This is a genomic window from Actinomadura miaoliensis, from assembly GCF_039536785.1.
In the GTDB taxonomy this organism is placed as follows: domain Bacteria; phylum Actinomycetota; class Actinomycetes; order Streptosporangiales; family Streptosporangiaceae; genus Spirillospora; species Spirillospora miaoliensis.
Genome location: NZ_BAAAZG010000039.1, coordinates 87,229 through 144,899, shown reverse-complemented (window position 1 = coordinate 144,899; position 57,671 = coordinate 87,229). Strand labels below are relative to the sequence as shown.

The following is a 57,671-nucleotide window of genomic DNA, read 5'->3' as shown; positions in this document are numbered from 1 at the left end:
ATCGATGATCATCCGGAATCCGGTCCGGACCATCTCCTGGTCGTCGGCGATCAGTACACGGATGGTCACGCGCTCGATTCTCGCAGCACCCGGGCGTCCGGAAGGACCGCCACCAGTTCCCAGCCGCCCTCCGGGCGGCGTCCGGCGCGCATCCGGCCGCCCAGCGTCTCGACGCGTTCGGACAGGCCGACCAGCCCGAACCCGCTGGACGGCAGGCGCCGTCCGCGCCCCTGACCGTTGTCGCGCACGCTGACCTCGATGCCGTCCGGCACCCGGACGACCCCGACGCTGACCTCCGTCGCGTCCGCCGCGTGCTTGCGGGTGTTGGTCAGCGCCTCCTGGACGATGCGGTGCACCGACGTGGCGATCTCGGGCGGCAGGTCGCCCAGCCCGGGGTCGACGCTGAGCGCGGCGGGCAGGTCGGTGAACCCCGCGACCAGCTCCTCCACCTGGGTCAGGTCGGCGATGGGGCGGGTGGCCGAGCCGCCGCGGCCCGGCCGTCCGGCGGCTGGGTGGTCGCGGGTGAACGAGTCGCCCGCGCCCGCCGCCGCCGACGCGCCGTCCGCGTCCGGCGCCGCGGGGCCGGTGTGCTGGGCGTCCCGCAGCAGGCCCACCATGCGGCGCATCGACGTCAGCGCCTCGGTCCCGGCCTTCTCGATCCCGGCGAAGGTGGCGTCGAGCTGCCCGGGGGTCTGCGCCGCCCCCGACTGCGCCGCGAACCGGGCGGCCTGCGCCTGCACGACGATCCCGGTGATGTGATGGGCGACGAAGTCGTGCAGGTCGCGGGCGAGTTCGAGGCGTTCGTCACGGCGCGCGTCCAGTACCGCCCGGGCCCGCCGGGCGTCCAGCGCCCGCAGGTACAGCCCGGCGCCGATGGCGACGGACACCAGCACGGCCATCGGCGCGGTCGACACCAGCAGGGCGATCGGCGTGGGCAGCGACGCCAGCTTCAGCACCGACACCCGGGCGATGACCGTCGCGGCCATCAGCGCGGTCGCCAGGACGAGCCGGTCGCGCCGGGTGCGCCACACCACCCGGACCGTGAGCACCAGCAGCGCGAAGGCCTCCACGAGCAGGCTCGGCTGGTGGACGCCATCGGGATGGGTGGCCAGCAGCGCGGTGGTCGCCGCCGACAGGCTCACCGCGATCACCGTCCAGCCGACGGTGAACCGGGTGGGCAGCGTCGCGAACATGACGACGGCGGCGACGGCGATCGTCCACAGGTCCAGCAGGGGATAGGACGGGTGGGTGGAGAACAGGCAGAGCAGCAGGAAGAACCCGGCCATGCTCCCTGCCATGACGCGGGCCAGGCAGCCGCCGACCCAGTGCACGCGCTCCAGCACCGACCTTTCCCTCATGGGCACGCAGGTTACGACCTCGGTGGTACGGACGGATCGACCATTCGGCCGATGCCGCCCCGTACAGGACCGAACCGGCGTCCGATGTGACGAACGGCTCCCTTCTCGCACGCTGGAGGCATGAACGCGATGACCTTCATCTACCTGCCGGTGGCGGCGTCGTTCGGGGCCTTCGTCGTCTACGGCGGCATCGTCATGCCCGCCCGCGAGATCGCCGACTCGGTCCGCCACCGCCGCCGCCAGACCCGGCCGCAGGACGCCGGCGTCGTCCGGGACGGCAGGGCCGTGGCGTGAACGAACCGGTCCTCGTCGGGGACGGCCTGGTCAAACGCTTCGGCCCCACGGTCGCGCTGGACGGCGTCGGCCTGGCGGTCGGCCGGGCCGAGACGGTGGCGATCATGGGGCCGAGCGGCTCGGGCAAGTCCACCCTTCTGCACTGCCTCGCCGGGATCATGAAGCCGGACGCGGGGCAGGTGCGGCTGCTCGGGCAGCGCGTCGACACGCTCGGGGAGCGGCGCCGCAGCGAGCTGCGCCGCACCCGGTTCGGGTTCGTGTTCCAGTTCGGGCAGCTGCTGCCGGAGCTGCCCGCCGTGGAGAACGTGGCGCTGCCGCTCATGCTCGGCGGCACGCCCCGGCGGGAGGCGGTGACCGCGTCCCGCGCCTGGTTCGGCCCGCTCGGCCTGGCCGGGATGGAGGGCCGCCGCCCGGGTGAGCTGTCCGGCGGGCAGGCGCAGCGGGTGGCGATCGCCCGCGCCCTGGTGACGCGCCCCGCCGTCGTGTTCGCCGACGAGCCGACGGGGGCGCTCGACCAGCGCACCGGGTACGAGACGATGCGGCTGCTGGTGGAGGCCACCCGGCAGAACGACGCCTCGCTCGTCCTGGTCACCCACGACCCGAACGTGGCGCGCTGGTGCGACCGCACCGTGGAGGTCCGCGACGGCCGCCTGCTGACCGCCGGAGCGGTGTGATGCCGGCGACTTTGGGACTCGCCTGGCGGCTGCTGCGCGGCGGCGGCCGCCGGGGCATGCTCGGCGCCCTGCTCACCCTCGCCGCCGTGGCCGTGTCGACCGGGCTGCTGCTGTTCGCCGTCGGCGCCAACCACGCCTTCGCGCAACGCGCCGACGCCGACGCCTGGCGGCACCCCGCCGAGACGTCCGCGCAGAAGGCGACGGCCGTGCAGGCGCTGTCCACCGACTATGTCCGCGACCGGCCCGTCACCATCGTCGACCTGGCCGCGCTGAACGACCGCGCGCCCGTGCCGCCCGGCATGCGGCGCTTCCCGCGTCCCGGCGAGGTGTGGGCGTCCCCGGCGCTGGCCGACCTGATGAGACGGATGCCGCCCGACCAGCTCGCCGCCCGGTTCCCGGGACGGACGCCGTCCGGCGTCCTCGGCCGGGACGCGCTCGTCCACCCGGACGAACTGGTCGCCGTGGTCGGACGCGCCCCCGGCGACCCCGCGATGACCGCCGACCGCGGCGACCGGTTCGGCAGGGAGACCGTCGCGTCGCCGAAGCGCGTCGACCGTTACGCCTCCGGGGCGGTGTCGACGGTGCCGCAGGTGTACCAGGTGCTCGTCGCCATCGCGTCGGTGCTGATGGTCGTGCCGCTGCTGGTGTTCGGCGGCGCCGCCGCCCGCCTCACCGTCGCGCGCCGCGACCAGCGGCTGGCCGCGCTGCGCCTGGTCGGCGCCACCCCCGGGCAGGTCGTCGCCGTCACCGTCGCCGAGGCGGTGCTGACGGCGCTGGCCGGGGCCGTCGCCGGGACCCTGCTGTACGCCGCGTCCGTCCCCGCGCTGACCCGGCTCACGATCGGCGGCGGAGACTGGTTCGCCGGTGACCTGTGGCCGGACGCGGCGTGGCTGGGCGCGGTGCTGGCGGCGGTGCCCGTGCTCGTCGGGATCAGCGCCGTCGTGGGACTGCGCCGCGTGGTGGTCAGCCCGCTCGGCGTCGCCCGGCGCGAGACCCCGCCGGCGCTGCGGGCGGTGCGCGGCCTGCTGCTCGTCGTGGTGCTCGTCGGGTTCGGCGCGGTGAGCGGCAGCCTCACCGGCATGGGCCGCGTCGGGCTGGTCGTGCTGCTGGTGTTCGTGACGCTGGCCTTCCTCGCGATCAACCTGGTGGGGCCGTGGGTGGTGGCGCTGATCGGCCGCCTCACCGTCGCGACCGCCCGCCGCCCCGCCCGGCTGCTGGCGGGACGGCGCCTGGTCGACGATCCCCGCGCCACCTGGCGCACCGTCGCCGGGGTCGCGCTGACCGGCTTCATCGCGGGCTTCCTGTGCCTGCTCAACCCGTCGCAGGCCGACCTGGCCGAAGGACCGCCGAACCGGCTGGAACTGGTCGTCCCGCAGGCACGGTCGGCGGCCGTGGCCGCGCAGGTGCGCGACCGGCTCGCCGGGACGTCCGCGCAGGTCACCATGCGGAGCGCCGAGCTGCCCGGGAACGACGGGCCGTCCGGGAACGACGGGCCGGCGGGGAGCGCCGCGCCGTCCCGCATCGACGTCGTGGCCGCCACGGTGCCCGGCGGCGCGGCCGCCGTCGACCGCGCCCGCACCGCGCTGACCGGCGTGGTGCCCGGAAGGCCCGCCACCACTCCGGCCGACGACGCGCCCGCCCGCCACCTGCTGGCCGACCTGCGCACCGGAGCGCTGGTCGTGCTGACGGTGTCGTTCCTCATCGCGATGACCAGCGCCGGGATCACCGGGGCGTCCGCCGTGCTGGACCGCCGCCAGACCTACGCCATGCTGCGCCTGGCGGGCACGCCCCTGCCGGTGCTGGACCGGGCGCGCCGCCAGGAGACGCTCATCCCGCTCGTCGTCATGGGCGGCGGCTCCCTGCTGACCGGCATGTTCTTCGCGCTGCCGTTCGCGGCGGGCGTCGGGACCGCCGGTGCGCTGACGCTGCTGGCGTTCGTGGCGCTCGGCTTCGCCGGGATCTTCGGCGCGAGCGCGCTGAGCCGTCCCCTGCTGCGCTCGGTCACCACCGACCCGGCACCTCGCCCCGACTGACACGGCCGGAAATGCGCGTGCGTCGCCGGTGCCGCACCCGAAAGACTCGGACGCGTGACCGACTTCTCCTGGCTGGGACGGCCCATCGACGCACGGCACCTGTTCGCGCCCGAACGGCGTGCCCTCCTGACCCTGCTGCGGGATCTGGACCCGGCCGGCTGGGCACGCGAGGCCGTGCCCGGCTGGACGGTCAAGGACGTCGCCGCGCACCTGCTCGGCGACGACTACGGCCGCCTGGCGCACGACCGCGACGGCCACGCGGATCCCGGCACCGCGCCGCAGCCCGGCGAGCGGTTCGAGGCGTTCATCCACCGGATCAACCAGCAGTGGGTGGACGCCGCCGGCCGGCTCAGCACCCGCTCCCTCGTCGAGACGCTGGAGATGACCGGACGGCAGATCGCCGACCTGTGGCAGCGGTCTGACCCCCACGGATCGAGCCGGGCGGTGAGCTGGGCCGGAGCCGACCCGGCCCCGCTGTGGCTGGACTGCGCCCGCGACTACACCGAGTACTGGACGCACCGGCAGCAGATCCGGCTGGCGGTGGGCCTGGAGGACGAGCGTCCGCCCGAGCCGCTGCTCGACACCTTCATGCGGGCGCTGCCGCACACGCTGCGGGACGTCGCGGCGGACGAGGGCACGCAGGTCCAGGTGCGCGTCGACGGCCTGGGCGCGTGGACGGCGACCGCCACCGCCGGGGGCTGGTCGCTGGCCCCGCCGCCGTCGGCCGCGCCCGCCGCCGTCGTCCATCTGGACCCGGTCACCGCGTGGCGGCTGTGCGTGCGGATGGTCCAGCCCGACGTGGCCGTGGCGCGTGCCCGGATGGAGGGCGACACGCGGCTCGGCGCCGCCGCCTGCCGCATCCTGTCCATCATCCGCTGACGGGGCGTCCACGGCTCGAACGTGCGTTCGGGAAATGTCGGCGGCGGTCGGTAGGTTCAGGTGTGTCAGCCGGGTGAGCAGGGAATACACGTCGAACCTCTGGGCTTGCGACGTACGTATGCACCTGTGACGCCCATTGGCGCGTGGCTTGCTCGACCCTCCGGGCAGCAGGAAGGGGAAGTGGCAGTGAGCGAACCGGCCCGCACGTTCCATCTCACCCACCCGTGGCTGTACGGCCCCGCCGAACGAACCCTGATCGAGCCCTGGCTGACCTCGCTGTCCGGCCTGGTGCTCAACGCCTACGACGAGGTGGAGGAGCCCGTCGTCGTCCCGGTGCCGAGCGAGCCCGAGACCGTGCGGGTGCTCGTCCCGACGCGCCTGCTCCGTCCCGAGGAGTACGCACTGGTGGAGCCCGTGGCCGCCTGACGACATCTCAAATACCAAGACACATTTCTCATAATGTGAGCAAGCGGTCTAGGGTGGGGCCTCCGACGACGCAGGAGGCTCCATGTCCGCACGAGGCACCTACACGCATGGACACCACCAGACCGTGCTGAGCTCCCACCGGTGGCGCACGGTCGAGAACTCGGCCGCCTACCTGGTGGAGCACCTTCGTCCCGGATCCCGCGTGCTGGACGTGGGCTGCGGCCCCGGCACCATCACCGTCGGCATGGCCGAGCTGGTGGCGCCCGGCCACGTCACCGGGCTGGACGCCGCCGAGCAGGTACTGCGGGACGCCGCCCGGTTCGCCGAGGAACGCCGGGCCGGCAACGTGACCTTCGTGACCGGCGACGTCTACGCGCTCGACTTCCCCGACGACACGTTCGACGTCGTCCACGCCCACCAGGTGCTGCAGCACCTCGACGACCCGGTGCGCGCGCTGCGCGAGATGCGGCGGGTGTGCCGGCCCGGCGGCGTCGTGGCCGCCCGCGACGCCGACTTCGGCACCATGGCCTGGTACCCCGAGCCGCCCGGCATGGACGCCTGGCTGCCCGTCTACTACAGGGTGGCGCGCGGCAACGGCGGCGAGCCGGACGCCGGGCGGCGCCTGGTGACCTGGGCCCGGCAGGCGGGCCTCACCGACATCACCGCCACCGCGTCCAGCTGGTGCTTCGCGACCCCCGAGGAACGCCGGTGGTGGAGCGAGTCGTGGGGCGGGCGCATGGTCCGCTCGTCGGTCGCCGACACCGCCGTCTCACACGGCCACGCCACCCGCGACGACCTGCGACGCGTCCACGAGGGCTGGCAGGAGTGGGCCGCCGCCGAGGACGGCTGGTTCGCCGTCACCCACGGCGAGATCGTCTGCCGCGCCGGCTGACCGGGTCATGCCGGGCGGCGGCGCGGCGTCATGACCCGCCCGATCGCCTTGCGGGCCACGGCGAACGCCGCCGACACCGCCGGATCGGGATGGTTCCTGCCCTTGCGCCAGTACCGCTGGGCGAGCCTGCGGTTGCCGGTCGAGGCGTAGACGCGGCCGAGATGCGCGTACGCGGACCCGACCATCTCGGGTGACGCGGCGTCGGAGGCGATGACCCGGTGCAGGGCGTCCTCGGCGTCCTCCGGCGGCTGGACCAGGCACCCGAGATGGAACGCCGCCTCCACCGCCACCGCCGGATCGTCCGACCCGAGCGCCACCTCGTAGGCGTCGACGGCGGCGCGCATGTCGAGGAACCGCCCGGCCAGCCCGCCGAGCACCAGCGCCGCGCGCGGCGCGTGCTCGGGATGGCCGATATCGATGACGCGCTGGAAGGCCCGCGCCGCCGACACCGCCGAGAACCGTTGCGAATGGACGACGCCGACCTCGTACCAGGCCCGCGACGCCACGTCCGCGTCACCGAGCTCGGCCGCCAGCTCCCACAGCGCCAGGGCCGACAGCCCGTCGCCGCAGATCTCGCTGTCGAGCACGCCGAGGTTGAAGGCGATCCGCGCCGCCTCGGCGCCGCCGCGCTGGACGTGGCCGAGGCACGCGTCGCGGACCCGCTCGACGAGATCGTCCCGTCCGGCCCGGCACAGGAACCGGGCCGCGGGGACGACGGCCTCGGCCACCCCTTCCTCGGTGACCTCGGCGGCGGACTCGGCCTCGAAGACCCCGACGCAGGAGTCCACGAACCGGTGCCGTTCGGCGGCGTCCTCGGCGAGCGCCGCCAGCTTGGTCGCCGCCAGCACGGCGTAGCGGGGCGCGCGCCCGGCGAGCGCGGCCAGGTAGGCCGGCACCGCCGCCTCCGGCTCGCCGGCGTGCTCGGCGATCAGCCCGGCGCAGTAGGCCGCCCACTCGCGCGTCGGGCTGGCGGCCTCGGCCATCAGATGCCGCATCAGCGGCTCGACGCCCGGTATCGCCCACGGCCCGCCCGGCCGCATCCCGTCCCCGATCGCCACGGCGATCAGGTGGGCGGCCTGGCGGGTCACCGGGTCGGCGCTGTTCAGCACCTCAGCGAACAGGCGGGCGGCATGGTCGTCGTCCCGGCGGGCGATCGCGAACTGCGCCTCCAGGACGTGCGCCTGCGCCACGTCCTGGGGCTGCAGCCCGACCGGATGCCGCCTGGCCTCGGCCAGCAGCGCGACGGCCGTCTCCTCGTCGCCCCGCGCCAGCCGCACCCGGGCCAGCTGCAGCTTCAGCCGGGGCGCGAACAGGTACTCGCGCTCGATCGCCTCGGTCAGCAGCCGCTCGGACTCGTCCAGCTCGCCCTTCATCACGAGCAGCACCGACAGCTCCACCACGGCGTCCGCCGTGTGGAACGGGGAGTCCCAGGCGATGATCCGTCTGAGCACGCGTTCCGCCTCGCCGGTCTCACCGGCGCGCCTGAGCAGCGCGACCAGCGCCAGCCCGTCGTAGGGCGCGCTCAGCGCGTCCCCCCACTCGAAGGCGATCCGCATGGCCTCGATGACGCCGGGCTCGTCGCCGAGACGTTCACGCAGCCCCGCCAGCTTGTGCGCGGCCCGCGCCGTCACCTCGCGGTGACCCGCGGCGACCGCCTTCTCCAGCAGGGCGCGGGCCTGGTCGGGGGCGTTGTCGCGGCACAGGTCGGCCAGCGCCAGCATCGCGCGCGGCGCGGTCGCGAAGTGGTCCTCGCGCAGGATCCGCTCCAGCGCGGCGCGCCCCGCCGGCACGTCGCCGTCCTCCAGGATCGCCTCGGCCAGGTACCAGCGGGCCACGGCCGCCGCGTCGGCGTCGTCGCCGCGGGCGGCCTGCCGCCAGGCCCGCCGCGCCAGCTCCGGGTCGCCGTGCCGGGCGAACCACGCCGCCTTGCCGATCGCCACCGCCTCCAGCGGCGTCACCTGCGCCAGCCGCTCGGCGCCCTCGTCCACCGTCGGCAGCGCGGGCAGCAGCACCCGGCCGACCTGGTCGGCGAGCGCGTACCGGCCCGGGCCGTCGGGGAGCAGCAACGCCGGTTCGGCGCACGCCTCGTCCAGCGCCTCGGCGAACTCCTCGCGCGTCAGCGCCGGATGCGGCCGCAGCGCGGACATGCGGCGCGCGGCCTGCGGATAGAGCCGGTCGGCCGGAACCGACGTGCCCGCCGCCTGCCACCAGTCGAACATCGCCATCACCGTGGCGTAGCAGGCGGGGCACTCGGTGAGGGCCGCGTCGAGCCGCCGCCTGAGCCTGCCCGCCAGTTCGAGCTCGTCCTCGTACTGCTGGAGCGGATCGCTCCACATGTCCCCGCCGGTTCCCATGGCAGCTCCTCGGAGAACGGACTGTAACCAGAGAGATGCTCTCCGCATCGACGCTACGCCGCGACGGGGTCTCGCGCGGCCAAACCGCGTGAATCGCACCCACCCGGTGCGGGGCGAGGTCAGAACGGGCCGGTGAGGTCGCCCAGCTTGTCGGTGAGCTGCAGGTTGTGGGAGTAGTCGACCGGGACGGTGACGACCGAGACCCCGTCGTCGCTCAGGGCCTTGCGCAGTGTCGGCAGCAGCTCGTCCGCCGACCCGACGCGGTAGCCCCGGGCGCCGAAGCTCTCGGCGTAGGCGACGAAGTCGGGATTGCGGAACCGGATGTGGGAGCTGGCCCCCAGCTCCAGGTCCATCTTCCACTCGATCAGCCCGTACGCCTCGTCCTCCCAGATCAGCACGGTGATCGGGACGTTCTCGCGGACGGCGGTCTCCAGCTCCTGGGAGTTCATCAGGAACGCGCCGTCGCCTGTGGCGGCCAGCACCCGGCGGTCGGGGTGGGCCAGCTTGGCGGCGATCGCGCCCGGCACGGAGAAGCCCATGGACGACAGGCCGTTGGAGACCAGCAGGGTGTTCGGCTCGTAGGTGGGGTAGAGGCGCGCCATCCACATCTTCACGGCGCCGGTGTCGGCCAGCACGATGTCGTGGCGGCCCATGGCCGCGCGGATGTCGGCGACGACGCGGCGCGGCGACAGCGGGAAGCCGTCCTCGGCGCGGCCCTGCTCCAGTTCGGCGTGCAGCAGCTCGCGGATCTTGCGGCCGGTGCCGTTGACGTCGAACCGCCGGTGCACCGCGTCGGCGAGGGCGCGCAGCGAGCGCGAGATGTCGCCCTGGATGCCGACCTCGACGGCGTAGTGGTCGTCCACCTCGGCGGGGAACCCGTGAATGTGGATGATCTTCTTGTCGCCGTTCGGATTGATCTTCACCGGGTCGAACTCCTGCAGTTCGTATCCCACGGCGATGATCACGTCCGCCTCGTCGAATCCATGGTTCACGTAGTCGTGGCGCATGAACCCGAAGGCGCCCAGAGCGTTGGGGTGGTCGTCGGGGAAGACGCCCTTGCCGTTGAACGTGGTGGCCACCGGCAGGCCGAGCGTCTCGGCGAAGTGCACGAGGGCCTGGCTCGCCCGGTAGCGGGTGGCGCCGTGCCCGGCCAGGACGATCGGCCGCCGCGCCATCGCCAGCACGTCGGCGGCGCGGGCGATCTGCGCCGGTGACGCGTCCTGGGGGCGCACCACGTTCACCGGCAGCGGACCCAGGTCGGAGGGCACCTTGGCGGCCTCCACGTCCTCGGGGATCGCCAGGTAGACGGCGCCGGGCCGCTCGGTCTGCGCGGTCTTGAACGCCTTGCGCACCATCTCCGGCAGGGCCTGCGCGGTCGGCGCCAGCTCGGCCCACTTGGTGATGGGACGGAACAGCGACACCAGGTCGACGATCTGGTGCGACTCCTTGTAGATGCGATCCAGGCCGACCTGCGCGGAGATCGCCACCAGGGGCGTGCTGTTGGTGGTCGCGTCGGCCACGCCGAGCTGCAGGTTGATGGCGCCGGGGCCGAGGGTGGCCGAGGCGACGCCCGCGCGTCCGGTCAGCCGCCCGTAGATCTCCGCCATGAACGCCGCGCCCTGCTCGTGGCGCACCAGCACGTAGCGGATCGGGGAATCCCTCAGGGCGTCGATGAAGTGGATGTTCTCCTCGCCCGGGATCCCGAAGACGTACTCGACGCCCTCGGCCTCCAGGGTGCGGACCAGCAATCGGGCTGCGTCGGCCTCGGCCTGCGCGGACATGGTGAAACCCTTCCCGGTGGGGCTGCGTCACTCACCCGCTGCAGCACCCCGGCGGACCCACGCATTCCGCCCCCACCTATGACCTCGACGACAGCACGCCCTAGTCGACGAGGTCGCGGAGGGTGCGGAGGGTGGGTTCGTCGCGGACGCCGGCGATCAGGAGGGTGGTGACGGGGCTGTCGCGCCACAGCTGGAGGCGTTCCTTGATGCGGCCGATGGGGCCGAGCAGGGAGATGGCGTCGGCCAGTTCGTCGGGGACGGCCTTGATCGCCTCGTCGCGGCGGCCGTCCAGGAACAGCTCCTGGACGCGGGCGGCCTGGTCGGCGTAGCCGAGCCGGCCGATCAGGTCGAGGTGGAAGTTGCGGTCGCGGGCGCCCATGCCGCCGATGTAGAACGCCAGCGGGATCTTGGCGAACTCGAGCGCGGCGGCCAGGTCGTCGGTGACGATCGTGGTGACGGTGGCGGCGATCTCGAAGCCCGGCGGGCGGCCCGCCAGCGACGCGCCGAACAGCGGCTCGATCTTGGACGGGTCGACGAACAGCGGCAGCCAGCCCTGGGTGAGCTCGGCGGCGAGCGCGATGTTCTTCGGGCCTTCGGCGCCGAGGTAGATGGGGATCTCGGGACGCACCGGGTGCACGATCGACTTCAGCGGCTTGCCCAGCCCGGTGCCGCCCGGGTAGGGCAGCGGGTAGTGGGGGCCCGCGCTGGTCACGGGGGCCTCGCGGCGCCAGACCTGGCGCATGATGTCGATGTACTCGCGGGTGCGCGCGAGCGGCTTGGGGAACGGGACCCCGTACCAGCCCTCCACGACCTGCGGCCCGGAGGCGCCCACGCCCAGGATCAGCCGTCCGCCCGACAGGGCGTCGAGGGTGAGGGCCTGCATGGCGGTCGCGACGGGGGTGCGGGCCGACAGCTGGGCCACGGCGGTGCCCAGTCGGATCCGCTTGGTGCGGGCGGCGTACCAGGTCAGCGGGGTGAAGGCGTCCGAGCCGTACGCCTCGGCGGTGAACACCGCGTGGTAGCCGAGCCGTTCGGCGGCCAGCACCGTCTCGGTCTGGTCGTCGGGGTCGCGCTGCCAGTAGCCGACGTTGATGCCGAGCTTGAGGTCCGCGGTCACTGTGGCACCCTCCGGGGTCGTTGCGCACCGCGATACTAGAACACGTTCTAGTTGGTGGGGAAGGCGGCTGCGGAGACGGATCGGGGCCGCGGCCTCGCGGCCACGGCCCCGGTCGGCGGCGCGTCAGCGAACCCGGGCAGGGAGGGCGGGCGGACGCGCCGGGCGGACTATGCGGTGCGTGCGGTGCCGAGCAGGGCCCGCCAGCCCTCCGCGGACAGGATCAGCGCTGGGCCGGACGGGTCCTTGGAGTCGCGGACCGCACACAGACCGTCCGGCAGCGCCGCCACTTCGACGCACTGGTCTCCGCTACCGCTGTATGAGGACGTGCGCCACTGGGCGCGGGCGAGATCGCGTTGCAGGTTGTTCACGGGCTGCTCCCTGCTGCCTCGACGATGAGGTGCGCGGAATCCTCGGGGGACAACGCCGCCTCGACGATGCGATCGAAGCGACGCCTGTGTACGCCTGTTTCCTCTGCGCTTTCGACGTAAACGTCACCCATGGTGCCTTCGACGTAGGCGATATCGGGGTCTGCCGGGTCCGGAAAGGAAAGGATCGTGAACCGCCCGTCGAGCCCCGCGTGCTCGCCCGCGCCGTACGGCAGCACCTGCACCGTCACGCGGGGTCGTTCCGCCATCACGGCCAGTGCCCTGAGCTGGGCGTTCATCACCGGAGCCCCGCCGATCGGCCGGTGCAGCACCGCCTCGTCCAGCACCACGTGCAGCAGCGGCGCGTTCGGCCGTTCGAGCAACTTTTGCCGTACCTTGCGCGCGACGATGCGGCGTTCGATCTCCGTGGACCCGGGCAGCATCCGCCCGGCGGTGATCACCGCGCGGGCGTACTCCTCGGTCTGCAGCAGCCCGTGCACCAGCTGCGGGTCCCAGGTGCGGATGTCGGACGCCTCGTCCTCGAGCGCGACGTAACTTCCGGCGAAAACGTCGGCGTAAGCGGTCCACCAGCCGCGCTGGCCCGCCTCGCGCGCCAGCGTCATCAGGGCGTCCCGGTCGGGGCTGGGCACCCCGTACAACTCCAGCATCCGGGCGACGTCGCCGACCTTCGGCCGGGTCTGCCCCGTCTCCACCCGCGACACCGTGGCCCGGGACCAGTCGAGCCGGTCCGCCACGTCCTGCAACGTCAGGCCCAGTTCCTCGCGCAGCCGGCGCAGTTCCCGGGCCAGGCGACGACCTCGTACGGTCGGCCGATATGTCATGAGGGCAGAGTCTGTCGTTTCGGTCGGCACCTCTCAACGCGATTGCCGAAGCCGGTAAGGGCAATCTCGCCAACGGTGTTGCGCAAATGAGATTCTCACGCGAGGCTCATGGAAGTGTAACCACAGGGGGACCCACAGTAACGGGACGATTGATGACCGCGTAGTCGGCCGAGACCTTTCGATCGCGGGGAGGGCCCGTGCACAGCTCGTCAGAACTCATCCATGACACCTCGCCGCCGCGCGCGGTGCCGACCGAGGAGCCCGGCATCCGCGCGGGCTGGGCCTGGTCCCTGCCGCGCGGCCCGGCGTGCGCCCGCCATGCCAGGACGCTGCTGGCCGACGCGCTCGCCGAGCTGGGGGTGCCCCGCGACCCGATCGCCGACGCCAAGCTGATGGTGAGCGAGCTGGCCACCAACGCCTACCAGCACGCCGCCGATTACGGCCCGCATGAATTGTGGCTGGCGGTCGATGACGACGCGCGGCCCCCCGCGGAGGTCCGCTGCGCGGTGTTCGACGCCTTCGTCGACGCCCGGCTGCCCGGCTATTCGTGGACGTCCGGTGACTGCGGCCGGGGCCTGAGCATCGTCGCCGAGATGTCGCAGGGCCGCTGGGGGCTGCTGCACACGCTGTCGCGTCTGGGGACGCCCGTGCCGGGCAAGGCGGTGTGGTTCGTCGTGCCCACCCGTGTCGCCTGACGCCCCGGCCCCCTGACGCCCCGGCCGTCCCGCGACCGGACGTTGGGCATTTCACGTGGTCGCCGCTTGGGTGGTTCCGGGTGGTATGTCATGCTGTGCAGTCGACGGACGCGGAGGAACCCGGTGTGAATCCGGGGCTGTGCCCGCAACTGTGACCGGGGAGTTCTCCCCCCGCGCAAGGCCACGGCGGCGACGCTGGAAGGCCGGGGGAGCGGTGCCGTCCCTGACCGGGACCGGTGCCGGAACGTCGATCCGGGAGCCAGGAGACTCCGGCCGTCGCAGCTGACCGCCACGGGCGTGGACACCCGAGGGGAAGGATGATGAGGCATGCCCCGTCTGATGGGCCGATGAGCCGCCCGGCCGCCGATGGGGGGACGACCCCCCGCACCCCCCACACTCACCGCTACCCCTTCTCCGCCGTCGTCGGGATGACCGATCTCAAGCTCGCGCTGCTGGTCAACGCGGTGTCGCCGGGTGTGGGCGGGGTGCTGGTGCGCGGCGAGAAGGGCACCGCCAAGTCGACGATCGTGCGGGCGCTCGCCGGGTTGCTGCCGCCGGTGCGGGTGGTGGACGGCTGCCGGTTCTCCTGCGACCCCGACGCCCCCGACCCCGGCTGCCCCGACGGCCCGCACACCGGGCACGACGCGCGGCGACGGCCCGCCCGCCTGGTGGAGCTGCCCGTCGGCGCGTCCGAGGACCGGCTCACCGGCTCGCTCGACATCGAACGGGCGCTCACCGAGGGCGTGAAGGCGTTCGAGCCGGGCCTGCTCGCCGCCGCGCACCGCGGGGTGCTGTACGTCGACGAGGTGAACCTGCTGCACGACCACCTGGTCGACCTGTTGCTGGACGCCGCCGCGATGGGCGAGTCGTACGTCGAGCGCGAGGGCGTGTCGGTGCGGCACGCGGCGCGGTTCCTGCTGGTCGGCACCATGAACCCGGAAGAGGGCGAGCTGCGCCCGCAGCTGCTGGACCGCTTCGGGCTCACCGTCGAGGTCGCCGCCACCCGCGACCCGGACGAGCGCGCCGAGGTGGTGCGGCGCCGGCTGCGCTTCGAGGAGTCCCCGGCCGCCTTCGCCGCCGCGTGGGCCGACGAGGAGGCCGCGCTGGCCGCCCGGATCGCCGCCGCGCGCGACCGGCTGCCCGGGGTGGAGCTGACCGACGCGGCGCTGCGCCAGATCACGGCCGTGTGCGCCGCGTTCGAGGTGGACGGGCTGCGCGCCGACCTGGTGACCGCGCGGGCCGCGATCGCGCTGGCCGCCTGGCACGGCCGTACCGCGGTGAGCACCGAGGACGTGCGCACGGCGGCGCGGCTGGCCCTGCCGCACCGGCGCCGCCGCGACCCGTTCGACGCCCCCGGCCTCGACACGCGCAAGCTGGACGAGGTGCTCGACGAGCACGACGACCGGCCCCCCGAGCCCCCCGACGGCGACGGCCCGCCCCCGCCCGGAGGCCCCGGCGGTGGCGGGCTGCCCGACACGTCCCCCGACACGTCCCCCGATGCACCGTCGCCGGAGACCCCGGAGGCGGGCGGCGCCGACGGCGGTTCGGGTGCGGGCGGTTCGGGTGGCGCCGGTCCGCGGCGCGAGGACGAGCCCGCGCCCGCCGACGCCGCCTACAGGCCGCGCCTGTTCACCGTCCCGGGCACCGGCACCGGCGCGCCCGGCCGCCGCTCGAAGGCGCGCAGCCCGCACGGCCGCGTCTCCGGCGCCCGTCCCGGCTCGCGCGGCCTGCATCTGACCGCCACGCTGCGCGCCGCCGCCCCGTACCAGCGCGCCCGCGGCCGTACCGGGCCCGGCCTGGTCGTCGCGGCCGAGGATCTGCGCGAGGCGGTGCGGGACGGACGCGAGGGCAACCTCGTGCTGTTCGTCGTCGACGCCAGCGGGTCGATGGCCGCGCGGCAGCGGATGCGCGCGGTGAAGGGCGCGGTGCTCAGCCTGCTGCTGGACGCCTACCAGCGCCGCGACAAGGTGGGCCTGATCACCTTCCGGGGACGGGACGCCACGCTGGTGCTGCCGCCCACCTCGTCGGTCGAGGCGGGGGCGCGCCGCCTGGAGCGGCTGCCCACCGGCGGCCGCACACCGCTGACCGCCGGGCTGCTGCGCGCCGCCGAGGTGCTGCGCGTCGAGCGGCTGCGCGATCCGTCCCGGCGTCCGCTGCTGGTCGTGGTGACCGACGGCCGCGCCACCCACGGCCCCGATCCGGCCGCCGCCGCGGCCCGGCTCGGCGACGTGGCCTCCGTCGTGGTCGACTGCGAGTCGGGGCCGGTGCGCCTGGGGCTGGCGGCCGAGCTGGGCGGGCGGCTGGGCGCGGAGGTCGTCCGGCTGGAGCACCTGGCCGCCGGGTCCCTGGCCGGAGTCGTCCGGGGCGCCAGGACGGCGCCCGACCGCAGCGCCTGGAGAAGGGGAGCCTAGGCATGCCGCAGGGGAAGCCGGAGCAGGTGCCCGACGACGGGCTGACGACGCGGCAGCGCCGCAACCGGCCGCTGGTGATCGTGCACACCGGGCCCGGCAAGGGCAAGTCGACCGCCGCGTTCGGGCTGGCGCTGCGGGCCTGGAACCAGGGCTGGCCGATCGGGGTGTTCCAGTTCGTCAAGTCCGCCAAGTGGCGCATCGGCGAGGAGCGGGCGCTGCGCGTGCTCGGCGACAGCGGCGAGGGCGGCCCGGTCACGTGGCACAAGATGGGCGAGGGCTGGTCGTGGATCCGCCGCCCCGGCACCGAGGCCGACCACGAGGCCGACGCGCGCGAGGGCTGGGAGCAGATCAAGCGTGACCTGGCCGCCGAGACGTACCGGCTGTACGTGCTGGACGAGTTCACCTACCCGATGAAGTGGGGATGGGTGGACGTGGACGACGTCATCACCGCGCTCCGGGAGCGGCCGGGGCGGCAGCACGTGGTCATCACCGGGCGGGACGCCGATCCGCGGCTGGTGGAGTTCGCCGACCTGGTCACCGAGATGGGCAAGATCAAGCACCCGATGGACCGCGGCCAGAAGGGCCAGAAGGGCATCGAATGGTGAGCGTGCCCGCGGGGGGCCCGGCATGAGCGTTCCTCGTCTGGTCGTCGCGGCACCCGCCTCTGGGAGCGGCAAGACGACCGTTGCCACGGGGCTGATGGCGGCGTTCGCGGCACGGGGCCTCGCGGTGTCCCCCCACAAGGTGGGGCCGGACTACATCGACCCGGGGTACCACGCGTTGGCGACCGGACGTCCCGGCCGTAACCTCGACCCCTGGCTGACGTCCGAGGAGCTCGTCGCGCCGCTGCTGCTGCACGGCGCGGCAGGGGCGGACGTGGCGGTCATCGAGGGCGTCATGGGCCTGTACGACGGTTTCACCGGCGCCGGTGTGGACGACTCCGGGGGAGACTTCGCGTCCACCGCCCACGTCGCCGCGCTGCTGGACGCGCCCGTCGTCCTGGTGGTGGACGCGGCGGCGGCGTCGGGCCGTTCCGTGGCGGCCACCGTGCACGGCTTCCGTACGTTCGGGAACGTGCGGTTCGGCGGGGTCGTCCTGAACCGGATCGGGTCGGACGCGCACGAGCGGATGTGCCGTGACGCCCTGGCGGAAGTCGGCCTGCCCGTGCTGGGCGCGCTACGGCGTCACGATGACATCGCCACCCCGTCCCGGCACCTGGGGCTCATCCCGGCGGCGGAACGCGACGCCGACGCGGTCGCCACGGTGCGGCGCATGGGGGAGCTGGTCGCCGAATCCTGCGACCTTGACGCCGTCCTGGCAGTGGCACGTTCCGCCCCGCCTCTGCAAGCCGCCCCCTGGGAGCCCCCTGCCGCAGAGCAGGTCCAGGGGCGGCGGCCAAGGATCGCGGTCGCCGGCGGCCCGGCGTTCACGTTCGGCTACGCCGAGAACGAGGAGTTGCTGGAGGCGGCGGGCGCCGAGGTCGTCCGGTTCGACCCGCTGCGCGACGAGCACCTGCCGTCCGGCACGCGGGGCGTGGTGATCGGCGGCGGGTTCCCCGAGATGTACGCGGCGGAGCTGTCGGCCAACGAGCCGCTGCGTCGCGAGCTGGCGTCGTTCACCGGCCCCGTCTACGCCGAGTGCGCGGGCCTGCTGTATCTGGCGCGCGAGCTGGACGGCGCGCCGATGTGCGGGGTGCTGGGCGACGTGACCGCGACGATGGCCCCGCGGCTGACGCTGGGCTACCGGTCGGCGGTCGCGGTGTCGGATTCGGTGGTGGCGCGCACAGGCGAACGGGTGCGCGGGCACGAGTTCCACCGCACCGTCACCGACCCCGGCCACGGCTCCACGGCGGCGTGGCAGTGGTCGCCGTCCGGGCCGGCGGGGTTCGTGCAGGGCGCGTGCGTCGCGTCCTATCTTCACCTGCACTGGGCCGGTATGCCGCACTTCGCACAGAGAATGGTGGACTCCTGCCGATGACGCCGCCGATGACCCGGCCGATGACCCGACCCGTGGGAGGCGGCACGTGAGCGCCTTCAGCGAGCCCGTCCCGCTCGAAGGGGAGCGGGTGGTGCTGCGCCCCTTGACGGCGGACGACACCGCCGCGCCGGCCGAGGGGCACCTGCCTCAGCGGGACGGCACCGGCGCGCACTTCGCCGTGACCGACCGCGACAGCGGGACGCCCGCCGGGACGATCGACCTGTCGCGCGTGGACGCGTCGCGGCAGACCTGCGAGGTCGGCTTCGCCATACGTCCGTCCTGGCGCGGACGCGGCTTCGCCACCGAGGCGTTGACCTTGGTCTCGCAGTGGGCGCTGCGCGCGTGCGGCCTGCACCGGGTCGAACTGCGCGCCCCCGGCACCGACCACGCCTGCCAGCGGGTGGCCGAGAAGGCGGGCTTCCGGCGCGAGGGCGTCGCGCGCGGCGCCGGACGCGGACCCGACGGCCGGCCGCACGACCAGGTCGTCTTCGGCCTCCTCCGCACCGACCTGGACGACACGCCGCGTGCGGACCCGCCGCGTCTGGTCGGTCTGGGAGTCGGGCCGGGCGACCCGGAGCTGGTCACCGCCAAGGCGGTGCGGATCCTGGGCGAGGCCGACGTGGTGCTGGTTCCGGTGATGGCGCTGGACGAGGAGGGCCGGGCCGAATCGGTCGTCCGCACCTACACCGGCAAGGCCGAACGGGTCGTGTTCGCGTTGAACGACCGTGGCGGCGTCACCGGGCGGCGGGCGGCGGCCTGGGACGGGGCGGCCGACCGCGTCCTGCGCGCCTTCGCCGACGGCGCGCGGACGGTCGCGTTCGCCACCATCGGCGACCCCAACGTGTACTCCACCTTCACCTACCTCGCCCAGACCGTGCGCGAGCGGCGCCCGGACACGGTCGTGGAGACCGTCCCCGGCATCACCGCCATGCAGGACCTGGCGGCGCGTTCGGGCACCGTGCTCGCCGAGGGCGCCGAGTCGGTGGGGCTGGTGCCGCTGACCGGCGGCGTGGCCGCGTTCCGCGACGCCCTGGACGCCTGCGACACGGTCGTGGCCTACAAGTTCGGCTCGGTCGCCGACGAGGTGATCGGCACGCTCAAGGACGCGGGACGGCTGGACGACGCGGTCTACGGCGCGCGGCTCGGCCTGCCCGGCGAGGACGTGCGGCCCGCCCGCGACATCGGCGGGCCCGTCCCGTACCTGTCCACGCTGATCGTGCCCGGCCGCCGCACCACCCGAGGAGGAAAGATCGTATGACGGGCCCACGGGTGACCGGACGGGTGCTGTTCGTGGGCGCCGGGCCGGGCGCCGCCGACCTGCTGACGTTCCGCGCGGCCCGCGCCATCGCCGCCGCCGACGTGGTGATCTGGGCGGCCAGCCTGGTGCATCCGGACGTGCTGGAGCACGCCCGCCCGGACGCGGAGATCGTCGACTCGGCGACGCTGCCGATGGAGGGCGTCCTGCCGTACTACGAGCGCGCCGCCGCCGAGGGGCTCACCGTCGCCCGCGTCCACTCCGGCGACCCGGCGCTGTGGGGCGCGCTGCAGGAGCAGCTCGACCGCTGCCGCGAGCTGGGCCTGGAGACCGAGGTGGTCCCGGGCGTCTCCAGCTTCAGCGCGGTCGCGGCGGCCGTGGAGCGCGAGCTGACCATCCCCGAGGTGGCGCAGTCGGTGATCCTGACCCGGCTGGGCGGCGGCAAGACGCCGATGCCGCCGGGGGAGGAGGTCCGCGAGTTCGCCCGGCACGGCGCGACCATGGCGTTGTTCCTGTCGGCGGCCCGGTCCGGGCAGCTGCAGGACGAGCTGCTGGAGGGCGGCTACCCCGAGGACACCCCCTGCGTGGTGGCCTACCAGTGCACCTGGCCGGACGAGCTGATCGTCCGCTGCGCGCTGGGCGAGCTGGCCGCCACCATCAAGGCGCACAGACTGTGGAAGCACACGCTGGTGCTGGTCGGCCCCGCCCTGGCCGCCGAGGGCACCCGCTCGCACCTGTACCACCCCGGTCATTTCCACGGTTTCCGGCGCGCCGAGCCCGCGGCCCGCCGCCGGCTCAGGGAGGCTCGACGCCCATGACTCGCGGAGGGCGGCCATGAGCGACGACAGCAGGGAGCTGAGGGAACCGGACCTGCCGCGCACGATGAAGGTGCGGCAGAAGGCGTTGCGGACGGGGTGGACGACCGGCACGTGCGCGTCGGCGGCGGCCAAGGCGGCGACGCTGCTGCTGCGCGGCGAGGAACTGCCCGGGTACGTGGAGGTCGCGTTGCCGTCCGGCAACCGGGTCACGTTCCGGGTGGAGGAGACCGGCGTGGACACCGGGCGCGACCGGGCGCGGGCGGTGGTGGTCAAGGACGCGGGCGACGACCCCGACGTCACGCACGGCGCGCACATCACCGCGGACGTGTCGTGGCGGGACGAGCCGGGCCTCGACCTGGACGGCGGCGAGGGCGTCGGCGTGGTCACCAAGCCGGGCCTGGGACTGGAGCTCGGCGGTCCGGCGATCAATCCCGTCCCGCGCAAGATGATCACTCAGGCGGTGGCGGAGGCGCTGGCCGACGCGCCGCTGGACGGCCCGCCCGACCCGCGGGCGGTCGCCGACCCCGCCACCGGGCGGGGCGTCCGCGTGGTGATCTCGGTGCCCGACGGGGAGCGGATGGCGCGCAAGACCACCAACAAGCGCCTGGGCATCCTCGGCGGCATCTCCATCCTGGGCACGACCGGGATCGTCCGGCCGTTCTCCACCGCGTCGTGGCGGGCCAGCGTCGAGCAGGCGGTGTCGGTCATGGCGGCGCAGGGCGAGACGACGCTGGTGCTGTGCACGGGCGGCCGCACCGAGAAGGGCGCGATGAAGCTGCTGCCGCGCCTGCCGGAGGTGTGCTTCGTGGAGGTGGGCGACTTCACCGGGGCGGCGCTGCGGCGCGCGGTCGAGCACGGGCTGACGCAGGTGGTGTTCGTCGGCATGGCGGGCAAGCTCACCAAGCTCGCCTCCGGGGTGCTGATGACGCACTACACGCGCTCGCGCGTCGACACCGGGCTGCTCGGCGAGATCACCACCGCGATGGGCGGTCCGCCGGAGCTGGCCGAGCAGGTCGCCGCCGCCAACACCGCGCGGCACGCCTACGAGCTGTGGGAGGCGGCCGGGCTGCTGGGACCGTGCGGGCGGGAGTTGTGCCGTCGCGTCGCCGGGGTGCTGGAACGCTTCGCCGCCGAGGCCGCGGGCGACGGCCGCAGCCCGATCGCCGCCCAGGTGGTGCTGGTCGACTTCACCGGCGAGCGCATGGTCGGCATGTTCGGGCGGATGGCGCGGCGGCCGCGGTGAGCGCCATGATCACGGTGATCGGGTACGACGGGTCGCCGCTGCCCGCCGAGGCCCGTGCCCTCCTGGAGGAGGCCGCGCTCGTCGTGGGCGGCGCTCGGCACCTGGCGGCCGTGCCCGTGCCCGACGCGGCCCGCCGCGTCGTCCTGGGCGACGTCACCGCCGCCCTGGACGAGATCGACGCCGCCGGGGCGGAGACGAACGTCGTGGTGGTGGCCAGCGGCGACCCGGGGTTCTTCGGCATCGTGCGCGCGCTGCGGGAGCGGGGGCATCGGCCCCGTGTGCTTCCGGCGTTGTCGTCGGTGGCGCGGGCGTTCGGGCGGGCCGGGCTGCCCTGGGACGACGCGCTGGTGGTGTCCGCGCACGGCCGTGAGTCGCGCCGTGCCGTGAACGCGTGCCGTGCCCATCCCAAGGTCGCCGTGTTGACCGCGCCGGGCTTCGGGCCCGCGGAACTGGCGCGTGAGCTGTTCCCGCAGACGCCCCGGACGTTCGTGGTGTGCGAGAACCTGGGCGAGCCCGACGAACGCGTGGTGCACGTGCGTCCGGCCGAGGCCACCACGCGGCCCTGGCGCGACCCCAACGTGGTGCTGGTGCTGGACCCGTTCCGTTCGGTCGGCCCCAAGGGATGGATCGCCGGGACGCCCCCGGGCCCGGCGACCTGGGCGCTCCCAGAGGAGGCCTTCGACCACCGCGACTCGATGGTGACCAAGGCGGAGGTGCGGGCGTTCGCACTGGCCAAGCTAGGGCCGCGCGTGGGCGACATGGTGTGGGACGTGGGCGCCGGCAGCGGTTCCGTGGCGATCGAATGCGCCCGTTTCGGGGCGGCCGTGGTGGCCGTCGAACGCGACGCGGCGTCGTGCGAACGCATCCGCGCCAACGTGCGCGCGCACGCAGTGAAGGTCGCGGTGTCCAGGGGCGAGGCCCCGCACGTGCTTGAGCATCTCCCCGACCCTGACGCGGTGTTCGTCGGGGGCGGCGGGCCGGAGGTGGTGCGCGCGTGCGCGTCACGGGCGTTGCGCAGCGTCGTCGTCGCGCTGGCGGCCGTGGAACGCGTACGGCCGACCCTGGACGCGCTCACCGCGGAGGGCCTCTCCGCCCAGGCCGTCCAGCTCCAGGCCAACCGGTTCTCCCCCCTGCCCGGGGACGTGCACCGCCTGGCCGCGACCAACCCAGTGTTCGTGGTGTGGGGCGACCGTGAGCCGCCCCCCGTGCCCCCTGCCCGGGACGACCGAACGGGGCGCCGCCCCCAGACCATCGCCGAACTGCCGGACGACAGCGACACGAGGAGCGCACAGTGACGATCGGCATAGTCGCGGCCACCGCGGGCGGCCGCACCGCCGCCGACGCGCTCGCCGCCGCCTGGCCCGGCCAGGTGCGCCTGTTCACCGACGTCAAGGCCGCCGACGGGCTGCGCCAGGCGTGGCGGACGTGCGACGCCATCGTCAGCTTCCTGGCCGTGGGCGCGACCGTGCGCGTGCTGGCGCCGCTGCTGGAACGCAAGGCCACCGACCCGGCCGTGGTGTGCGTGGACGAGAGCATGCAGTTCGCCGTCGCGGTGCTCGGCGGCCACCACGGCGCCAACGAGCTCGCCCACCGGCTGACCGGCGTGCTCGGCTGCACCCCCGTCGTCACCACCGCCAGCGACCAGGCCAACGTCACCCCCCTGGACTCCTACGGCGCCGACCTCGGTTTCACCGTGCACAACCCCGACATGCTCGCGCACGTCGGCGCGGCCGTCCTGTCCGGTGAGCCGGTGCTGCTGGAAGGCGCCGGCGACTGGCCGCTGCCTCCGCTGCCGCCCAACGTCCGCCCGGAGTTCGACGACGTGGAGCCGTCCGCCGGGATCCTGGTCACCGACGGTGCCGAGATCTCGTGCATGTGCCACGAGGGCTGGTTCGGCAACCGGCTCGTGTACCGGCCGCCGTCGCTGGTCGTCGGGGTCGGGTCGGCGCGGGGCGTCGGCGCCGTCGAGGTCGGCGAGCTGATCGACCGGGCGCTGGCCGCGGCGGGCCTGGCCCCGGAGTCCGTGCGCTGCGTGGCGACCGTGGACCTCAAGGCCGACGAGGAGGGGATCCTGGAGGCGGCGCGGCGGCGCGGCTGGCAGGTCGTGACCTACCCGGCCGAGGTGCTGGCCCGCGTCGAGGTGCCCAACCCGTCGCCGGTCGTGGCGGCCGAGGTCGGCACGCCGAGCGTGGCCGAGGCGGCGGCCCTGCACGCGGCCCGCTCGTTCGGCCGCGGCGCCGAACTGGTCACCGAGAAGACCAAGTCGGCGAACGCCACCGCCGCCGTCGCGCGGCTGCGGCCGCGCGGGCGGCTGAGCGTCGTCGGGCTGGGGCCGGGCGCCCGCGACCTGCTCACTCCCCGCGCCGCCCGGACGCTGCGGCGCTCGTCGGTCGTGGTGGGCCTGGACCAGTACGTCGACCAGGTCCGCGACCTGCTGCGTCCCGGCACGCGCGTGCTCGGCAGCGGGCTCGGCCAGGAGGAGGAACGCGCGCGCACCGCCGTGCGGGAGGCCGCGGCCGGACGCGCCGTCGCGCTCATCGGCTCCGGCGACGCGGGCGTGTACGCGATGGCCAGCCCGGCGCTGGAGATGCTCGCCGCGGAAGGGGCCGCGCACGCCGTGGACGTCGACGGCGTCCCCGGCATCACCGCCGCCGTGGCCGCGTCCGCCCTGCTCGGCGCGCCGCTGGGACACGACCACGCCTACGTGTCGCTGTCGGACCTGCACACGCCCTGGGAGGTCATCGAACGCCGCGTCCGCGCCGCCGCCGAGGGCGACTTCACCGTCTGCTTCTACAACCCGCGCAGCCGCGCCCGCGACTGGCAGCTGGCCAAGGCCCTGGGCATCCTGGCCGAACACCGCCCGCCGCAGACCCCGGTGGGGCTGGTGCGCAACGCCTCCCGGCCGGACGAGTCGGTCACCCTCACCACGCTCGCGGACGTGGACCCCGCGCAGGCCGACATGTTCACCGTGGTCCTGGTCGGCTCCAGCCGGAGCCAGGACATGGCGGGCCGGTTCGTCACCCCCCGGGGCTACCGATGGGCCTAGAAGGCGCACGCCACCAAGACGCGCGCCGTGACAGGCTTGGCGTGATCGTCACGGACCGGTGCCAGGGGTGCGGTGCGTGCCTGCTCACCTGTCCCGAACGCGCGATCCGTCCGCACGGGCAACCGCTGCTGGTGCTGGACGCGCTGTGCACCGGCTGTGGCGAGTGCATCGAGGTCTGCCCCGCCGACGCCATCGAGGAGTCCCCATGAGCGCGCGCCAGCCCCACCCCATCGAGGTGCGGTCCTACGAGATCCTGCGGTCCCGCGTCGACCTGTCGCCGATGCCGCCGCTGTGGCGCGCCGTGGCCGAGCGGGTCATCCACGCCAGCGCCGACCTGGAGTACGCGGTCGACCTGGTCACCACGGAGGAGCACCTGGAACGCGGCCTGGCGGCGCTGCGCTCGGGCGCGCCGATCGTCACCGACGTGGGCATGGTCGCCGCCGGCATCACCGAACGCGAGACGCTGTGCCACATCGGCGACCCGGCCGCCGCCCGGATGGCGCGCGCGGCCGGCATCACCCGCTCGGCCGCCGCCGTCCGTCTCGCCTACGCCGAGGTCGGCCCGGGCGCGGTGTGGGTCGTCGGGTGCGCCCCCACCGCCCTGTTCGAGATCATCGAGCGCAAGGTCGCGCCCGCGCTGGTCGTCGGGCTGCCGGTCGGTTTCGTCGGCGCCGCCGAGTCCAAGGAGGCGCTGCGCGCCAGCGGCCTGCCCCAGCTCAGCAACGTCTCGGAGAAGGGCGGCTCCGCGGTCGCGGCGGCGGCCACCAACGCGCTCCTCTACTACGAGGAGGACACCCCCGTGACAACGCAGGAAACCTCATGACAGCGCAGGAACAGGACCGCAGCGCGCCCGGGGCGCGCCGGAGCAGATCGGGGAACGCAGTGAAACCGCCCATGCTGCTGGTCGGGCACGGTACGCGGGACGAGGCGGGCGTCGCGGAGTTCGGCAGGTTCGTCGAACGGCTGCGCCGCCGGATGACGGTGGACGTGGCGGGCGGGTTCATTGAACTGTCACCGCCGCCGCTTACGGAGGCGGTCGCCGACCTCTACGGCAACGGCCACCGTTCCCTGGCCGCCGTGCCGCTGGTGCTGGTGGCGGCCGGGCACGGTAAGGGCGACATCCCAGGCGCCATGGCACGCGAGCTGGTGCGTCACCCCGGCCTGTCGTACCGCTACGGCCGCCCCCTGGGGCCGCACCCGACCCTGCTCGCCCTTCTGCAGGAACGCCTGGACGCGGCGCTGCCCAACGCGGACCGTACACCCGACACGGCGGTGCTGCTGGTCGGCCGAGGATCGACCGACCCCGACGCCAACGCCGAGGTGCACAAGGTCGCCCGGTTGTTCTGGGAGGGACGCGGCGCCTCCGGCCCCGACCAGGGGCACGGGCTGCTGTGCGTGGAACCGGCGTTCATCTCCCTGGCACGCCCCAGCGTCACCGAGGGGCTGGAGCGATGCCGGAGGCTGGGCGCACGCCGCGTCGTCGTGCTGCCCTACTTCCTGTTCCCGGGCGTGCTTCCCGACCGCGTGGCCGACGAGGCCCACGCCTATGGCGCCGCGCACACGGATGTGGACGTGCGCGTCGCCGACGTCATCGGCGACTGCGACGGGCTGGCGGACGTGGTGGCCGAACGCTACGAGGAGGCCCTCTCCGGAGACCTGCGCATGAACTGCGACACCTGCGTCTACCGCGTCGCCCTGCCTGGTTTCGAGGACCGCGTGGGCGCCCCCCAGACCCCGCACCACCACCCCGACGACCCCTCCGCCCACGGGCACGGACACGGGCACGGGCACGCCCATGCGCACTGACTCGACGCGCACCGGCTCCACGCGCATTGAAGACGTCGACCTGCGCCACCACGGGGACGCCGAGGTCGGATCCGGGCTCGTCGACTTCGCGGTGAACGTCCGCCCCGGCACCCCTCCGGAATGGCTGGCCGAACGGCTGCGCGCGTCCGTGACCGACCTCGCCGCCTACCCCGACCCCCGCCCGGCCCGGCGCGCGGTGGCCCGCAGGCACGGCCGTGCCGTGGAAGAGGTCCTGCTGACCTCCGGCGCCGCCGAGGCGTTCGTGCTGCTGGCCCGGGTGCTGCGGCCACGGCGCGCCGCGATCGTCCACCCCCAGTTCACCGAGCCCGAGGCCGCCCTGCGCGCCGCCGGGCACGCCGTGGAACGCGTGATCCTCGGCAAGGACTTCACGCTCGACCCCGCCGCCGTGCCCCGCGACGCGGATCTCGTCGTCGTCGGCAACCCCACCAACCCGACCTCCGTGCTGCACCCCGCCGAGACCATCACCGCCCTGGCCCGCCCCGGCCGCACCGTGGTGGTGGACGAGGCGTTCATGGACTGCGTGCCCGGCGAACCCGAAACCCTGGCCGGAACACTTCCTCCGGGGGTCGTCGTCATCCGCAGCCTCACCAAGACGTGGGGGCTCGCGGGGCTGCGCGCCGGATACGTGCTCGCCGAACCCGCGCTCATCGAACGGCTGGCCGAGGCGCAACCCCTGTGGGCGGTGTCCACCCCGGCCCTGGTCGCGATGCAGGCGTGCTGCGAACCGTCCGCGTTGGCCGAGGCGGAGCAGTGGGCCGCGCACCTGGCCGTCGAACGCGACCGCCTGGCCGGGGAGCTGAGCGCACGCGGACTGTACGTGGTGCCCCGGGCACGGGCGTCGTTCCTGTGCCTGAACGTGCCCGACGCCCTGGGCGTCCGTGCCCTGCTCCGCGAACGCGGATACGCCGTACGACGCGGCGACACCTTCCCCGGGCTCGGCCCCGACTGGCTGCGCGTCGCCGCCCGCGACCGCGCCACCAACGACGCCCTCCTGGAGGCGCTCGGTGAACTCGGCATCTGAGCCCGCCGCCCCCTACCCGGAGCCGGTGCGAGAGGCCGTCTACCGGGCGATCGCCGAACGGCGCGACATGCGCGGCGGTTTCCTGCCCGACCCCGTGGACGACGCCGTCCTCACCAGGGTGCTGGAGGCCGCGCACCGCGCCCCGTCCGTCGGGCTCACCCAGCCGTGGGACTTCCTCGTCATCCGCGACGCGCGGCGGCGCGCGCGCATCGGCGCCCTGGCCGACCGGCAACGCGCCGCCTACGCCGAGTCCCTGACCGCCCCGCGCGCCGCCGCGTTCGACCGGCTCAAGGTCGAGGCGATCCGCGAGGCGCCGGTGAACATCGCCGTGACGTGCGACCCCACCCGGGGCGGCCGCAACCCGCTCGGCCGCCACGCCCAGCCCCGCACCGCCCACTACTCGGTCGCCTGCGCCGTACAGAACCTGTGGCTGGCCGCGCGCGCGGAAGGGCTCGGCGTCGGCTGGGTCAGCTTCTTCGACGAACGAGAACTGGCCGACGAACTCGGCCTCCCCGGTCACGTGGACGTCGTCGCCTACCTGTGCGTCGGCCACGTGGCCGAGTTCCCGCCCGCGCCCCAGCTCGCCCTGACCGGCTGGGCCCGTCGCCGCCCCCTCGCCTGGGCCGTGCACGACGAGCGGTACGGGCGGCGCGCCCTGCCAGGAGAGGACACCATGGACCTGATCGAGCAGACCATCGCCGCCATCCGGCCCCTGGACCAGGCCGCCATGCGCGACGCCCGCGACCACCAGGCCCGGCTCACCAAGCCGCCGGGGTCCCTCGGCGTGCTCGAAGAGGTGTCGGTGCGGCTGGCCGGGCTGGCCGGGACGTGCCCCCCGCCGGTCCCCGAACCCGCCGCCGTGGCGATCTTCGCCGCCGACCACGGCGTCCACGCCCAGGGCGTCACCCCCTGGCCCCAGGAGGTCACCGCGCAGATGGTGGCCAACTTCCTGGCCGGCGGCGCGGTCGTCAACACGTTCGCGGCCCAGGTCGGCGCCGAGGTCAGCGTGGTCGACGTCGGCGTGGCCCGCGACCTGGACCCCGCCCCCGGGCTGCTGCCCCGCAAGGTCGCCCACGGCACCGCCGACATGACCACCGGTCCCGCGATGACCGCCGAGCAGGCCCGCCGCGCCGTCGAGACCGGCATCGAGGTCGCCCGCGACCTGGTCTCGGCGGGGGCGCGCTGCCTGCTGACCGGCGACATGGGCATCGCCAACACCACGGCGTCGGCCGCCCTGGTCGCCGCGTTCACCGGCCTGCCGCCCGAACGGGTCACCGGCCGCGGCACCGGCATCGACGACGCCACCCACGCCCGCAAGATCGACGTCGTGCGCGCCGCCCTCGCCCGCCACGGCCTGGACTCCGGCGACGGCGCGGCCGCGCGCGACCCCCTCGCGGCGCTGGCGGCCGTCGGCGGCCTGGAGCACGCCGCCCTGGCCGGGTTCCTGCTCGGCGCGGCCGCCCTGCGCGTCCCGGTCGTGCTGGACGGGGTGATCGCCGGGGCCGCCGCGCTGGTCGCCGGGGCGATGTGTCCCGACGCTCTCTCGGCGTGTGTGGCGGGGCATCGTTCTGCCGAGCCGGGACATTCGGCTACCGTTGCTCACCTGGGGCTTCGTCCGCTGGTGGACCTGGAGCTGCGGCTGGGTGAGGGCACCGGCGCCCTGCTGGCCCTGCCGCTGGTGCAGGGCGCGGTCCGGGTGCTGCACCGGGTCGCCACCTTCGACGCGGCGGGGGTGAGCGGCAAGGACGCCGCACCGCGCGCGGCGAGGTCCCCGCACGGTGACGACGGCGACGAGGAGTGACTGGGTGGGAGCACTCTCCATGAGCACCTCAACCCGAGTACCTTTGGTCCACAAACACCCGTGTCCGTCACCGGCGTCCCGGAACGCCTGCCAAGCCCCGATCGAGAGAGCGACGTGCCCCCCTACCTGCTAGGACTGCGACTGAGCGGACGGAAGGTCCTCGTCGTCGGCGGGGGCCGGGTGGCGCAGCGCCGCGTCCCCGCGCTGCTGGCCGCGGGCGCCGCGGTGGAGCTGGTCGCCCCCGAGGTCACGCCGTCCCTCGAAGACCTGATCGACGCCAGGGGCGGGGACGGCGCCGGCCGGATCGTCTGGCACCGGCGCCCCTACCGCGACGGCGACTGCGCCGGCGCCTGGCTGGTGCAGGCCCTCACCGACGACGCCAAGGTCAACGCGGCCGTCGCCGCCGAGGCCGAGCGGACCCGCGTCTGGTGCGTGCGCGCCGACGACGCCGAGTCGTCCGCCGCCTGGACCCCGGCGTCCGGGCAGGTCGGCGACACCACCGTGGGCGTGCTGGCGGGCGGCGACCCGAGGCACGCGGCGGGCGTGCGCGACGCGATCGTCGACGGGCTGCGCGACGCCACCCTCGAAGCGCGGCACCACCGCCGCAAGCCGGTCGGGGTGGCGCTGGTCGGCGGCGGCCCCGGCGACCCCGGCCTGATCACCGTGCGGGGGCGGCAGCTGCTCGCCCAGGCCGACGTGGTGGTCACCGACCGGCTGGCCCCCCGTGAGCTGCTGGACGAGCTGCCCGCCGACACCGAGGTGATCGACGCCGCCAAGATCCCCTACGGGCGGACCGTCACCCAGGAGCGCATCAACGACTACCTGGTCGAGCACGCCCGGCAGGGCCGTTTCGTGGTGCGGCTCAAGGGCGGCGACCCGTTCGTGTTCGGCCGCGGCTTCGAGGAGGTGCTGCACTGCGCCCGGCACGGCATCCCGGTCACGGTCGTGCCCGGCATCACCAGCGCCGTGGCGGTGCCGTCGGCCGCGGGCATCCCGGTCACCCACCGCGGCGTCACCCAGGAGTTCCACGTGGTGTCGGCGCACGTGGCCCCGGACGACCCGGCGTCCACCGTCGACTGGTCCGCGCTGGGCCGCGCGACGGGCACCCTGGTGCTGCTCATGGCGGTGGAGCGGATGACGCTCATCGCCGAGACCCTCATACGCTATGGTCGGTCGTCCGGCACGCCCGTCGCCGTGATCCAGGAAGGCACCCTTCCGGGGCAGAAGGCGCTGACGGCCACGCTGGGCACGGTGGCCGGCGAGATGGCCGCGGCCGGGATCCGGCCGCCGGCGATCGTGGTCGTGGGCGACGTGGTGAACGTGGCACGAGAGATCGACATGATTCGAACGGACATGGGGCGGGATCCGTGACCAGGTACTTGACGGGAGATTCGGTCGGCCGCCTCTGGGCCGTGGCGCCCCGCCGGGGTGCCACGTGAGCGGCGCCGTGGGAGTCCCCGGCCGGCGCTCCGGGGAGGACGTCGCCGCCGAGGAGACCGCATCCTCGGCCGAGCCCGCCGCCCCCGCGGACACCGAACCGGGCGCGAAGGAGCCGGGCGACGCGACGTCCGATGACAAGGAGGACGCCCCCGCCACCGGCGACACGCCGCAGCCCCAGGACGCCTCCGCCGAGCAGGAGCAGCCCCTCCCGCCCGGTGCCGTGGACCTCTCCCAGACCGAGGCGCTGTCCGGCCGCGGGGCGTCGTCTCCCGCCCGGCGCCGCGGGACGGTGCGCCAGGGCGAGCTGACACGCGCCCTGCGCGCCCTGCGCGACCAGCTCGGCGCCTTCGAACTGGTCCTGGACGTGCCCGGCGTCGAGGAGGCCCGCGAGGCCCGGCTCGACATCCGCAACCAGCTCGACGACTACGTGCTGCCCCGCGTCCAGGCCGCCGGCACCCCCATGCTGGTCGTCCTCGGCGGCTCCACCGGCGCGGGCAAGTCCACCCTCGTCAACACGCTCGTCGGGTCCCGCGTCAGCGCCACCGGAGTGCTGCGCCCCACCACCAGCAGCCCCATCCTGGTGTGCCACCCCGACCACGCCCAGTGGTTCCTGGAGGGGCCGCTGCTGCCCGGCATGGGCCGCGTCCCCGGACCCGCGCCCGACGCCATCGCCGGCGACCAGCTCGTCATCATCTCCAGCGACGCGCTGCCGCCCGGCCTGGCCCTGCTCGACAGCCCCGACTTCGACTCGGTCTTCGAGGACCACTACGAGTTCGCCACCAAGCTGATGGCGGCCGCCGACGTGTGGCTGTGCGTCACCACCGCCGCCCGCTACGCCGACGCCATGGTGTGGCAGATGCTGCAGCGCGCCCGCGACAACGGCGCCACCGTCGGCGTCGTGCTGTCGCGGGTGCCGCAGGGCGCCGGCGCCGAGGTCGTCGACCACTTCGCCGAGATGCTCGCCGAGCAGGGCGTCGGCGACGCGCGCCGCTTCACCATCCCCGAGACCCGCGTCGAGGAGTCCCGGCTGCCCGAGGAGACCATCGAGGACCTGCGCGAATGGCTGGTCGGCGTGGCCGAGGACGCCGAGGGCCGCCACATCGTCATCGAGGACACCCTCGCCGGCGTCCTCGACAGCTTCCGCACCCGCGTCCCCGAGCTGGCCAAGCACGTCGAGACGCAGGTCGAGCAGCGCGCCGAGCTGGCGCGGCTGGTCGAGACGGCGTACTCCACCGCCCTCGCCGAACTGGACGAGGCCACCCGCAACGGCTCGCTGCTGCGCGGCGAGGTGCTGGCCCGCTGGCAGGACTTCGCGGGCACCGGCGACCTGCTGCGCTCCCTGCACGTGCGCGGCCGCGGCGCGCGGCGCTCCAACCGGCGGCGCAAGGGCAACCCCACCCGGGTGCGCGCCCTCAAGAGCGCCCTGCGCGCCGGGCTGGAGTCGCTGATCCAGTCGTCGGCCGAGCACGCCGCCGAGCAGGTCATCGCCCGCTGGCGCGAACACCCCGCGGGCGGCCACGTGCTGGCCGGCCCCGCCGCCGACATGGGGCACGCCTCGCCCGAGCTGTCGCGCCGCATCACCCGCGCCGTCAGCGCCTGGCAGGACCACGTACACGAGCTGGTCCGCACCGAGGGCGTCACCAAACGCTCGGTCGCCAAGCTCGTCTCGTTCGACACCGAGGCCCTGTCGCTGGTGCTGACGATCGGGCTGCTCGGCTACGGCACGTCCGACGTCGCCGTCGAGGGCGGCACCAGCGCCGTGCCGCAGCGGCTGCTCAAGGCGCTGTTCGGGGCCGAGTCGCTGCGCGGCATGGGCGCCAAGGCCCGCGCCGACCTGCGCAGCCGCATCGGGATGCTGTTCGACGAGGAGGCCATCCGCTTCGGGCAGGCGCTCGACGCGGCCGGCATCCCCGACGAGACCGTCCCCGTCCAGCTCTACCAGGCCACCTACGACCTTGAGGTTGCCCGATGACCACCTCGGCGATCCCCGTGAACCCGTCGCCGGGCTCCGGCGCGACGCCGCCCGCCTCCGGTTCCGCCGCCGAACCGGAGCAGGCCGCGGCCCCCGCGCTGACCGAACGGCTCGACCACCTCGACGCGCTCGTGCGTCTCGGCACCGGCCGGCTCGACCAGCCGCTGCTGGACGAGGCGCGGGTCCTGCTCGACCGCGCCGGCCAGCGGCTGCGGCTGTCCGGCGAGCACACCGTCGTCACCCTCGCCGGCGGCACCGGCAGCGGCAAGTCGTCGCTGTTCAACGCCATCTGCGGGCTGGAGTTGTCGCCCACCGGCATGCGCCGCCCCATGACGTCGCGCGCGCACGCCTGCGTGTGGGGCCTGGACGGCGCCGGCCCGCTGCTCGACTGGCTCGACGTCGACAAGCGGCACCGCTACGCCCGCGCCAGCGCCCTCGACCTGGAACGCGCCGACAGCTCCCTGCAGGGCCTGGTGCTGCTCGACCTGCCCGACCACGACTCCATCCAGGCCGTGCACCGCGCCGAGGTCGACCGGTTCGTCACCATCGCCGACCTGCTGGTGTGGGTCGTCGACCCGCAGAAGTACGCCGACGCCGCCCTGCACCGCGACTACATCGTCCCGTTCGCCCGGCACGCGGGCGTCACCCTGATCGTGCTCAACCAGGTCGACCGGCTGCAGCCCGGCGAGGTCGACGACTGCGTGGCCGACCTGCGCCGCCTACTGGAGGCCGAGGGCCTGGCCGACCCGCGCATCATCACCACCTCCGCGGTGCGCGAGGAGGGCGTGCGCGATTTCCGGGACGTCCTGGTCGACACCGTCGCCGCCCGCCGCGCCCGCACCGAACGCCTCGCCGCCGACATCGACCGGCTCGCCGAGCGGTTCGCCGCCCACCGTCCGCCCGCCGACATCCCGTCCGGCGTCGACCCGGCCCGCCGCGACGAGCTCGTCCAGGCCCTCACCGACGCCGCCGGGGCGCCCGCCGTCGCCGAGGCCATGGAGAGCGCCTACGAGCTGCGCGCCGCCGACTTCGTGGGCTGGCCGGTCCAGGCCCTGGTGACGCGGCTGCGCAGCGACCCGCTGCGCCGCATGCGCCTCACCGAGCTGCGCGAGGAACTGCGCGGCGCCTTCACCGGCCCGATCGGCGCCCAGCAGGGCGACGTCGACACCGCCCTGCAGGGCGTCACCGACGGCGTCACCGCCGACCTGCCCGACCCCTTCGCCCGCTCCGTGCGCGCCGCCGCCCGCTCCCAGGCCGGCGAGCTGCCCGAGGCGCTCGGCGTCGCGGTCCGCGAGGCGCTGCCCACCTTCAACCAGGTGCCGCGCTGGTGGTGGCTGGTCAAGACCTGGCAGTACTTCCTGGTGCTGGTGAGCGTGCTCGGGGTGGCCTGGATCGTCCTGCTGGTGGTGTACGGCGCGGCCGGGGGCGAGTCGTCCAACCCGCTCGTCGGCGAGGCGGGTCTGATCCCGTACGTGGCGGTCCTGGTGGTGTGCACCCTCGGCATGGGAGCGCTCACCTCGTCGGCCTGCCGGAACCTGGTGGCGCTGTCGTCCGCCCGGCACGGCGACCGCATGGAAGAGCACATGCGCGAACGCATCACCAAGGTCGCCGAGTCCAAGGTCCTGGCCCCGGTGGCCGCCGAACTGGAGCTGTGCACCGAGTTCCGCGCCCACGTCGACGCGGTCCAGAGCTGAGTTATCCACAATCGCTCGGCGCCCTTCTCCCGCCGGCTGCGCTCCGCGACGCTGGAGTGACAGCCCGAGAGGAGGCCACGTTGAACGAGGCGCACATCACCGTGATCGGCTGGGTCGCCGCCGACCCGTACTACACCGTCACCGCCAACGGCACCCCGTTCCTGTCGTTACGGGTCGCCTGCACGCCGCGCCGCTACGACCGCGAGACCAGCCAGTGGCAGGATCTTGACACCATGTTCCTGACGGTGAACTGCTGGCGGCACCTCGCCGACAACGTCAACGGCTCGGACCTGCGACGCGGCCAGCCCATCGTGGTCACCGGCCGCCTGCGCATACGCCAGTACGAGAGGGACGGCCAGTGGCGGTTCTCCGCCGAGATCGAGGCCAGCACGCTCGGCCACGACCTCAACCGAGGCACCGCCGAGTTCCGCCCCGTCCACCGCGGCGGCGCCCTCACCGACGACGACCGCCGCGAGGCCCAGGAGGTCGCCGACCAGTGGGCCCTGGGCGGCGCCGACGAGCCCACCGCCGAAGCCGCCTGACCCGGCGGGACGGATTCCCGACGGCTTTCCGACGGTCCCGGTCACGTCCCCGCCGGGGCCGTCGGCATATCCCGGACATGCATGGCCGGAAGTCGCCGCGGGAAGTCCGGGACGGCCGATAGGACAGGTGCCGTTTCTTCGAGTCGAAAGGCACCCATGGGCCTTTCCGACCATCTGAAGCGACTCCAGCGGCGCGACGATCGGGGCGCCCGCCACCGCCGCGGCGACCACCGCGACTACATGGGCTCCCACGACGCCCCCAGCACCCTCCTAGGCGTCGCCGTCCTCGGCTACGACAACCAACTGGTGGAGGTGGAGGCCGTAGCAGTCCTCCCCACCGCCACCACCTGACCCGCCCACCCTCCGCAGCAGGACACCTCCCGGCGTTGGCGCACAGCAGCGCAGCGATGCCCGCCGCAGTGACCGAGACGCGGGCGCGGCTCTCCCAGCAAGGGCGGCGGAGCCTGTCGTTCCTGGTACAGCCGGGCCCCTGCCCGCTCGATCCCCTTGACGTGCATCAAGGCGGGGCTTGAAGGAATTCCGCTCTCCACCTGCCGTAGCCCGGCGATGACGGCTCATTGTGTGATCTAGGTGGCGGCTTCGGGAGCAGTGGCAAATATGTACCCGCGAACTCGCGGTCGAGATTCTTGGGCCGTAACGAGTTCCGGGTTTCTGTGGCGCCTTCATCGATGCCGTTCTTGGGTGGCGTGACGGCTGGGGAAACGCGAGCGGCGGAAGGTACCGCCGAGGGCCGGGGACAGGGGAGTGGTGCGGGTCTTGGGCCAGATCGCGGGGCTGGCGGGGTGTCGATCTGCCTCGTGGGCGCCGGGCAGTGCCATGCCGCCGGTGTGGGCGGCGGGCTCAGATCCAGGAAACGCCGCGCATGATTCCTTCCCCCTCCTGAGGATGCCGGGGAGAGCGAGTTCGCTGCTCCGACCGCGGGTGCCGTATCGTCTCGCCGCTTCCGCGTAACCGAAGGTACCGGTTTCCAACCCGCACCGCACACGTTGCAATTATCGTGTTACACAACGTGATGCATTGGGGGGAAGGATGACGGCAGTGCAGTCGTCCGCCGAGGATCGTGGTGGGGAACTGGCGCCCACGCCGCGACGAGCAGCGCTGTCGGGGCGTCCGTCCCTGCTGGCGGTCTACGTGTCGGGGGTCGTCACCCTTCACCTGGCGCTGGCCGTGGCGGGAGTGCTGAGCACCCCCCTCCGCCTCTACGATCTGGTCACCTTCACGGCGCTGCTGGTCTGCGGCGCGGTCTGCATCGAGGCGTCCCGCCGCCTGGGCATGCCCGCCGGGGTGGGGCGGGACCTGCTGTCGGCGTGGTGGCTGCCGGTCGCGCTGCTGCTGCCGCCGGTGTACGTGCTGCTGATCCCGATCCCGTTGCAGTTGCTGTTGCACTTCCGCGTCCGGCGCACCCTGCTCTACCGCAGGGTCATGGTGACCTCCGCGCTCGCGCTGGCGGGGGCGTGCGCGTCGGTGCTGTTCCACCTCGCCGTGCCCGAACCGCTGGTCCACGGCGCCGCGTGGGTGATCGACGGGTATCCCGGCATCCCCCTGGCGATCGGGTGCGCCGCGCTGTTCACAGTGATCAACATCGCGTTGGTGGCGATCGCGGCGTACACGGCCAACCCCGAGAGCCGTTGGCGGGAGGTGCTGTGGAACCGCGAGAACCTGCTGCTGGACGTGGTGGAACTGTGCGTCGGCGTGATCGTGGCGATCAACAGCGCCCTGTCGCTGTCGCTGCTGTTGCTGGCCCTGCCGCCCGTCGTCCTCCTGCAGCGCAGCCTGATGCACCAGCAGTTGCAGGCCGCGGCCCGCACCGACGCCAAGACGGGCCTGCTGAACGCGGCGGCGTGGCAGCGTGAGGCCGACACCGAACTGTCCCGGGCCCAGCGCACCCACGAGCCGCTGGCGCTGCTGCTGATCGACATCGACTACTTCAAGCGGGTGAACGACACCCATGGTCATCTGGTCGGCGACCAGGTACTGATCGGCGTCGCCAGCACGCTGTGCAACCAGCTGCGCGACTACGACGTGGTCGGCAGGTTCGGCGGCGAGGAGTTCGTCGTGCTGTTGCCGGGCGCCGACACCGTGGAGGCGTGCCGGGTCGCCGAACGCCTGCGCGGACGGGTGCGCCGGCTGGCCGTCCCCGCCGAGGAGGGCACGGTCGGCGTGACGATCTCGGTGGGGGTGGCGCTGTTCCGCATGCACGGCGAGGACCTGATCGAACTCCTGGCGGCGGCGGACCTCGCCCTGTACCGCGCCAAGCAGTCCGGCCGCGACCGCGTGTGCCTCCCAGCCGTGGACGGCCCCAAGGCCCCCGAAGCCTGACCCCGGCGGGCGGACACGCCTCCGTCGGTGCCCCAGGAACCACTCAGGCGCCGCGCCCCCGGGCAGACGCGTGCCGGCGCACGGCTCCGCCATGCCCCCGGCGTCACCACGGCCACATGTCGTCATGGCCGTAACCCGCGTGGGGCGCGGCTCAGGGCGATGACGGGGGTGGCACAAATGTGCCCCGTCCGCCGCCTGGCGGACGGGGCACATCCGGCCGATCAGTCGCGGGTGAGCTTGCGGTGGGTGACGCGGTGCGGGCGGGCCGCCTCGGCGCCCAGGCGCTCGATCTTGTTCTTCTCGTAGTCGGCGAAGTTGCCCTCGAACCAGAACCAGCTCGAACCCTCTTCCCAGGCCAGGATGTGGGTCGCGATCCGGTCCAGGAACCACCGGTCGTGCGAGGTGATCACGGCGCAGCCGGGGAACTCCAGCAGCGCGTTCTCCAGCGAGCTGAGCGTCTCGGTGTCCAGGTCGTTGGTCGGCTCGTCCAGCAGCAGCACGTTGCCGCCGATCTTGAGCGTGAGCGCCAGGTTCAGCCGGTTGCGCTCACCGCCCGACAGCACGCCCGCGGGCTTCTGCTGGTCCGGGCCCTTGAAGCCGAACGCCGCCACGTACGCCCGCGAGGGCATCTCCACCTGGCCGACCTTGATGTGGTCGAGGCCGTCGGAGACCACCTGCCAGACGGTCTTGTTCGGGTCGATGCCGCCGCGGCTCTGGTCCACGTACGACACCTCGACCGTCTCGCCGACCCGCAGGGCGCCGGAGTCGGGCTGCTCCTCGCCGACGATCATCCGGAACAGCGTGGTCTTGCCGACGCCGTTCGGGCCGATCACACCGACGATGCCGTTGGGCGGCAGGTTGAACGACAGGTTCTCCATGAGCAGCCGGTCGCCGAACCCCTTGGTCAGGCCGTCCGCGACGATCACGGTGTTGCCCAGGCGCGGGCCCGGCGGGATCTGGATCTCCTCGAAGTCCAGCTTGCGGGTCTTGGACGCCTCGGCGGCCATCTCCTCGTACCGCTGCAGACGGGCCTTGCTCTTGGCCTGGCGCGCCTTGGGGTTGGAGCGGACCCACTCCAGTTCTTCCTGCAGGCGCTTCTTGCGCTTGGCGTCCTTGTTGCCCTCGACCTTGAGGCGCTCGGCCTTCTTCTCCAGGTAGGTCGAGTAGTTGCCCTCGTAGGGGTAGCAGCGGCCGCGGTCGAGCTCGAGGATCCAGGTGGCCACGTTGTCGAGGAAGTACCGGTCGTGGGTGACGGCCAGGACCGTCCCCTCGTACTTCTCCAGGTACCCCTCCAGCCACTGCACGCTCTCGGCGTCGAGGTGGTTGGTGGGCTCGTCCAGCAGCAGGAGGTCGGGGGCCTCCAGCAGCAGCTTGCACAGCGCGACGCGGCGGCGCTCACCACCCGACAGCTTGGTCACGTCGGCGTCCGGCGGCGGGCAGCGCAGCGCGTCCATGGCCTGCTCGAGCTGGCTGTCCAGGTCCCAGGCGTTGCGATGGTCGAGCTGCTCCTGCAGCTTGCCCATCTCCTCCATCAGCTCGTCGGAGTAGTCCGTCGCCATCTTCTCGGCGATCTCGTTGAACCGGTCGAGCATCGCCTTGGTCTCGGCCACGCCCTCCTCGACGTTGCCGAGGACGGTCTTCGCCTCGTTCAGCGGCGGCTCCTGCTGCAGCATCCCGACCGTGTACCCGGGCATCAGCCGCGCCTCGCCGTTGGACGGCTGCTCCAGACCGGCCATCATCCGCAGCAGCGTGGACTTGCCGGTCCCGTTCGGCCCCAGCACGCCGATCTTGGCGCCGGGCAGGAAGTGCAGGGTGACGTCGTCCAGGACGACCTTGTCGCCATGTGCCTTACGCACACGCTGCATCGTGTAGATGTACTCGGCCATATCGTCAAGCCTAGGGGGTTCCGCACACCGTTCGTTGCAGCGTCAGCAGGCTTCCAGCCCCCATCCCCACCAGCAGAACCACAACCCGCTGATCCCCCCACCCCCAAAACCCCAAACGGCAACTCCAACCCCATCCCAACCCCTACCAGAAAAGCCCCCGCCCCCCGACGCCACAGACCGCGTCGCGCCACGCCCCGATGCGCCGCGCCCCGATGCGCCACGCTCCGATGCGGCATGCCACGGCGTCGCTTGACGCGCCGAGGGACCGATCGACACGGCCCCGCACGGCGCGCCCAGACAGCCCACCCGTCCCGGGTGCGGCGGACGGTGGCGGCGGCCGTCTGCGGGACGTTGCGGCAGCGGGTGAGTTCCTAGGCCCGGCCTGACACGAGCGAACCGACGCGCCCCTGGGCGATCCACCCCGCCACGGCGTGACCACCCCCAACGGGGCCAGGCGCAAGGCGAGCCGCCACGGCACGGCCCGGCCTGACGCGATGTAATCCGAGCGACGCGCGCGGGCCGATGCAACACCGCTCAAACCCAAGCAGCCCCGCGCGGCGCGGCCGACCCGACGCCCGATGCGGCACGCCCCGATGCGGCACGCCACGGCGTTGCCTGACGCGCCGAGAAACCGATCGACACGGCCCCGCACGGCGCGCCCAGACAGCCCAACCGTCCCGGGTGCCGCGGACGGTGGCGGCGGCCGTCTGCGGGACGTTGCGGCAGCGGGTGAGTTCCTAGGCCCGGCCTGACACGAGCGAACCGACGCGCCCCTGGGCGATCCGCTCCGCCACGGCGTGACCACCCTCGACAGGGCCAGGCGCAAGACGAGCTGCCACGGCACGGCCCGGCCTGACGCGACGTGATCCGAGCGACGCGCGCGGGCCGATGCAGCACCACTCAAACCCAAGTGGCCCGTGCGGCGCGGCCGACCTGACGCCCGATGCGGCCCGTCGCGGCCTGACTCGATACGACAAGGCGCGACCTGCCCGAGCCCCCGGATGCGGCCGACGCGTCCCGGCCCGACATAACTCAAGGTGGCGCGGGCCCCTCGGCGCCACGACGCGGCGCGGTCTGGCGCGGCGCGAGCAGGTTTCATGTGGCTCGGCTCGACGGTGGGAGCAGGCGTGGCGCGGTTTGGGCGGTATTAACGACCAAGTGGCTTAGCTGTCGCGCGCGGCCATTTCTGCGACACGTGATCACCGTTGCCACCGCGCCGCGCCGAATCCTGACCCGCCGTCTGCGCACAGGACTGGGCGCCGCTGGTCTGGATGAACGTTGGCCTTTGTTCATCGTGGACGGTGGTGTGGGCGCCGCTGGCCGCGCAGGTGGTCATGGAAACGCGGCGGACTCGACCTCAGTACGCCTGCCCGGCCCTGCCGCCCCATCACCTCGGGCTGCATGGCGCGGGGACAGCAACAGCACCTCACAGCAGCACACCGCGCGCAAGGGCGCATCGGCTGGTCGGCTGCCAGGTTGTCGAAGTCGCCGGCGTGCGTGAGGCTCCGGAGGACGTGTTCCACGCGGGGATCGAGTCTCGGCACGGCGCCCAGACTCGGTTCCAGGGCGGTGCGCAGGCATGCCGGGTCGGCCGGCTGATCGGCGGTGGGGCCGAGACCAGCGCTGTCGAGGAGCCGCCGGGGGCGACCTCGTCCAGCCGCTCCACCGCCGGCGCCGCGTGCGGGGCGGTACGCCAGGCGTCGACGCACACCGCCACAGAGGGGCCCGAGGTCGCGCAGGTGGTGTGGCTCACCTGCGGCGGGACAGTCACACCCGGGGCAGAGGGACGCGGTGATCGCTGCTGGCGGATCGCTCGGCGTGGAGGTCGGGGCATAAGGGTCCGTGCGTCCTTTAGCGCGGCTCTGCAGGTCGACCGTCAGTGGGTGGTGATCGTGGTGCGACACACGCCGTCTGTCGCACCGGTGTCCGAACTCTGTCCGGGCGCAGGGGGGATACGGGCCGCTATCCGCTGGCGAGCGTGCTCGCATTCGGCGAAGGTGTGCGGGCAGGCGAGCGCGTGCTCGACCAGCTCTTTGGCCGCACGTGCCCGGGAGATGCGCCGTTCGAGCTCTTCGACATGGCGGCGCAGCAGGTCACGATGGTCCATCGGGCTGGGGGAGGACAGCAGCGTACGGAGCTCTTCCAGCGTGAAACCGGCCTCCTTGCCCATCAGGATCAGCGCCACGCGCTCCAGGTCCGCCCGCTCGTAGGTGCGCTGACCGCCCGCGCGCCGCGCGGGTGCCAGCAGGCCCCTGCTCTCCCAGTACCGCAGTACGTGCGTCGGGAGACCGAAGCGTTCGGCCAGCTCCCCGATGGCCAGCTCCTCGCTCGACTTCATCCGTACATTAAGCGGCACGGTGGCGGCGTGATCAAGCCGTCGATCGCCGTCACTCGTGTGCTCGACTCCTGCGTGCTGCTGGAACTGGACGGCTACGCCGTTTTTCGAACGGTGGTTGCGCCGGGGAGAGCCCTGGAGTTGGGGCGAGGGGACTGCCGCGCTCGTCGTCATCGTCGTCATCAACCTGATCTGGAGTCTGCCAGGGTTGTGCGCTCTGCCAGCCCCGGGCACTCGCGGTACGCGGCCGCTACTGGCATGGCTCGTCGCGGTGCGCTGGGGTTCCTGCGTGCCGACGTGCCGAGTGCCTGAGCTGGGGGGGAGATTGCCGGGGTCTCCATGTGGGGGCGGGCTCTGGTGTGGCTGAACAGCGCCCCTGTTGCTGGAGTTGGACGTTGTCGAACGGTGGTTGCGCCGGGGGAGCCCCTGGAGCTGGGGCGAGGGGACTACCGCGCTCGTCGTCATCGTCGTCATCAACCTGATCTGGAGTCTGTGGGGGTTGTGTGCTCTGTCGGTCACGGGCACTCGTTGTGCGCGGCGGCTGCTGCATGGCTTGTCGCGGTGCGCTGGGGTTCTTGCGTGCTGGGTGCCTGAGCTGGGGGGCAGAGCGCCGGGGTCTCCGTGTGGGCGGGTTCTGGTGTGGCTCAACAGCGCCTGTGTGTTTGGGGGCGGGCGCTCGGCGGCGAGATCGCTGACATCCGTGTTGGGGTGCCGGGCCGAGTGGCCGCCGGTGGGCCTGGCTCTGCTGCCGAGTGGAGGAGGTGGTTGGGCTTGCGTCTGGTGGTGGAGGCGAGGCAGGTCATCGCTGGGACGCGGTGAGGTGGGCGGCTGCGGGGGGCTGGTGGCGGGAGGGCCGGACGTTGGGGTGGAGCCGTGTTGGGGGCGGTGGGCATGGGCTGACGGGGGGGTGCGTTGGTTCTGATTATTGTTTTCGGGGAGCGGGATAGCGGTCAGGGGTGCTTGGTCATTTGAGGATCGGCCTAGTGATCATTTTTCTTATTGACCGGGTGGTCAGAAAGTGAATTTGATTCGGGGGGTATTGGTGGGTACTGGCGGTTGGTGGTCAGTGGTTGTGGGGTCTGACTGGTTGTTGGGGGAGTGTCGGGTTTGTAGGGGATGGTGGCGGCGAATTTCGGTCACGTTTTGAGGAACGTGGCAGGTGGCGGGGATGATTTGGGGGTGATGTCAACTTTTGCTGGCTCCGGTGGCAGTCATATGCGTAACACTGATGAGGTGGAAATGGCCGTCCACGGTCTCAAGCCACCCCCCGGAGCCGAGGAGAGCCCGTGCATGGATTTCTGACATCGCCCGCCGTCCCCCTCGACGGGTGTCCGCGGTGCGTCTGGACGGGCGGCCGGGTGGCCGTCTGGAGGGAGCCGAAGGGAAGCGTCGTCGTCGGGGCGGCGCGGTGACGCGGGAGGGGAAGGAGCCTCCCGACCAAGCGGGGCGCGAGACCCTGGGGTCGTACGCGGAGTTCTACCGGTACTGGATGCCGAGGCTGACCGGGTATCTGCGGGCCCAGACGTCCGACTCGCGGTGGGTGGAGGACGTGGCGCAGGAGAGCATGCTGGCCGCGCGCGCCCGCTGGGGGGAGCTGATGACCTACGACAAGCCCGGTGCCTGGCTGTTCCGGGTCGCGACGATCATGTTGCGGCGGTGGCAGGCGCGGGCGCGGGAGCAGTGCACCTCGCTCGACGACATGGTGACGCGCGGTGTCGCGCCGGTCGCCGTGGACGGGGGCGAGGGCACTGAGGAACGGGTCGACCTGATGAACGCGGTGCGGGCGCTGCCCCGGCGGCAGCGGGAGGCGGTCGCCCTGCACTGCCTGCTGGAGTTTCCGCTGGCGGAGGTGGCGCAGATCCTCGGTATCAGCGAGGGGGCGGCCAAGACCCACGTCCACCGGGCCCGGCAGAGGCTCGCGGAACTGCTGCGCCCGGCGGCCGGGCCCGCCGCGGCGCCGCACGCGGAGGGGATGACGTGAGAGAGCAGGAGCATCTTGACCGGCTGCTGGCCGACGCGGCGTCCGCGATCGCGGCGATGCCCGAGGCCGAGTTCGCCGTCGGCCTGCGGGAGCTGGAGGAGGCCTACCGCAGGCGCCACCGCGACGACCTGGCCAGGGCGCGGTACGCGGCGTTCCTCGACTCCCTGGAGCTGGAGCGGGCGGCGTACGAGCTGGCCGAGCGGCTCGACCGGGAGGGCGGGCTGGAGGAGGCCGCCCGGTGGTACCGGGTCGCCGCGCGCAACGACCACGCCGACGCGGCGCTGCGGCTGGGCCGGGCGCTCGACCTGCTCGCCGGCCGGTGCGCCGAGCGCGCCCCCGGCGACTCCTACAGCGCCCAGCGCGAGGAGTTCCACCTGGTCACCGAGGCCGCGCAGGCGTACGCGGAGGCGTACGCGGCCGGGCACGCCGAGGCGGCGGACCTGATCGACGAGATGCTGGCCGCGTTCACCCGGCGGCAGCGGGTGCCGGTGCGGCCGGTGGACGGGGCCGAGCCCGCCGACGGCTGCACGTACGTCCGCGACTTCACGCCCGCCACCGGCGTGCTGCGGGAGGAGGAGATCCAGGAGCTGAGCAGCCACGCCGCGCAGTGCCTGCCGTGCCTGGCGGAGTTCGTGCTGCTGGTCAAGGCGGCGGCCGCGGCGACCCCGGTGGGCAACGTGGCCGATCCGTTCGCCGTGGCGGAGTAGCCGGAGGGCGGCGTCACGGCCGTCGCGGGGCGCGGATACGATCGGCCCCGTCTGTTCGCGACTCCCGGGTGAGGACATGCAGCGCGAGAATTCCGCCGAAGCCGGCTTCCGGCATGTCTACGAATTCCACATCAGGTTCGGCGACATCGACTCGCAGGGGCATGTCAACAACGTCAAATTCCTGGGGTATCTGGAGGACGCGCGGCTGGAGATGTTCCACGGCGACCCGGTGCGCAAGGGCGAGGAGCCGGTGCGCGGAATGGTCGTCGCCCGGCACGAGATCGACTATGTGCGGCCGCTGCTGCCGTCGGTGTATCCGGTGCGCGTGGAGACGTGGGTCACCGAGGCGCGGGCCGCGTCGTTCACGCTGGCCTACGAGGTGCGCGACGACGAGCACGTGTACGCGCGGGCCGTCTCGGTGATGGTGGCGTTCGACGTGGAGGCGGGACGGCTGCGCCGTTTCACGCCCCGCGAGCGGGAGTTCATCGCCCGCTATCGCCCCGTCGACCTGGGGTAACGATCTCCCTTTACGGGTAGTAAAGAGGGAGAGAAAATCTCCCCCCAAGGTGTCGTCCATGTCCCCCTATCTCGCCGCCTGGATCTTCTGGATCCTGATGTTCTTCGCCATCGAACTGCCCGCGGTTTTCAACCGGCAGTCCGGTGACACCCTCTCCGAACTGGTCTGGGGCGTGTTCGCCGTGCGCGGCAAGCCGGTCGGATGGCAGTTGCGCCGGCTGGTGCTGGTGCTGGGCCTCGGATGGCTGGTCGCGCATTTCCTCACCGGCGGCCGCGTCTGAGCGGCGCCGGAGGCTACGGCGAATACAGCCAGGGATCCCGCAGGTCGTAATAGGCGAGGTCGCCCTCGTAGCAGCGCATCAGCCCGTCCATCGTCTCCAGCAGATCGGGCGGCGGCTGCCGGCGTTCGCCCGCGCGGGCCGCGGCCTCGGAGGTGAAGTAGACGGCCTCGGTGGACACGCCGCCGGGGTCCACCGCCAGCAGGCCGCCGATCACGTCGGGACGGAAGGCGCGCAGGGCGTCCTCGTCCATCGCCCGCAACCGGGCGCGCAGATCCGGCAGGTCGGTGACCATGGACTGGATCACCTGGACGAATCCGGCGTCGTCCGATCCGCCGCCCAGCCACGTCTCGCTCTCGGCGCAGTGCCGGAAGGTGACCTCGCCGCCGAAGCACGCCGACGTCTCGGCCCACCACCGGCCCTGCTCGGGCCGGTCGCCGCTGCGGCGGGCGGCGTCCGGCGACGCGAACCGCACCAGGTTGACGAACGTCCCGTCGTCGGTGACCCCCGCGGTGCCGCCCAGCCAGCCCGGCGCGCCCGGGGCGAGGTCGCGCACCCAGCGCTCCAGGCTCTCCCTCAGCCGGGCGGGTTCGGTGACGCCGCTGCCCTGGACGACCTGTACGAACATCGCGCACCCCCGTCGGCGACGACCGGCCGGGCCCGGCGCCGGTCACGGCGGGCCGGTCCGATGTCCGACGGTATGCCCGTTGAGGGCGCCAACAATGCGCCCGTCACGGATGTGTAACAAGCGGCGCAGGAGTCGCTTTTCGCCTGCCTTTTCCGTCTACTGTCGCCCCGCGAATTGTGGTGATCGACGGGAAGGGGAGAGATGCGGCGCTTCTCACGCGGGGCGGTGGCCCTGCTGCTGGCCGCGGGCGGCCTCACCGCCGCGGCCGGCACGGCGACGGCGGCGACGACCGGCGGGGCGACGGCTCTGGCGGCCCAGGCCCGCACGGCGACGGCCGACATCGGGGAGCGGCTGCGCGCCATCCCCGGGATGAAGGTGGAGGAGAGGGCCTCGACCCTCCCCGGCTACCGCTGGTTCTGGCTGACCTACCGGCAGCCCGTCGACCACCGGCGTCCGCACGGCCAGTGGTTCGAGCAGCGCGTCCTGCTGCAGCACAAGTCCGAGGACCGGCCGATGGTGCTCTACACCAGCGGCTACAACACGCCCGAGACGATGTTCCGGTCCGAGCCGACCGCGCTGGTGGACGGCAACCAGATCTCGCTGGAGCACCGCTACTTCACCCCGTCCCGGCCCGAGCCCGCCGACTGGAGCAAGGACACCATCTGGCAGGCCGCCACCGACGAGCACCGCCTGATCACCGCCCTCAAGAAGATCTACACGGGACGGTGGATCTCCACCGGCGGCAGCAAGGGCGGCATGACCGCCGTCTACCACAAGCGCTTCTACCCCAAGGACGTCGACGGCAGCGTCGTCTACGTGGCGCCCAACGACCACGACAACGACGACGACTCGGCCTACGACCGCTTCTTCGCCACGGTCGGCACCGACGCCCAGTGCCGGACGCACGTGAAGAACCTGGCCCGGGAGATCCTCAAGCGCCGCCCGGCGATGCTCGAGCGCTTCAAGGCCGACGCGGCGAAGAACGGCTGGACGTTCGACATCCTCCGGAGCCCGGACCGGGCGTTCGAGAACTCCGTCATGGACTACGAGTGGGGATTCTGGCAGTACCACCTGCAGTCCGACTGCGCGAGCCTGCCCGCGCTGGACGCCTCCGACGACGCCCTCTACCAGAGCCTGGACGCCATCGCGGGCATCTCGTTCTACACCGACCAGGGCCTCGCCCCGTACGTCCCGTACTACTACCAGGCGGGCACCCAGCTCGGCTGGCCCACGCCGCAGTTCCGGCACCTGCGCCCCCTGCTGCGGTACGAGGACAGCTACCAGCCGCGCACGTACGTGCCGCGTGACATCCGCATGCGTTACGACGGCGGCCGGGCCATGCGGGACATCGACCGCTGGGTGCGCGGCAACGCCGAGCACATGATGTTCGTCTACGGGGAGAACGACCCGTGGGGTTCCAAGCCGTTCCGCCTGGGCCGCGGCAGCCGTGACTCGGCGGTGTACGTGGCGCCCGGCATGAACCACAGCGGCCGCCTCATCGACCGGCTGCCCGCCGAGCAGCGCGCCAAGGCCGTCGCCGACCTGCTGCGCTGGGCGGACGTCACCGCACCCCAGGCCAAGATCGCGGTGAGCACGCCGTCGGACGCCACCGACCCGATGCTGGACCGGCGCCCGCCGCTGTAACTCCCGGCCCCGGCCCAAGACGCGGGACCGTCCCCACCCCGGGGCGGTCCCGCTGGCTTTTCCGGGACGGACGCCGCCCAGGGAGGGACGCCGTCGTCCTACTGGCCGGTGATGGGCGCGTTGACCAGGCTGTGCGCGGCCATGGTCAGGTACTTCCACAGGGTCTCGTCGAGGTGCTCGGGCAGGTCGAGTTCGTCGACGGCGTCGCGCATGTGCTTCAGCCACGCGTCGCGCTCGGCCTCGCCGATCACGAACGGGACGTGCCGCATGCGCAGCCGCGGATGCCCGCGCCGCTGGCTGTAGGTGTTCGGGCCGCCCCAGTACTGGATGAGGAACAGCCGCAGCCTCTCCTCGGCCGGGCCGAGGTCCTCCTCCGGGTAGAGGGGACGGAGCAGGGGGTCCTCCGCGACGCCCTGGTAGAAGCGGTGGACCAGGCGCCGGAAAGTCTCCTCGCCGCCGACCGCTTCGTAAAAGGTCACCTGTTGAGCAGCCATAGCGCGTCCAGCCTATTTCACGCGGCACCCTCCGGCCGCCCGATCAGCAGCCGGACCGGCCGCCCGATCAGGCGGGGGCGGCGGGGGTGGCGACGGACACGCCCGCCTCGTCGAACGCCTTCTTGACACGTTCGCGCAGCTCACGGGCGACGTCGCCCTGCCGCCCCGGGGCGGTCTTGAGCACCACGCGGATGACCATGGCGTCGCCCGCGAGCGCCTGCACGCCCCACACCGACGGCTCCTCCAGGACGAGGTCCTCCCAGGCCGGGTCGGTGGCCAGCGCGTCGGCGGTGTTCTTGAGGATCTCGCTGACCTTCTCGGTGTTCTCGTGGATGTCGACCGGGATGTCCAGTACGGCGCGGCCCCAGTTCTGGGACTCGTTGCCGACCTTCTTGATCTCGCCGTTGGGGACGTACCACACCACCCCGTTGACGTCCCGCATCCGGGTGACCCGCAGGGTGACGGCCTCGACGGTGCCCTTGGCGCTGCCCACGTCGATCACGTCGCCGACGCCGAACTGGTCCTCCAGCAGCATGAACAGCCCGGCCAGCACGTCCTTGACGATGTTCTGCGCGCCGAAGCCGACCGCGGCGCCGATCACGGTGGCGCTGGCCAGCACCGGAGTAAGGTTCAGGCCGATCTGCCCCAGGATGCTGAACAGTGCGGTGCCCAGGATCACGATCGAGGCGATGCTGCGCAGCACCGACCCGACGGTCTTGGCGCGCTGGGCCCGCCGCTGGTTGAGCAGCACCGGCGACCCGTCGAACACCGTGCGGGTCCGCTCGCGCACCTTCTCCGACATGGTGCTCTCGGCCATCCGCAGCGTGATGCGGGTGATCATGCGGTGCGCCATCGAGCGCAGCAGCAGTGCCACCGCCAGCGTGAGGACGATCGTGAGGACCAGGTAGAGGGGCCGGTCCAGCCACGTCTTGAAGAAGCGGGTGAAACCCTCGTTGTGGGAGACGCCCCATACCAGCCGGCAGGCGACGCTGGGGTCCTGGCTCTGGCACGCCTGTTCGGGCGTGCCGTCCTGAGCCCAGGGCACGGACGCGTGGAGGCTGAGCGGCATAGGTGTCGGACCCTCCCGGCCGGTTATCGACATCGCCGCGGACCCGCGGCGTCACCACCGTGGACGCCGGGGGCCGGCACTGCGGACCCGAGGCGTCCGCGACGATCGTAAGCGACGTGGCCCGGCGTTCATACTTCGACGACCATGCCCTCACCGGCGGGTCAGCGGGCGCCGTGCCCCCGCCGGGCGCCCGCCAGGCGCCACACCGGGCGCCCCGCCGGGCGCGTCGCGAGCGCACCGGAAGGGGCACGTGAAGATCCGTAAGAGGCTCAGGGAAGGATGGTCCGGAACCTCGTGGGGTCCGCGGCCGCCGCGCCAGGTCGCGGCCCCACGAGGCCGTGCCCGGCTAGGCGTGGCGGTTGGGCCACTCCCCGGCCGGGTCCGGACCGCGACCCCGGAGGCCCTGCCCCTCCTGGCCGCGGGTCTGGGCGCAAGTTTCGTCGCCGGTTTTGGCGTGCGTTTCGCCGCGCGTCTCGTCGGTGAGCGGCTGCAGCACGCGCTCCAGCTTGACGGCGGCGCCGCAGGGATCGTCCACCCGGTGCATGCGCTCGCCCCAGGACCACCAGTAGTAGTGGTCCGGTGACTCGGGGGCGGGGGCGCAGGTGACGTCCTCCGCCAGGCTGGCCGCCTCGGGGTTGACCACCCGCAGGAAGACCGGGCCCGAGCGGGTGCGCACCACCCGGGCGACCAGCCCGCGCGTGTCGAGTTCCTGTTCAAGCTCCCTGAGGTAGCCGACGCGTTCGTCGCTGACCACCCGGGCACCCCCTCCGTCGATCGTGCTGCGAGGACCGTCCGAACGATTCCCGTGTGCTCGAAGTGATCGAACTCTGCGGATCTGTTCTGTCGCCCGCCGTGAGAATTGCAACTCTCACGGTGGCCGGTCAAGAGGCGGCTGTCCCGCGAAGTTCTGGATTGCCCTACCTCCGGGCGATGGACATCCCCCGGCGGAGGAAGAATCTCTACCTCCAGATCTCCCCCCACACCCGTTCCGCCCGCGTTTCCGGGAAATGGCTTGGCCTGCCCCGGTGCGGGGGTTACGCTGCGTGCGCAACAAGTGATGTCCCGTGGTCATTTCAACGCCGGTCGCCATGGCTTTGGGGCGGTCCTTACGGATCACCTGGGGCCGCGCGTGAGGAGGCGGGAAACGTGTCGGACCCCCCACGCAAGGAAACCGACATAGCGCGCAAAATTCGCGCGCGTGGTCTCGCGCACGGCCGTTTGCCCGCACAGATCGCGCGGGAAATCCACGACCAGTGCGGGCCGCTGTTCGGCACCAGCCGGATCAAGGCGCATCGGCTGTCCCACGGGGTCTCGCTGTCCGACATCGTCGCCCAGGTCAGGGCCCTGTACGAACTGGACGGCAAGGCGCCGCCCCGGCTCGGGGAGACGCTGCTGTCGGCCTATGAGAGCGGCTACAAGCGGCCCGGGCCCGAGTACCTGCACTACCTGTGCGCCGTCTACCGGGTGGAACCCGACGACCTCGGCTACCAGAGCCCCTGCATCTGCGGTCGCGGTCACGCCGTCCGCCCCGCCGTCGCCTCCGCGGACGGGTGTCCCGCTCCCGCGGCCGTGCCGGCGCCGGACGGGGAGGCCGACGCCCTCGTAGGAGCGGTCGTTCCGCGACTGGACGACCGCCATTGGATAACGGTCAACGATCCGCGGGGGCCGGACCGCGCCGACGGGGCCGCGCCCATCGATGTGGGAGAGGAGGACATCGTGCTTCGTAGGACCCTTCTGCAGTTGCTGGCCGGGGCGGGCGTGACGCTGGACGGCCAGTTCCTCGGGGCGGTGGACGGCATCCGGCGCAAGATGGACGACACCCTGGTCAACGCGACGGTCTCGCCGACGATGCTCGACCAGTGGGAGGAGACCACGCTCGCCTACGGCCGCCAGTACCAGGCCACGCCGTCGCTGCGGATGCTGTGCGACGTGCTGCTGGACTTCAGTGAGGTGCGCCGGATGTGCGACCGGCGGCAGCCGGTGGAACTGCAGGAACGGCTGTGCCGGATCGCCGCCCAGTTGTCCGGGCTGTCCGGGCTCATCATGATCAACCTGGGGGACCACCGGCTGGCGCGGTCGTTCTTCCGCACCGCCCGCACCGCCGCCGACGAGACCGGTGACCGCGCGCTGCGGGCCTGGGTGACGGTGCGCGAGTCGCTGGTGCCGATGTACTACGGCGACCCGCGCGAGGCCCTCCACCTGGCGCGCAAGGCGCAGGACCTGGCGGGACGCACGCCCAGCGTGGCGGGCGCGATGGCGCCCGCCGTGGAGGCGCGCGCCCTCGGCATGCTGGCCCTGCGCGGACGCGGCGACGCCGCCCCCAGCGCCCGCCGCGCCCTGGTGCGCGGCCGCGCCGTGTTCGACCAGCTGTCCAAGGACAGCACCGGCGACCTGGTGTTCGGCTTCACCGAGCGGCAGCTGACCTTCTACGAGGGCGACACGTTCACCAACCTGGGCGACCACAAGCACGGCGACGAGGTGCTCAGCCGCGCGCTGACCCTGTACTCGCCCAACGACCGCGTGGACCTGACCCTGGTCCGCCTCGACCGGGCCACCTGCAAGTTGCACGCGGGCCATCCGGACGCGGCGCTGCAGGAGGGGCAGGCCGCCATCATCGACCTGCCGGGCGAGCACCGCTCCGACATCCTGGTGCACCGCGCGCGCCAGCTCGGCGCCGCCGTGCGCGACAAGCACGGCGAGATTCCGCAGCTGAAGGACTTCTACGAGGCCCTGACGACGCCGTGGGTCAAGAGCCCCACCACGGGGGACGCCCCGTCGGCCGTCCCCCCGGCCGAGCAGGTGTGACCGCGCCATGGCGGTGGCACACGGAGGCACCGCCCCGACACCCGGCGCCGGCGCGTCCGGCACGGGCGTCGACGGGCAGGGGGCGACGGGGCGTATTCGAGCCGGCGAGGCATCGGGGGCCGGTTCGCCGCGGAGTCTGGTGCGGCTCCGGGGCGAACCGCCGGAATGGAGCCTCGGCCGGCTGCGGCTGCGGCTGCGGCGCTACCGCGGCACCGACCACGCCACGGTGCTCGCCCTGCACCGCGAAGGGCTGGCCCAGGTGGGGCTGCGGCCCGGCGACGGCGTGTACTACGACCACGACTTCTTCCGCATGGAGGAGATCTACCTGCGCGACGGCGGCGAGTTCCTCGTCGGGGAACTGGACGGGGAGATCGTCGCCATGGGCGGCCTGCGTCGCGCCGACCTGGTGCCGGACGGCCACGCGCGGGCGTCCGGCGTGGGCCTGCCGCCCACCGCCGCGACCCGTGGCGCGGCCCAGGGCGCGGCCGAGATGGTGCGGCTGCGGGTGCGGCCGGACGTCCAGCGGTGCGGATACGGATCGGCCGTCGTCCGGGCGCTGGAGCAGCGGGCCGCCGAGTACGGCTACCGGTTGCTGCGCGCCGACACCACCGAGCTGCAGGATCCGGCGCTGCGCCTGTACCGGCGCTTCGGCTGGACGGAGACCCGGCGCGAGGTGATCGGCGGGATCGTCAACATCTACCTGGAGAAACGCCTGCGCTGAGCCGCCATGGGCCGGGACGCCCCGGCCCGGTCATCCGGTTCCCGGACCCTCCAGGCGCGCCCCGACCATCTGCATCAGCGGATAGCGGCGCTGCCTGACACCGGTGAGGCCCCGGTCGGTCAGCGCCCGCGTGATCTCCCGGTCGCCGAACATCCGCACTCCCACCAGCGCCCTGACGAGCCCGCCGCCCGTCTGGGCCAGCGGCAGGTCCGGACGGCGTGAGGTGAGGACGACCAGGCGCCCGCCCGGTTTGAGGACGCGCGTCATGGCGTCCAGGGCCGCCCACGGGTCGTCGAACAGGTACAGGGCGCCGAAGCAGCAGACGGCGTCGAAGCAGCCGTCCCGGAACGGCAGGTCGACGGCGTTGCCGCGCACGTAGCCGATGGCGGCGCGGCCGGGGGCCGGGACGGCGTGCGCGACGGCCTCCTCCAGCATGGTGCGGGACGCGTCCAGCCCCACCACCAGGCCGTCCTCGGCGACGCCGGCGGCCAGCGCGCGGGTGACGTTGCCCGGCCCGCACGCCACGTCCAGCACCGTCGCCCCGGGCCCGGCGTCGCCGGGCTGCCCGAGCCCCAGCCAGTCGCGGGCCAGGGCGTGCTCCTCGGCGGTGTCGGGGCCGAACGGCCAGCCCTTGGCGATGTTGAAGCCGACCGGCCGCCACACCCGCTCGTAGATCCGCGGCAGGAACGTCGACTGCATCACGCGCTGGGCGAGCGTCGGGGTCGGCCCGGCCTGCGGACCGAGAAGGTCGAGGTAGCCCGCGGACGGCTCGGCGGGCACGTCGGTGGGCTCCCTGAGCAGCCCCGCGATCCGTTCCAGGGGGGCCGGCCGCCGCCCGTGGGCGTCCCGGCCGTGCGCCGTCAACGAACTCATCCTCTTATTGGATCACTCGTCAACGTCTCCCGTCACCCCGGGGCCCTCCCGACGCTACCCAGGGCACCGCCCGGCTCAGGCCCCGCCCTCGCCGTCCAGCGGCAGGCCGGTGTGGGCGGCCAGGAACGACAGGTTGTCGGTCATCAGCTCCACGGACCGGCTGACCGAGCGGGCCGCGTGCCCGACCTGCGTCTCGTTGCGCAGCACGATCGGCGCGTCGGCGAAGTCACGGGACGTGGCGTGCTGCAGCGCCGCGCACATCTTGCGGGCGTGCAGCGGGTCCACGCGGGAGTCGCCGTCGAACACCGTGAACAGCACCGCCGGGTACGCCACGCCCTCGCGCACGTGGTGGTACGGCGAGTACGACAGCAGCCACTCCAGCTCCTCGGGGACCGAGGCCGAGCCGTACTCGTCGTTCCAGGTCTCGCCCAGGCCGAACCGCTCGTACCGCACCATGTCCAGCAGCGGCGCCGAGCACACCACGGCCCGGTACAGGTCGGGACGCTGGGTGAGCGCCGCGCCCACCAGCAGCCCGCCGTTGGAGCCGCCGGAGATCGCCAGCCGGTCCGGGGCGGTCACGCCGTCGGCGATCAGGCGTTCGGCGGCGGCGTGGAAGTCGTCGAACACGTTCTGCTTGCGGTCCCGCATGCCCGCGCGGTGCCACTGCTCGCCCTCCTCCGAGCCGCCGCGCAGGTTGGCGATCGCGTACGCGCCGCCCGCCTCCACCCAGGCCAGGATGCTCGCCGAGTAGGCGGGGGTGAGCGAGATGTTGAAGCCGCCGTAGCCGTACAGGATCGTCGGCCGCGGCCGGTCGCCGCCGCCGGGACGGGCCAGCACCAGCATCCGCACCGGCGTGCCGTCGTAGGACTCGTAGGTCACCTGCCGCGCTTCGATCGGCGGGACGTCCACCGCGCCGGGCGCCGTCGCCCACGTCGTGGTCTCGCCGGTGCGGGCGTCGTAGCGCAGCACCGTCGACGGCGTGACGTTGTCGGTGTAGCCGAACCACGCCTCGTGGCCGCCGTCCGGCCGCTCCATGATGGCGCCGATCGAGCCGAGCCCGGGGGCGGGGACCCGGCCGATCCGCTCGCCGGTGGCCAGGTCGTGCACGGTGATCTCGCTGATCGCGTGGCGGGTCCAGCCCGCCAGCAGGACCGCCCGGTCGCCGAGTTCGGGCCCGTCGAGGATGGCGTAGTCGGTCAGCACCGCCTCGTCGTCCTGCGGAACCAGGTCCCGCCAGGTCCCGTACGCCGGATCGGCCGGGTCGGTGACGCACAGCCGGGACCGGGGCGCGTCGCGGTCGGTGAACACGTAGGCGCGCCCGTCGCGGCCGACGTGCAGCCAGGTCGAGGCGTCCACCCCGACCTGCACGGGCTTCAGCTCGGGCCGCTCGGCGGGGGAGGAGGCCAGGTCGGCGAGCCACAGGTCGTTGCGCGGGGCGGTGCCCTGCGACGCGGTGACGGTCAGCCACCGGCCGTCCCGGCTGAGCCCGACGCCGTAGTAGTTGGTCTTGTCCAGGCCGTCCCCGAAGATCAGCACGTCGTCGGCCTCCGGGTCGGTGCCGACGCGGTGCAGGTAGACGCGGCGGTGGTACTGGTCCTCCCCGGCGGGGACGGCGTCGGCGGGCAGGCGCCGCACGTAGAAGTACGCCTCGCCGCCGGGCAGCCAGGTCAGCGACGCGTGGCGGGTGCGGTCGATCGGGCCCTCGACGCGCTCGCCGGTCGCGACGTCGATGACGTACAGCCTGGACTCCTCGTCGCCGCCCTGCGACACCTTGTACGCCAGGCGCCGGCCCTCCTTGTCGGGGATCCAGGAGTCGAGCGTCGTGGTGCCCTCGGGGTCGATCGCCATGGGGTCGACGAGCGCGCGCTCGGTGCCGTCCGGGTCCACCGTGTAGAGGACGGGGTGCTCCTGCCCGCCGTCCCGGCGGGTGAAGAAGCGGCGTTCGCCCCGCCACACCGGGGAGCCGACGCTGCCGGCGCCCAGCAGCTCGCCGAGCCTCCGGCGCAGCCGGTCACGGCCGGGCAGCCCGTCCACGGCCTTGTGGAACAGCTCCTCCTGGGCCGCCATCCACCGTTCGGTGTCGTCGTCCCGCTCCTCCAGCCAGCGGTAGGGGTCGGCGACCCGGTGGCCGTGGAGGATGTCGACGATGTCCTGGCGCTGCGCGAACGGGTACGGCGGTCGGCTCATGGTTCGCACTGTATGCGCCCGCGGACGGCGATCGCGCCCCCGCCCGCGAAGATCATCGGGTGTCCTCCGGCGGGGGCGACAAGGACGGCCTCAGGAGCAGCAGCCTCCGCCGCAGCAGCCGCCTCCGCCGCCCGCCGGACGCGGGGCGGGAGCGGCGGCGCGGCCCGTCCCGGTGACGGCCACCGTGGACAGCAGCTTCACCGTGTCGTCGTGCCCGGACGGGCAGGAGGCGGGCGCGGACGCCTCGCTCATCGGCCGGGACACCTCGAACGTCGATCCGCAGGCGCGGCAGCGGTAGTCATAACGTGGCACGCCCCCAAGGATACGGCGCTCCGGCCGGAGGGTCAGGCCGCCGATTCGGGGACGTAGGGCGCCCACTGCGGGTCGCCGTCGTGGATGACGCCGATGAGCCTCCAGTGGGCGCCGCGTGGCACACCGGGCGTGACGTTGAGCGTCCACCCGAGTTCCTCCAGAAGCCGATCGGCCTTGCGATGGTTGCACGCCATGCAGGAGGCCACGCAGTTCTCCCACACGTGCTTGCCGCCCCGGCTGCGCGGCAGGACGTGGTCGATGGTCTCGGCGCGGCGGCCGCAGTAGGCGCAGCGGTAGTTGTCGCGCCGCATCAGCGCGGCGCGGGTCAGGGGAACCCGGGTGCGGAACGGGATGCGCACGTACCGGCGGAGCCTTATCACCGACGGGACCTCGATCGACATGGTCGCCGAGTGCAGCACCGCCCCCGAGGAGTCGTTGTGCACGACCACGGCCTTCTCCCTGAGCACGAGGCAGACCGCCCGCCGGAGGGGAAGCGTGGTGAGTGGTTCGTACGTCGCGTTCAGGAGAAGGACCTGTCTCATCAGACGGCCCTCGCAGGGTCATAGATCTCTTCCGCCTCGGTGGACGCGCCCGCGCGCGCCTCGCACCGAGGCCCGAGTATTGTCTCCGGCACCTGCGCACCCACCATGAGGACCTCCCCAGGGGCATAGCTGGCCGAACCAGCGCTCGCCGACCGCCACGGCCGACCCGAAATCAGTGTGGCGCCTGAGAAGGTCGTCCGCTACCCCATTAATACCCCGCAAACTGGCCGTACTGAACGCGCGGCGGCCCCCGGGATCATCGCGATGACCCCGGGGCCCGCCATGGACGCGCGCCCGTGGACGGGTCGGCGCGTCCGGGAGGGCGGGGCGGAACGTGCCGCTCCGCTCCTGGACGTCCCGGTCCCCGCCCCCCGGTCTCAGGCGTCCTCGGCGGGGACGTCGCCGCGGTACGGCACGGTCAGATAGTGCATGCTGCCCACCTGGGCGCGCGGCTTGCCCTTGTCCGCGTCGCGCGGCGGCACCTTGGCGGGCGGATCCGCCTTCTCACGCGGCCCCTTGTGGCGGGGCGGCACCTTGCCGTGCGGCCTCTTGCCGTGCTGGGGCTTGCCGTGCTGGGTCTTGCCGCGCGGAACCGCCTTGCTGCGAGGCGCCTTGCTGCTCACGGCGGCCTTGTCGCGCGGGACCGCCTTGTCGCGCGGGGCGTGCGGAGCGGGCTTGCCATGCCGGCCCTTGTGGCGGGGCTTCGCCTTGCCCCGAGGCGTCTTGCCGTGCGCGGACGCCTTGCCCCGTGGTGAGGCCTTGCCGCGTGGGGGCTTCTTGCCTCGGGGGGACGTCTCGTCCCTCGGCGGCTTGTGCTCTCGCGGCGTGCTCGGGCCAGGCGGCGTCGTCTGGTCGTCCTGCGGGGCCGATGCGGGCTGCGTCTCCGGCTGGGACTGGCCGTCCGTCGGCAGGGTGGGCCGTCCGGCGGGCTGGTCGGTATCGGCCTTCGGCCGCGTGGTGCGGCGCCAGTCGACATGGCCGGCGAGGTTCACCCCGCCCTCCAGATCCTCCGGCAGCCGGGCCACCAGCGTGCCGGAACGCGACTGCTTCGCCCGCAGCGACGGATAGGCGCAGCGCACCGTCCCCTCGTCGCCCCTCCGGCACGCCCGGTCGGGCGAGCTGACCGGCACCGCCGGCTTGACGGTGTGCGTGACGACGACCCTGTACGCCGGGCGGCCGGTGCGGTTGTGCAGCCGCCACCGCCAGGTGACCTTGTTCCCGTCCGTGGAGATCCGCGGCACGGAGTAGGTGATCTCGACCTTGCCCTCGGCGACGGCCGGGCGCGTCGGCACCGACCGCACCTCGGCGCGCGCGGGCAGGCCCGCCGTCAGCCACGCGCCGGCCATGGCGGCTCCGACGGTGCCCAGAGCCGCGCGCGTCGGCGCGCGGCCTCCCCCGATGACCATGTTCATGCCCCACCCCCCTGTGTGGAAGACCAGCTGGTCAACGAGTCCCTTCTACCGAAGATCACCTGCGCGTTCACCTCGCCACACGTGACGCGGGGAGACGCTGGCAGGACTTTGTCGCGGACGGGCACGACGCATCGCCGCCGCACTGCCGTCCGGCGCCCCTGCACCGGGGGGCGGGAAAGACGCG

General features: G+C 73.4%; 51 protein-coding genes and 1 riboswitch (1 of these 52 running past the window's edge). Of the genes, 33 read left to right on the top strand and 18 right to left on the bottom strand.

Annotation, left to right across the window (positions count from 1 at the left end):
• Window positions 1-69: the 5' portion of a response regulator gene (locus ABD811_RS26135; protein ID WP_344952751.1), read on the bottom strand. 579 nt of this gene lie to the left of the window's left edge; 69 of the gene's 648 nt are visible here — the first part of the coding sequence; the start codon lies at window positions 67-69; its stop codon lies beyond the left edge, outside the window.
• On the bottom strand, window positions 66-1,358 hold the full coding sequence (locus ABD811_RS26130; protein WP_344952749.1) for a sensor histidine kinase: 1,293 nt from the start codon (window positions 1,356-1,358) through the stop codon (window positions 66-68). Before ABD811_RS26130 ends, ABD811_RS26135 begins: the two co-directional genes overlap by 4 nt.
• Window positions 1,359-1,478: 120 nt before the next feature.
• Between ABD811_RS26130 and ABD811_RS26125 the strand changes: the two genes are divergently transcribed.
• The 6 genes from ABD811_RS26125 (at window position 1,479) to ABD811_RS26100 (ending at window position 6,556) form a co-directional block, all read left to right on the top strand.
• Complete coding sequence (locus ABD811_RS26125) at window positions 1,479-1,652, top strand: hypothetical protein (protein WP_344952748.1); 174 nt, start codon at window positions 1,479-1,481, stop codon at window positions 1,650-1,652.
• A complete protein-coding gene (locus ABD811_RS26120; protein WP_344952746.1) occupies window positions 1,649-2,326 on the top strand; it encodes an ABC transporter ATP-binding protein in 678 nt (225 codons plus the stop codon). Before ABD811_RS26125 ends, ABD811_RS26120 begins: the two co-directional genes overlap by 4 nt.
• Window positions 2,326-4,359, top strand: a complete 2,034-nt coding sequence (locus tag ABD811_RS26115; protein WP_344952744.1) for an FtsX-like permease family protein — start codon at window positions 2,326-2,328, stop codon at window positions 4,357-4,359. Before ABD811_RS26120 ends, ABD811_RS26115 begins: the two co-directional genes overlap by 1 nt.
• A gap of 54 nt (window positions 4,360-4,413) precedes the next feature.
• Window positions 4,414-5,238, top strand: coding sequence for a maleylpyruvate isomerase family mycothiol-dependent enzyme (locus tag ABD811_RS26110; RefSeq protein WP_344952742.1), 825 nt, complete (start codon window positions 4,414-4,416; stop codon window positions 5,236-5,238).
• 186 nt (window positions 5,239-5,424) lie between these two features.
• On the top strand, window positions 5,425-5,664 hold the full coding sequence (locus tag ABD811_RS26105; protein ID WP_344952740.1) for a hypothetical protein: 240 nt from the start codon (window positions 5,425-5,427) through the stop codon (window positions 5,662-5,664).
• A gap of 82 nt (window positions 5,665-5,746) precedes the next feature.
• The gene (locus ABD811_RS26100; protein WP_344952738.1) at window positions 5,747-6,556 is read left to right on the top strand and encodes a methyltransferase domain-containing protein; all 810 of its coding nucleotides are present in this window, start codon (window positions 5,747-5,749) and stop codon (window positions 6,554-6,556) included.
• 5 nt (window positions 6,557-6,561) lie between these two features.
• Here the strand turns inward: ABD811_RS26100 and ABD811_RS26095 are convergent, their stop codons facing one another.
• From ABD811_RS26095 to ABD811_RS26075, 5 genes are all read right to left on the bottom strand, one after another.
• Window positions 6,562-8,910: a hypothetical protein gene (locus ABD811_RS26095; protein WP_344952736.1), complete on the bottom strand. Its 2,349-nt coding sequence runs from the start codon at window positions 8,908-8,910 to the stop codon at window positions 6,562-6,564.
• Between the two features lie 119 nt (window positions 8,911-9,029).
• Window positions 9,030-10,691 carry an acetolactate synthase large subunit gene (locus ABD811_RS26090; protein WP_344952734.1) on the bottom strand — a complete coding sequence of 554 codons (1,662 nt, stop codon included), beginning with the start codon at window positions 10,689-10,691 and terminating at the stop codon, window positions 9,030-9,032.
• Window positions 10,692-10,791: 100 nt separating this feature from the next.
• Window positions 10,792-11,808, bottom strand: coding sequence for an LLM class F420-dependent oxidoreductase (locus ABD811_RS26085; protein ID WP_344952732.1), 1,017 nt, complete (start codon window positions 11,806-11,808; stop codon window positions 10,792-10,794).
• Between the two features lie 167 nt (window positions 11,809-11,975).
• Window positions 11,976-12,176: a DUF397 domain-containing protein gene (locus ABD811_RS26080; RefSeq protein ID WP_344952730.1), complete on the bottom strand. Its 201-nt coding sequence runs from the start codon at window positions 12,174-12,176 to the stop codon at window positions 11,976-11,978.
• Window positions 12,173-13,045, bottom strand: a complete 873-nt coding sequence (locus ABD811_RS26075) for a helix-turn-helix domain-containing protein (protein ID WP_344952728.1) — start codon at window positions 13,043-13,045, stop codon at window positions 12,173-12,175. Before ABD811_RS26075 ends, ABD811_RS26080 begins: the two co-directional genes overlap by 4 nt.
• Before the next feature lie 167 nt (window positions 13,046-13,212).
• On the opposite strand from ABD811_RS26075, the gene ABD811_RS26070 reads away from it, so the two are divergent.
• The 20 genes from ABD811_RS26070 (at window position 13,213) to ABD811_RS25975 (ending at window position 37,097) form a co-directional block, all read left to right on the top strand.
• Window positions 13,213-13,710 carry an ATP-binding protein gene (locus ABD811_RS26070; protein ID WP_344952726.1) on the top strand — a complete coding sequence of 166 codons (498 nt, stop codon included), beginning with the start codon at window positions 13,213-13,215 and terminating at the stop codon, window positions 13,708-13,710.
• Window positions 13,711-13,824: 114 nt separating this feature from the next.
• Window positions 13,825-13,979, top strand: a riboswitch (cobalamin riboswitch).
• 159 nt (window positions 13,980-14,138) lie between these two features.
• On the top strand, window positions 14,139-16,121 hold the full coding sequence (locus tag ABD811_RS26065; protein WP_425549461.1) for a putative cobaltochelatase: 1,983 nt from the start codon (window positions 14,139-14,141) through the stop codon (window positions 16,119-16,121).
• 2 nt (window positions 16,122-16,123) lie between these two features.
• Window positions 16,124-16,726, top strand: a complete 603-nt coding sequence (cobO, locus tag ABD811_RS26060; protein ID WP_344952722.1) for a cob(I)yrinic acid a,c-diamide adenosyltransferase — start codon at window positions 16,124-16,126, stop codon at window positions 16,724-16,726.
• 22 nt (window positions 16,727-16,748) lie between these two features.
• Complete coding sequence (locus ABD811_RS26055; protein ID WP_344952720.1) at window positions 16,749-18,098, top strand: cobyrinic acid a,c-diamide synthase CobB; 1,350 nt, start codon at window positions 16,749-16,751, stop codon at window positions 18,096-18,098.
• 46 nt (window positions 18,099-18,144) lie between these two features.
• A complete protein-coding gene (cobI, locus tag ABD811_RS26050) occupies window positions 18,145-19,356 on the top strand; it encodes a precorrin-2 C(20)-methyltransferase (protein ID WP_344952718.1) in 1,212 nt (403 codons plus the stop codon).
• The gene (gene cobM, locus ABD811_RS26045) at window positions 19,353-20,171 is read left to right on the top strand and encodes a precorrin-4 C(11)-methyltransferase (protein ID WP_344952716.1); all 819 of its coding nucleotides are present in this window, start codon (window positions 19,353-19,355) and stop codon (window positions 20,169-20,171) included. Before cobI ends, cobM begins: the two co-directional genes overlap by 4 nt.
• Window positions 20,172-20,187: 16 nt before the next feature.
• Complete coding sequence (locus ABD811_RS26040) at window positions 20,188-21,414, top strand: cobalt-precorrin-5B (C(1))-methyltransferase (RefSeq protein ID WP_344952714.1); 1,227 nt, start codon at window positions 20,188-20,190, stop codon at window positions 21,412-21,414.
• A 5-nt stretch (window positions 21,415-21,419) separates the two neighbouring features.
• Entirely contained in the window at window positions 21,420-22,709 is a 1,290-nt protein-coding gene (gene cbiE / locus ABD811_RS26035) for a precorrin-6y C5,15-methyltransferase (decarboxylating) subunit CbiE (RefSeq protein WP_344952712.1), read from the top strand.
• A complete protein-coding gene (gene cobJ, locus ABD811_RS26030; RefSeq protein ID WP_344952710.1) occupies window positions 22,706-24,460 on the top strand; it encodes a precorrin-3B C(17)-methyltransferase in 1,755 nt (584 codons plus the stop codon). Before cbiE ends, cobJ begins: the two co-directional genes overlap by 4 nt.
• Before the next feature lie 41 nt (window positions 24,461-24,501).
• Entirely contained in the window at window positions 24,502-24,669 is a 168-nt protein-coding gene (locus ABD811_RS26025) for a ferredoxin family protein (protein WP_344952708.1), read from the top strand.
• A complete protein-coding gene (locus ABD811_RS26020; RefSeq protein ID WP_344952706.1) occupies window positions 24,666-25,283 on the top strand; it encodes a precorrin-8X methylmutase in 618 nt (205 codons plus the stop codon). The genes ABD811_RS26025 and ABD811_RS26020 overlap by 4 nt, the downstream gene beginning before the upstream one ends.
• A gap of 59 nt (window positions 25,284-25,342) precedes the next feature.
• Complete coding sequence (locus ABD811_RS26015; RefSeq protein ID WP_344952704.1) at window positions 25,343-26,266, top strand: sirohydrochlorin chelatase; 924 nt, start codon at window positions 25,343-25,345, stop codon at window positions 26,264-26,266.
• On the top strand, window positions 26,256-27,308 hold the full coding sequence (gene cobC / locus ABD811_RS26010) for an Rv2231c family histidinol phosphate aminotransferase CobC (protein ID WP_344952702.1): 1,053 nt from the start codon (window positions 26,256-26,258) through the stop codon (window positions 27,306-27,308). Before ABD811_RS26015 ends, cobC begins: the two co-directional genes overlap by 11 nt.
• Window positions 27,292-29,109 (top strand): nicotinate-nucleotide--dimethylbenzimidazole phosphoribosyltransferase, encoded by a 1,818-nt coding sequence (gene cobT, locus ABD811_RS26005; RefSeq protein WP_425549460.1) that lies wholly within the window; start codon window positions 27,292-27,294, stop codon window positions 29,107-29,109. Before cobC ends, cobT begins: the two co-directional genes overlap by 17 nt.
• Before the next feature lie 114 nt (window positions 29,110-29,223).
• Window positions 29,224-30,480: a uroporphyrinogen-III C-methyltransferase gene (gene cobA / locus ABD811_RS26000; protein WP_344952700.1), complete on the top strand. Its 1,257-nt coding sequence runs from the start codon at window positions 29,224-29,226 to the stop codon at window positions 30,478-30,480.
• 64 nt (window positions 30,481-30,544) lie between these two features.
• Complete coding sequence (locus tag ABD811_RS25995; protein ID WP_344952698.1) at window positions 30,545-32,521, top strand: AAA family ATPase; 1,977 nt, start codon at window positions 30,545-30,547, stop codon at window positions 32,519-32,521.
• On the top strand, window positions 32,518-34,215 hold the full coding sequence (locus tag ABD811_RS25990; protein WP_344952696.1) for a GTPase family protein: 1,698 nt from the start codon (window positions 32,518-32,520) through the stop codon (window positions 34,213-34,215). Before ABD811_RS25995 ends, ABD811_RS25990 begins: the two co-directional genes overlap by 4 nt.
• 80 nt (window positions 34,216-34,295) lie before the next feature.
• Window positions 34,296-34,757, top strand: a complete 462-nt coding sequence (locus tag ABD811_RS25985; RefSeq protein WP_344952694.1) for a single-stranded DNA-binding protein — start codon at window positions 34,296-34,298, stop codon at window positions 34,755-34,757.
• 156 nt (window positions 34,758-34,913) lie between these two features.
• Entirely contained in the window at window positions 34,914-35,108 is a 195-nt protein-coding gene (locus tag ABD811_RS25980; RefSeq protein WP_344952776.1) for a hypothetical protein, read from the top strand.
• A gap of 699 nt (window positions 35,109-35,807) precedes the next feature.
• Window positions 35,808-37,097, top strand: a complete 1,290-nt coding sequence (locus ABD811_RS25975) for a GGDEF domain-containing protein (protein ID WP_344952692.1) — start codon at window positions 35,808-35,810, stop codon at window positions 37,095-37,097.
• A 221-nt stretch (window positions 37,098-37,318) separates the two neighbouring features.
• Here the strand turns inward: ABD811_RS25975 and ettA are convergent, their stop codons facing one another.
• Together ettA and ABD811_RS25965 are read right to left on the bottom strand one after the other, a co-directional pair.
• On the bottom strand, window positions 37,319-38,983 hold the full coding sequence (gene ettA, locus ABD811_RS25970; protein ID WP_344952690.1) for an energy-dependent translational throttle protein EttA: 1,665 nt from the start codon (window positions 38,981-38,983) through the stop codon (window positions 37,319-37,321).
• A 1,876-nt stretch (window positions 38,984-40,859) separates the two neighbouring features.
• Entirely contained in the window at window positions 40,860-41,501 is a 642-nt protein-coding gene (locus ABD811_RS25965; protein WP_344952688.1) for a MerR family transcriptional regulator, read from the bottom strand.
• A 1,225-nt stretch (window positions 41,502-42,726) separates the two neighbouring features.
• Between ABD811_RS25965 and ABD811_RS25960 the strand changes: the two genes are divergently transcribed.
• From ABD811_RS25960 to ABD811_RS25945, 4 genes are all read left to right on the top strand, one after another.
• Window positions 42,727-43,299, top strand: a complete 573-nt coding sequence (locus ABD811_RS25960) for an RNA polymerase sigma factor (protein ID WP_344952686.1) — start codon at window positions 42,727-42,729, stop codon at window positions 43,297-43,299.
• Window positions 43,296-44,006 (top strand): hypothetical protein, encoded by a 711-nt coding sequence (locus ABD811_RS25955; RefSeq protein WP_344952684.1) that lies wholly within the window; start codon window positions 43,296-43,298, stop codon window positions 44,004-44,006. Before ABD811_RS25960 ends, ABD811_RS25955 begins: the two co-directional genes overlap by 4 nt.
• 76 nt (window positions 44,007-44,082) lie before the next feature.
• Window positions 44,083-44,523, top strand: coding sequence for an acyl-CoA thioesterase (locus ABD811_RS25950; protein ID WP_344952682.1), 441 nt, complete (start codon window positions 44,083-44,085; stop codon window positions 44,521-44,523).
• A gap of 58 nt (window positions 44,524-44,581) precedes the next feature.
• A complete protein-coding gene (locus ABD811_RS25945) occupies window positions 44,582-44,803 on the top strand; it encodes a hypothetical protein (protein ID WP_344952680.1) in 222 nt (73 codons plus the stop codon).
• Between the two features lie 13 nt (window positions 44,804-44,816).
• On the opposite strand, the gene ABD811_RS25940 is transcribed toward ABD811_RS25945, so the two are convergent.
• Window positions 44,817-45,428 (bottom strand): hypothetical protein, encoded by a 612-nt coding sequence (locus ABD811_RS25940; protein WP_344952678.1) that lies wholly within the window; start codon window positions 45,426-45,428, stop codon window positions 44,817-44,819.
• 201 nt (window positions 45,429-45,629) lie between these two features.
• Here ABD811_RS25940 and ABD811_RS25935 point away from each other — a divergent pair, with 201 nt between their 5' ends.
• Complete coding sequence (locus ABD811_RS25935; RefSeq protein WP_344952676.1) at window positions 45,630-47,072, top strand: S28 family serine protease; 1,443 nt, start codon at window positions 45,630-45,632, stop codon at window positions 47,070-47,072.
• A gap of 98 nt (window positions 47,073-47,170) precedes the next feature.
• On the opposite strand, the gene ABD811_RS25930 is transcribed toward ABD811_RS25935, so the two are convergent.
• From ABD811_RS25930 to ABD811_RS25920, 3 genes are all read right to left on the bottom strand, one after another.
• Window positions 47,171-47,551 (bottom strand): globin, encoded by a 381-nt coding sequence (locus tag ABD811_RS25930; protein ID WP_344952674.1) that lies wholly within the window; start codon window positions 47,549-47,551, stop codon window positions 47,171-47,173.
• A gap of 82 nt (window positions 47,552-47,633) precedes the next feature.
• Window positions 47,634-48,611 (bottom strand): mechanosensitive ion channel family protein, encoded by a 978-nt coding sequence (locus tag ABD811_RS25925; protein ID WP_344952672.1) that lies wholly within the window; start codon window positions 48,609-48,611, stop codon window positions 47,634-47,636.
• A gap of 370 nt (window positions 48,612-48,981) precedes the next feature.
• A complete protein-coding gene (locus ABD811_RS25920) occupies window positions 48,982-49,389 on the bottom strand; it encodes a hypothetical protein (protein ID WP_344952670.1) in 408 nt (135 codons plus the stop codon).
• A gap of 464 nt (window positions 49,390-49,853) precedes the next feature.
• On the opposite strand from ABD811_RS25920, the gene ABD811_RS25915 reads away from it, so the two are divergent.
• Both ABD811_RS25915 and ABD811_RS25910 read left to right on the top strand, forming a co-directional pair.
• Entirely contained in the window at window positions 49,854-51,440 is a 1,587-nt protein-coding gene (locus tag ABD811_RS25915) for an NsdA family TPR-like regulatory protein (protein WP_344952668.1), read from the top strand.
• A gap of 139 nt (window positions 51,441-51,579) precedes the next feature.
• A complete protein-coding gene (locus ABD811_RS25910; protein ID WP_344952666.1) occupies window positions 51,580-52,161 on the top strand; it encodes a GNAT family N-acetyltransferase in 582 nt (193 codons plus the stop codon).
• A gap of 30 nt (window positions 52,162-52,191) precedes the next feature.
• On the opposite strand, the gene ABD811_RS25905 is transcribed toward ABD811_RS25910, so the two are convergent.
• The 5 genes from ABD811_RS25905 to ABD811_RS25885 form a co-directional block, all read right to left on the bottom strand.
• The gene (locus ABD811_RS25905; RefSeq protein ID WP_344952664.1) at window positions 52,192-53,034 is read right to left on the bottom strand and encodes a class I SAM-dependent methyltransferase; all 843 of its coding nucleotides are present in this window, start codon (window positions 53,032-53,034) and stop codon (window positions 52,192-52,194) included.
• A gap of 75 nt (window positions 53,035-53,109) precedes the next feature.
• A complete protein-coding gene (locus ABD811_RS25900; RefSeq protein ID WP_344952663.1) occupies window positions 53,110-55,221 on the bottom strand; it encodes a prolyl oligopeptidase family serine peptidase in 2,112 nt (703 codons plus the stop codon).
• A gap of 90 nt (window positions 55,222-55,311) precedes the next feature.
• Window positions 55,312-55,533 carry an FmdB family zinc ribbon protein gene (locus ABD811_RS25895; RefSeq protein WP_344952661.1) on the bottom strand — a complete coding sequence of 74 codons (222 nt, stop codon included), beginning with the start codon at window positions 55,531-55,533 and terminating at the stop codon, window positions 55,312-55,314.
• A gap of 32 nt (window positions 55,534-55,565) precedes the next feature.
• On the bottom strand, window positions 55,566-56,075 hold the full coding sequence (locus ABD811_RS25890) for an HNH endonuclease (protein ID WP_344952659.1): 510 nt from the start codon (window positions 56,073-56,075) through the stop codon (window positions 55,566-55,568).
• A gap of 377 nt (window positions 56,076-56,452) precedes the next feature.
• Window positions 56,453-57,487, bottom strand: coding sequence for a hypothetical protein (locus ABD811_RS25885; RefSeq protein WP_344952657.1), 1,035 nt, complete (start codon window positions 57,485-57,487; stop codon window positions 56,453-56,455).
• Between the last annotated feature and the right edge of the window lie 184 nt (window positions 57,488-57,671).

Bases quoted from the DNA above. Each gene is read 5' to 3' on its own strand.
- ABD811_RS25935 (WP_344952676.1), top strand. From the start codon at position 45,630: ATGCGGCGCTTCTCACGCGGGGCGGTGGCCCTGCTGCTGGCCGCGGGC.
- ABD811_RS26115 (WP_344952744.1), top strand. From the start codon at position 2,326: ATGCCGGCGACTTTGGGACTCGCCTGGCGGCTGCTGCGCGGCGGCGGC.
- ABD811_RS25945 (WP_344952680.1), top strand. From the start codon at position 44,582: ATGTCCCCCTATCTCGCCGCCTGGATCTTCTGGATCCTGATGTTCTTC.
- ABD811_RS25950 (WP_344952682.1), top strand. From the start codon at position 44,083: ATGCAGCGCGAGAATTCCGCCGAAGCCGGCTTCCGGCATGTCTACGAA.
- ABD811_RS25900 (WP_344952663.1), bottom strand. From the start codon at position 55,221: ATGAGCCGACCGCCGTACCCGTTCGCGCAGCGCCAGGACATCGTCGAC.
- ABD811_RS25885 (WP_344952657.1), bottom strand. From the start codon at position 57,487: ATGAACATGGTCATCGGGGGAGGCCGCGCGCCGACGCGCGCGGCTCTG.
- ABD811_RS26090 (WP_344952734.1), bottom strand. From the start codon at position 10,691: ATGTCCGCGCAGGCCGAGGCCGACGCAGCCCGATTGCTGGTCCGCACC.
- cbiE (WP_344952712.1), top strand. From the start codon at position 21,420: ATGATCACGGTGATCGGGTACGACGGGTCGCCGCTGCCCGCCGAGGCC.
- ABD811_RS25890 (WP_344952659.1), bottom strand. From the start codon at position 56,075: ATGAGACAGGTCCTTCTCCTGAACGCGACGTACGAACCACTCACCACG.
- ABD811_RS25975 (WP_344952692.1), top strand. From the start codon at position 35,808: ATGACGGCAGTGCAGTCGTCCGCCGAGGATCGTGGTGGGGAACTGGCG.
- cobC (WP_344952702.1), top strand. From the start codon at position 26,256: ATGCGCACTGACTCGACGCGCACCGGCTCCACGCGCATTGAAGACGTC.
- ABD811_RS25990 (WP_344952696.1), top strand. From the start codon at position 32,518: ATGACCACCTCGGCGATCCCCGTGAACCCGTCGCCGGGCTCCGGCGCG.
- ABD811_RS26125 (WP_344952748.1), top strand. From the start codon at position 1,479: ATGAACGCGATGACCTTCATCTACCTGCCGGTGGCGGCGTCGTTCGGG.
- ettA (WP_344952690.1), bottom strand. From the start codon at position 38,983: ATGGCCGAGTACATCTACACGATGCAGCGTGTGCGTAAGGCACATGGC.
- ABD811_RS26040 (WP_344952714.1), top strand. From the start codon at position 20,188: ATGAGCGACGACAGCAGGGAGCTGAGGGAACCGGACCTGCCGCGCACG.
- ABD811_RS26100 (WP_344952738.1), top strand. From the start codon at position 5,747: ATGTCCGCACGAGGCACCTACACGCATGGACACCACCAGACCGTGCTG.
- ABD811_RS26055 (WP_344952720.1), top strand. From the start codon at position 16,749: ATGAGCGTTCCTCGTCTGGTCGTCGCGGCACCCGCCTCTGGGAGCGGC.
- ABD811_RS25980 (WP_344952776.1), top strand. From the start codon at position 34,914: ATGGGCCTTTCCGACCATCTGAAGCGACTCCAGCGGCGCGACGATCGG.
- ABD811_RS25940 (WP_344952678.1), bottom strand. From the start codon at position 45,428: ATGTTCGTACAGGTCGTCCAGGGCAGCGGCGTCACCGAACCCGCCCGG.
- ABD811_RS26020 (WP_344952706.1), top strand. From the start codon at position 24,666: ATGAGCGCGCGCCAGCCCCACCCCATCGAGGTGCGGTCCTACGAGATC.
- ABD811_RS26095 (WP_344952736.1), bottom strand. From the start codon at position 8,910: ATGGGAACCGGCGGGGACATGTGGAGCGATCCGCTCCAGCAGTACGAG.
- ABD811_RS26065 (WP_425549461.1), top strand. From the start codon at position 14,139: ATGACCGATCTCAAGCTCGCGCTGCTGGTCAACGCGGTGTCGCCGGGT.
- ABD811_RS25905 (WP_344952664.1), bottom strand. From the start codon at position 53,034: ATGAGTTCGTTGACGGCGCACGGCCGGGACGCCCACGGGCGGCGGCCG.
- ABD811_RS26130 (WP_344952749.1), bottom strand. From the start codon at position 1,358: ATGAGGGAAAGGTCGGTGCTGGAGCGCGTGCACTGGGTCGGCGGCTGC.
- cobO (WP_344952722.1), top strand. From the start codon at position 16,124: ATGCCGCAGGGGAAGCCGGAGCAGGTGCCCGACGACGGGCTGACGACG.
- cobM (WP_344952716.1), top strand. From the start codon at position 19,353: ATGACGGGCCCACGGGTGACCGGACGGGTGCTGTTCGTGGGCGCCGGG.
- ABD811_RS25965 (WP_344952688.1), bottom strand. From the start codon at position 41,501: ATGACGACGATGACGACGAGCGCGGCAGTCCCCTCGCCCCAACTCCAG.